The sequence below is a fragment of the Streptomyces sp. C10-9-1 genome, from assembly GCF_024497955.1.
In the GTDB taxonomy this organism is placed as follows: domain Bacteria; phylum Actinomycetota; class Actinomycetes; order Streptomycetales; family Streptomycetaceae; genus Streptomyces; species Streptomyces sanyensis.
Map to the genome: position 1 here is coordinate 221,908 of NZ_JANHKP010000010.1, position 57,671 is coordinate 279,578.

Sequence of the window (57,671 nt, forward strand, 5' to 3'; positions counted from 1 at the left end):
TACGTCCGTGTCGAGCAGCCCCTCCATGCTCAGGCGGGGCGGGAAGCCGAGGGAGGTGACGGACTCCCCCACGGTCCGCGACGCCTGCGCGCGCAGCCCGGGACCGTCGGCCCCGTCGCGGGACCTCAGGCCGAAGATGGTCGAGCGGATTATCTTGATCGTCTCGTCCAGGTCGTCCACGGCGCGGACCACGCGCTCGGCGGCGCCGGCGTGGTCCACCAGCCGGGCCGCGCTCTGCAGCGTCATCCCCGTGGCGAACAGGCGCTGGATGGCGAGGTCGTGGAGGTCCCTGGCGATCCGGTCGCGGTCCTCGAAGAGGGCGAGCTGCTCGGCGTCGCGGCGCCGCTCGGCCAGTTCGAGCGCGAGCGCGGCCTGTCCCGCGAAGGCCAGCAGCGGCTCCAGCTCGGCGTCGGTGAAGACCGGCGCACCGCTCCCGCGCACCAGCACCAGCGCCCCGCCCGGATCCGAGCCCAGGGGCACGGCGACGGCCGGGCCGCTGCCCGGTGACGCGTGGGGGTCGGCCGTGAAGCGCCCGTCCTCGGCCAGGCAGCCCGTGACGGACGGCGCCCCGGCGGCCCGGGCCGCTCCCGCCAGGGTGCCCTCCCTCGGGACGGTGCGGCCGAGAAGGGCGTCGTCGCCCACCGCGAGTTCCACCGCCAGGTCGCCCGCGACGGCGGCCACCACCACGGAGGCGGTCCGGGCGGCGGCGATCTCGCCGGCCCTGCGGGCGATCAGCCCCAGCACCTCGTGGCGCGGATCGCCCGACAGCAGGCGGTTGGTCACCTCGGCTCCGGCCCGCAGCCAGCGCTGCTGGCGCTGCGAGCTCTCGTACAGCCGGGCGTTGTCGATCGCGACGCCGGCGGCGACCGACAGCGTGGCGATCACGGACTCGTCCTCGGCGTCGAACTCCCGGCCGCACCGCTTGTCGGTCAGGTACAGGTTGCCGAACACCTCCTCGCGCACCCGGATCGGCACGCCCAGGAAGGTCCGCATCGGCGGATGGTGCTCGGGGAAGCCGTAGGAGGACGCGTGGGAGCCGAGGTCCCCGAGGCGCAGGGGCTCGGGGTGGCGGATCAGCTCGCCGAGGAGCCCGTGCCCGGCGGGGAGCGGCCCGATCCTCTCCCGCTGCTCCTCGGAGATCCCGACGGTGAGGAACTGGGAGAGGGTCCTTCCGTCGGGTCCGATCACGCCGAGCGCACCGTAGCGGGCGTCGACGAGCAGGGCCGCCGCCTCGACGATCCTGCGCAGCACCTGGGACAGGTCCAGTCCCCGCCCCACGGAGACCACGGCCTCCAGCAGGCTGTGCACCCGGTCCCGGGTGCCCCGGACGGCGTCGATCCTGCCCTGGAGTTCCTCCAGGAGTTCGTCGAGCCTCATCCTCGGCAACGGCGACAACTGCTGCTCCTCGCCCACAGCGCTCTTCCTTCCACCCCCGCGCCCGTCGGGTTCACCCTAGCGAGTGACGCGGGGTGGACGTGACGGCGGGGACCGATGCCCCCGCCCCTCCCCTCCGGGGCGCCCCGCACCCTGCGCGGCCCCCCGGCACGGGACGAACGGGACGTTCAGCCCCGCGGGCACGCACCGAACGGGCCTCCCGGCGGGCGGCGGCGCGCGGGACCCTGGCCGGGAGGACGAAGCCCCGGCGCGCACACCCGACGCGACGGTCCGTGCCGCGGGTGCGGCGCGGACGCGGGCGGGGGCGCGGACCGCGGTCAGGAGGAAGCACATGGCAGAGCGAACGGTGGGCGAGGTCATGACGCGCGAGGTCGTCACGCTCGCGCCCGGCGCGCCGGTCGGGCAGGCGGCGAGGCTGCTCGCGGCGCGGCGGGTCGGCGCGGCCCCGGTGCTGGACGGGGAGGACCGGGTGGTCGGGGTCGCCTCCCGGGGGGACCTCGCGTCCGGCGGGCGCGACCGGCCCGGCACGGGCGCTGCGCGGGAGCCGTCCGGCGCGGAGGGCGCCGCCGAGGGGCTGACGGTCCGGCACGTGATGGCCGCGCCCGCCGTGACGGTCCACCCCGAGCAGCGCGTCGCCGTGGCTGCCCGTGCGATGGAGCGCCGTGGCGTGGACCGGCTTCCCGTCGTCGACGAGGCGGACCGGATCATCGGCATCGTGACCCGGCGCGACCTGCTGCGGGTGTTCCTGCGCTCGGACGCGGAGATCCTCGCCGACGTCCGCCGGACCCTGCGCAGCGTGCTCGGGACGGCGGCCTCCGCGCGTCCGGACGCCGCCGTGCGCGAGGGGCTGGTCGTCCTCGGGGGCCCACCGGCCCGGGACCGCGGACGCCTGCTGCGGGCGCTCTGGCGCATCGACGGGGTGACGGGCGTCCTCGGCGAGGCGGCAGGGGCACCGGAGGCGGGCGGCGCACACCGCCCCGGCGGGGCGGGGGAGCACCCGGCCGGACCGTGGCGCACGGCGGCGGCCGCGGGCGGGCCACCGGCCGAGGGGTGACGGACCCCGCGGTCGCGCACCGCTCCCCGGCGGGGGCGGAATCCGCAGCCGCGGGCGACCGGGTCCGTGCCCGCGGGAAACGCGTCGTGCCCGTCCCGCAGGTGCGGGACGGGCACGACGCCGCCGGCCGGGCACGGACCGGGGGACGGGTCGACCGTGCCGGGCGCGGGTCTGGGGGCGGCCGGTCCTACGGGAGCGGCCGGTTCCTTCAGGAGTGGGGGACGACGGCGACCGGGCAGCGCGCGTGGTGCAGCACCGCGTGCGCGGCCGAGCCGATCCGGGTGCCGATGGGCGCGCGCCGCGCCCGCCTGCCGACCACCAGGAGCTGGGCCGAGGCCGCCTGGTCGAGGAGGACCTGGCCCGCGCTGCCGATCTCGACGTGCTCGGTGACCTCGACGTCGGGGAAGCGCTCGCGCCACGGCGCCAGGGCCTCCTGGAGGGCCTTGCGCTCCAGGGGCTCCAGGCCGCCGGCGTCGTCGATCATGGCCAGGGAGCCGGGGCTCCAGGTGTAGACGGGCGGGAGGCTCCAGGCCCGCACGGCGCGCAGCGGAACACCGCGCACGGCGGCGGCCTCGAAGGCGAAGCCCAGTACCTCGGCGCTGTCCTCCGCGGAGCCCTGCTGGCCGACGACGACGTCGCCGCCCCGGCTCAGCAGGTGCTCGTCGTCCTCGGCCCGCACGGACACCACCGGTCCGGGGGCGGTGGCGATCACCTGCTGGCCGTAGGAGCCGAGGAGGAATCCCAGCAGGGCGCCGTGGCCCCGGGTGCCCAGGCACAGCAGTGCGGAGCGCTTGGCCTCGGAGACGAGGGCGGCGACGGCGGTGTCGGGGGCGATCCGGGCCGTCACGTCGAGTCCGGTGTGCCGCTGGGCCACCCGCGCCTCGGCCTCCCGCAGCACGGCGCGCGCCGATTCCTCCTCGGCCTCGCGGTTCTGCAGGACCGGGATGTCGAGCGGCTGCCAGAGCCAGGCGTGGACGATGTGCAGGGGAAGGCCCCGCAGCTGCGCCTCCTCGGCGGCCCAGTCGACCGCCGCCAGGCTCTCGGGCGAACCGTCAACGCCTACAACTACCGGGCGGGTCATGGAATCTGCCTCCGTAGGACGACGTACGTGCCGGCCTCCTCGACCGGTCTCGGGCTCCAGCCTGTCGTGACAGGGCCGCCGGGGGCAGGGCCGATCGGCCCTGTTCGGTGGACCGGTCGGCAGAACCGCCCCCGCGCCCCTCGCGGACCGCGGAACCCGGCGTACCGCGCGCGCGGGCCGGCGGGTACGGTGTGCGGCCCTGCCACCGGTCGTGCGCGTACCGCCCATGGCGGGTCGCACACGGGCCGTGGCGGGTCGCCACACGGACGGGCGCGGCGCCGCCGCGCCCGGGTCGGCGCACCCCCCGGGTCGGCACCGGTTCCGGCCAGGGCCGATCGGCCCTGGCCGGAACCGGGCTTGTGAGGCACGATCACCCTCGTCCACCGCGGTGGACGTATCCCCAGACGACGGAGCATGTGATGACGGACAACGGCTCGGGCCTCACCGGCGGAGCACCGGTGACGGTGTTCCTCCTGGACGACCACGAGGTGGTGCGGCGCGGGGTGTACGACCTGCTGGACGCCGAGCCGGACATGACCGTCGTCGGCGAGGCCGCGACCGCGGAGCAGGCGCTGGCGCGCGTCCCGGCGCTGCGGCCGAAGGTGGCCGTGCTGGACGTGCGGCTCCAGGACGGCGACGGGGTGAGCGTCTGCCGGGAGCTGAGGTCGCGGATGCCGGAGCTCGCGTGCCTGATGCTGACCTCCTTCGACGACGAGGAGGCGCTGCTGGACGCCATCGTGGCGGGTGCCGCGGGCTATGTGCTCAAGCAGATCACCGGGACGGACCTGGTGCAGGCCGTGCGGACGGTCGCCTCGGGGCAGTCCCTGCTCGACCCCGGGGCGACCGCGCGGGTGATGGCGCGGCTGAGGGACGAGGCCGGGGAGGAGAGCCGGACGGGGGTCGAGGGGCTGACGGCCAGGGAGCTGGAGATCCTCTCGCTCATCGGCGAGGGGCTGACCAACCGGGAGATCGGGCTGCGGCTCTACCTCGCCGAGAAGACGGTGAAGAACAACATCTCCCGCATCCTCGGCAAGCTGGGCGTGGAGCGCCGTGTGCAGGCGGCCGTGATCGCGACCCGCCTCCAGGCCCCGGCCGGCCCCTCCCGCCCCGAGTGGCCGGGGCGGCGGACGCGCTGACCCGGTGCGGGCCCGGGCGGACCGGCCGGGCTCCCACGGGCTTGGGCCGGCTGCGGAGTCGCCCGGCAGTCCGGCTGCCGGGGTGCCGGGGACCGGCCCCGCCGAGGGTGCGGGCCGCACCGGCGCGGGCCCGCCGTGGCGTCGGCGCGGGCCCGCCGGCCGGCGCCGGGCCGGCCTCGTCCGGCTCCCCGCAGCCGACCGGGCACCAGGACCGGTCCCGGCGGCGGGCGAGGAAGAACATGCCGCAGCCGGGCGCGGTGCGGCGCCGCAACCGGGCCTGCTCCGGGCCCGCGGCCGGGAAACGGGCGTCTGACGGTCCGGCCGCCGCGGCGGGCCGGACCGTCGCCTTCCCGCCCGGGCGGGCGCCCGTCCGCTCCGGCCTCGAAGGCCACCGGCGCGCGGTCCGCCGCCGGGCACCGGCGCCCGGCGGCGGACTCAGCCGCCCGCGGGCGCGGCACCCGCGAGCCCGCTCAGCTCCTCGGGCCCGACCTCCTCCAGGCTCCCGGCGAAGTGCCGCCGCGGGGAGGGCGGCACCGGGAGCAGGCTGGGGACGACCAGGACCGTGCAGCCGGCGGCGTCCGCCGAGGCTGCGCCGTCCGGGGAGTCCTCGACGGCGACGCAGTCCGAGGCCGGGAGGCCGAGGCGCGCGGCGGCCGCCAGGTACGGGTCCGGGTGGGGCTTGGTGCGGACGGTGTCGTCGGCCGAGAGGGTGAAGGCGAACGGCACATGCGCCAGGGCGCCCCGGGTCACCGAGTCCACCACCGCTCTCGGCGACGCACTGACCAGGGCGAAGGGCACACCTCGTGCGGCGAGCGCGGTGAGCAGCCGGTCCGCACCGGGACGGAGCGGCGCCCCCCGGCGCACCCGCCGGAGGAACTCCTCCCCCAGCACCCGCCCGACGGCCGCGACGTCCTGCCGCGGTGCCGACCGGACCAGGTGGGCGGCGGTGTCGGCGACGGAGCGGCCGACCACCTGGGGGGCGTCCTCGGAACCGAGGCGCAGCCCGAGCCCCGCGGCGGTGTCGGCGGCGACCTGCCACCACAGGCCCTCGGTGTCCACGAGGGTGCCGTCCATGTCGAACAGGACGGCCCCGGGCCCGGTCACGACGCGCTCCGGGACACGACGAGCACCGGATGACCGGCGAGGCCGAGGCGGGCACGGGCACCCGCGGTCAGCCCGGCCGCCTCCCGCGAGGGGAGGTCGGCCTTGGCCTCGGCCCCGTCGGGCAGGGCGAGATGGACCCGGGTCACGGCGCCGAGAAAGGCGGACGCCACCACGGTGGCCTCGCCTTCCGGGTCGGCGGCGACGGTCACGTTCTCGGGGCGGACCAGCGCCCACACGTCGCCGTCCGCGGGCCTCGCGCCGTCGGTGGGCAGCCGGTGCCCCGCCACCTCGACGGTCGCGTCGGCCGCGAGGCGGCCGGGCAGCCGGTTCATCGTGCCGACGAAGGAGGCCACGAAGGGGGTGGCGGGGCGGGCGTACAGCTCGGCAGGGGCCGCGCACTGCTCCAGGCGGCCGGAGTTCAGCACCGCGACCCGGTCGGCCATGGAGAGCGCCTCCTCCTGGTCGTGGGTGACGAAGACCGTGGTGATGCCGAGCGACAGCTGCAGGCGGCGGATCTCCTCCCGCAGGCTGTCGCGCACCTTCGCGTCGAGCGCGGACAGCGGCTCGTCGAGGAGCAGCACCCGCGGCTGGAGGGCCAGGGCCCGGGCGAGCGCGACGCGCTGCTGCTGACCGCCGGAGAGCTGGTGCGGGTAGCGGCCGCCGTGGTCCGGGAGGCCCACGAGGTCGAGGAGCTCGGCGGCGCGGGCGGCGCGGCGGGCCGCGGGCACCTTGCGTACACGCAGGCCGAAGGCGACGTTGTCGCGTGCGCTGAGGTTGGGGAACAGGCTGTAGGACTGGAAGACCATCCCGGTGTCCCGCTTGTGCGCGGGCACGGCCGTGATGTCCGCACCGTCGACGAGGATCTCGCCGGAGTCCGGCCGGTCGAAGCCCGCGACCATGCGCAGCGCGGTGGTCTTGCCGCAGCCGGAGGGCCCGAGCAGGGCGAGGAACTCCCCCGGCTCGACGGTGAGGTCGAGCCCGTCGAGGGCCACCGATCCGGCGAAGGCCCGCCGCAGGGAACGGAGTTCGAGCCGGGCGCCGGACGGGGGCGGGGTGCGTCCGGTGCTTGTCGAGGTTGGTCGGGCGAATGCGGCGGGCATGGGTCAGGACTCCTTGGGGGCGGCCGGTGCCGTGCCCTCTCCCGCGCCGGCTGCGGAGCCGGCGCGGGAGAGGAGCAGCAGCAGGGCCCAGGTGAGGGCGAGGCTGAGGATGGAGACGGCCACGGACATGCGGGCCTGCGCTCCGGAGATCGTCACGATCCACACGGCGAAGGGCCGGAATCCGAGCAGTGAGGCGATGGTGAACTCGCCGAGGACGAGGGCGAGCGTGAGGAAGGCGGCGCCCGTGAGGGAGGACCGCAGATTGGGCAGCAGGACCCGGACGACGGCCTGCGGCCAGGAGGCCCCGCAGTCGCGGGCCGCCTCCACGAGGGTGGGGACGTCCAGGGCCCTCAGGCCCGCGTCCAGGGACCGGTACACGAAGGGCAGCGCCAGCACGGTGTAGGCGAGGACCAGCACGAGGGGGAACGCCTCGTTCTGCACCGCGATGAAGGTCTGGTAGAAGGGCGTGGCGGCCAGGTGGTCCGGGCCCCAGCGCAGCACCGTGGCGATGCCGGTGACCAGGGCGATGGGCGGGACCACGAGCGGCATCATGCAGACCACTTCCACCACGGGGCGCAGCCGCGGCGACCCCAGGCGCACGGCGACGAGGGCGGGCACCGCCAGCAGCAGCGACGCCGCGATGGTCGCGGCGGCCAGGCCGAGCGACAGCAGCAGGCTCTCGGTGAAGCCCTCGGCGGACAGCAGGTCGGTGTAGGCCGCGAAGGAGACGCCCTGTCCCGGGGTGTGGACGGTGAAGACGAACGAGGAGACCAGCGGCAGCAGGAAGTAGGCGCCGGCCAGGCCGAGGACGGCACCGCGCCAGACCCGGGGCCGCCGGCGTCCGGTGCGGGGACGCCTCACGGGTGCTCCGTCCGGCACGGGCCCCGGCCTCTGGGGGGCGGCTTGCGACGGGGCCTGTGCGGGCGCCCCGGCGGCCGGCGGGGTGGCGGGGGCGGGGGTCAGCGCAGCCATCGGGCGCTCCGTCGCTGGAGGGGGAGGTAGACGGCCATCACCAGGCCGGCGATGAGGATCATGTCGAGTCCGAGGGCGAGCGCCACGTTCTCCTGCCCGGTCAGCACGTTCCCGGACAGCGCGTCCGCGATCTTGAGGGTGACCAGCGGCACGGACCCGCCGACGAGCGCGGCCGCGGTGGCGTGGGCGGCGAAGGCCGTTCCGAAGAGCAGCACGACTCCGCCGAGCAGGGACGGGGCCAGGACCGGCAGCCCGATGTGGCGCCAGAACTGCCAGGCGGTGGCGCCGCAGTCCTGCGCGGCCTCCCGCCAGCGGGGGCGGAGCCCGTCGAGGGCCGGCACGGTCACCAGGACCATGAGGGGGATCAGGAAGTACAGGTAGACCACGGCGAGCCCGGTGAAGGAGTACAGGTTCCAGCCCAGGTCGGTGAGGTCGGCCAGCTGGGTGACCACGCCGGAGATGCCCGCGGTGGCGATGAAGGCGAACGCGAGCGGGACTCCGCCGAAGTTGGCGAGCACGCCGGAGGCGGTCAGCGCCGCACTGCGCAGGGCCCGGGAGCGGGAGGTGACCACGGCCTGGGCGACGAGCGTGCCGAGGACCGCCGCGACCAGGGCGGTGAGGGCGGAGAGCCGGACGCTGCCGAGGAGTGCGCCCAGGTAGGGGCCTTCCAGGGAGCGTGCGAGGTGGTCGCCGGTGAGCGCGGTCCCCCCGGTGGCGGGGTCGGTCCGGGTGAAGGCGCCGTGCACCAGGGCGCCCAGCGGGATGCCGAAGCAGAGTGCGGCGAAGGCCAGGAGGGGAAGGGCGGCGAGCCAGGTGCGCGGCCCGCGCCGCCGGCGGCGGGTGCCGCCGGCGGTTCCCTGGCGGGAGGTGGTGGGGACGGGCATCAGGAGACGGCCTTGTCCCACTTCTCGGCGAGCGTCGCCTTCGCCGTGTCGAGCTCGGCCGGGGCCGGGAAGGAGGGGGTGCCCTCGACGGCGGGGAGCTTGGTGACGGCGTCCTTGTCGACGGTGCCGTCCTCGGTCATCGCGGGCAGCAGCACCGGGCGGGCGTAGCCCTTCAGCCACAGGTTCTGGCCCTCGGGGCTGTAGAGGAACTCCATCCACAGGCGGGCGGCCGCGGGGTGGGGGGCGTCCTTGTTGACGGCCTGGGAGTAGAACTGGGCGTAGACGCCGTCGGAGGGCACGGAGACCTTCCAGTCCACGCCCTTGGAGCGGAACTGGTCGGCGTAGCCGGCGTTGAGGTAGTCCCAGTCGACGGAGATGGGGGTCTCGCCCTTCTCGACGGTGGCCGGGGTGGACTCCACGGGGATGAAGTTGCCGCTCTTCTTCAGCTCCCCGAAGAAGTCGATGCCGGGCTGGATGTCGGCGAAGGAGCCCTTGTTGGCCAGGGCGGCCGCGAAGACGCCGCCGAAGGCGGAACCGGACTTGGTGGGGTTGCCGTTGAGGGCGACCTTGCCCTTGTACTCGGGCTTGAGCAGGTCCGCGAAGGTCTCCGGGCAGACCGTGATGCGCGCGGCGTCGCAGCCGATGGAGACGTAGCCGCCGTAGTCGTTGTACCAGCGGCCGTCGGCGTCCTTCTGGGTGTCGGGGATGCTGTCCCACGCGGCGACCTTGTACGGGGCGAAGAGCCCCTCCTCCGCGCCGCTGCGGGCGAAGGCGATGCCCAGGTCAAGGACGTCGGGGGCGCGGTCCTGGCCCTTGCGGGACTTCACGGCGGCGATCTCGTCGGCGCTGGAGGCGTCCGGGTTCTCGCTCTTGACCTCGATAGCGGGGTACTTGGCCTCGAAGGCCGCGATGACCTCGCCGTAGTTGGCCCAGTCCGGCGGCAGCGCGATCACGTTGAGCGCCCCTTCCTTCTCGGCCGCGGCGACCAGCTTGTCCATGCCGCCGAACTCGGCCGCGGAGGTGGCGCTTCCGGCGGAGGGCCCGCCGTCGGCGGCCTTGGCGGCGGGGTCCGCGTCGGGGGCGGCGCCGCAGGCGGCGGTGAGGACGGTGAGTGCGGTGGCGCCGAGCACGGCGGCGGCGCGGCGGGCGAGCGGTCTGGGCACGGAAGGCTCCTGAAGCGAGAGGGTGCGATCACTTGTCTGAACAAGTCGGCTCCCACTTCGCCCGGCCCCGCCGTCCGGGAGGTGAACGGGGCATGACCGGCCGACGATCGCTCGACGAAGCTCCGTGTCCGGTGAAGTACAGGTGAACGGAGGGCAGTTGGCCGGGGATACGAGGACCGGCGCGGGGCCCGCCGGGTTAGAGTGGGTGGCCCGGCGGCCACCGAGCGCGACCGGCCGCGTACACCGTCACGGAGGGACACGTGGGCACCGCGCGCTATCTGGAGATCGCCGAGACCCTCCGGCAGGCGATACTCGGCGGCGAACTGCCCGTCGGGGGACGGCTGCCGTCCGAGAGCGCGCTGATGACCCGCTGGGGCGCCTCCCGGGGGACGGTCCGGCAGGCGGTCGCGCTGCTGGGCTCGGAGGGCCTGGTCGGTTCCCGCCAGGGAGCGCGGCGCATCGTGCTCAGCAGGGAGCGGCGGCACAGCTTCGCCGAGCTCAACAGCTTCGCCCAGTGGGCCCGGGGCCTCGGGCTGGCCGTCACCGGCCGCATCCTCGCCCGCAGCCGCCGTCCGGCCACGCCCGAGGAGGCCGAGGGCCTCGGCGTCACCGAGGGCACCGAGGTGCTGTACGTGCTGCGGGTGCGGAACCTCGACGGTGAACCGACGATGCTGGAGCGCACCGCGTACGCCGCCTGGGCCGCCCCCGCCGTGGAGGCGCTGGCCGAGGACTGTGTGTCGATCATGGACAGCCTGGCGCGTGACGCCGGGATCGTCGCCCAGTACGGAGAGCACCTGATCGACGCGGTCGCGGCCGGAGGCATGGACGCCCGCCTGCTGGGCGTCCGCCGGGGGAGCCCGCTGCTGCGGCAGCGGCACGTGAGCCGCGACCAGGGCGGTCGCGCGATCGAGTGGAGCGACGACCGCTACCGCCCCGGCAGCGTCACCTTCAGCACCAGCAACTCGGCGACCGCGGCACCGCTCGGACGGCGCATCGGGGACCGGGCGGTCTGAGCGGCGCTCCTGACCGTGCCGCCCCGCGGCAGGCCGGCGGGGGCCGTCAGGAGCCGGCGGGCGCGCCGGGCCCGGCCCTGAAGGCGCCCCGGTAGGCGTGGGGGGAGGTCCCCACGCGGCGCCCGAAGTGATGGCGCAGCGTGACGGCCGACCCGAAACCGGCCTCGACGGCCACCTGTTCGACCGAGAGGGCCGTCGTCTCCAGCAGCTCCCGCGCCCGGCGCACCCGGGCGGCGAGCAGCCACTGGAGCGGGGCGGTACCGGTCTGCGCCCGGAACCTCCGGTTCAGCGTCCGGGGGCTCACGGCGGCGTGGGCGGCGATCTCGTCGAGCGTCAGCAGCCGGTGCAGGTTCTCCTCCATCCAGACCAGTGTGGGCCCCAGCCCGGAGCCGTCCGCCGCCGGCAGGGGCCTCTCGACGAACTGCGCCTGGCCACCCTCGCGTTGCAGCGGCATCACGGTGCGGCGGGCCGTCGCGGCGGCCCGGTCCGCGCCCAGGTCCCCGCGGACCAGGTGCAGGCAGAGGTCCAGGCCGGCGGCGACGCCGGCCGACGTGACCACCGGGCCGTCCTCGACGAAGAGCACCGAGCCGTCGACGTCGACGCGGGGATGGCGCCCGGAGAGTTCGGCCGCGTACTGCCAGTGGGTGGTGGCCCTCCGCCCGTCCAGCACACCGGTCGCCGCGAGCGTGAACGCGCCGACGCACAGGGACGCGAGCCGGGCCCCGCGGTCGTACGCGTCGGTCAGCTCGCGGACCACGGCCCGGTCCGGCGGTTCGAGGAAGCCCGCGCCCGCGGGCACCACCACGGTGTCCGCCTCCGCCAGGGCGTCGAGGTCCCAGTCGGCGGTGAGGGCGAAGCCGCCGTGCACGGCGGAGGTGCGGACCCTGCGGCCGGGCGCGCACACCCGTACCTCGTAGCGGGGCTCCCGGGCCACCTCGTTCGCCGTCCCGAGGACCTGGCCGGGCAGGGACAGCTCGAAGGGGAGCACCCCGTCGAGGGCGAGGACGGCGACGACCTCCGGCACGGCGGCGGGCGCGGCAGGGGCGGCGGGGGCGGCGGGGCTCATGGCGGGAACTTAGCGCACCACGTCGTTCCCGCCACTGGCCGGGGTGCGGAAGGGGCCCGGAGGATCGGGGCATGACTCCGCATACCGAAGAAGGACCGTCCGCCGTCGAGACACCCCCGGCGGCCCCGCACCCCGCGGCGGCGCTGCCGCCGCTCAGCGCTCTGGGCCGCAGCGCCCTGCGGTGCGCACGGGAGGCCGAACCGGCCTTCCTGTACGCGCACAGCGTGCGCAGCTACCTCTTCGCGCGGGCCCTGGCGGAGGCCCAGGGCCTGACTCCCGGCACCGACTACGACGACGAGCTGGTCCTCCTCGGCTGCGTCCTGCACGACGTGGGGCTGACCGCGGCCGCCTCGGGCCACCAGCGGTTCGAGGTGGACGGTGCCGACTTCGCCGCCCGCTTCCTCAGGGAGCGGGGGGCGGACGAGGAGGCGGCCCGGGTCGTCTGGAAGGTGGTCGCGCTGCACACCTCGGAGGGCATCGCCTCGCGGATGGGGCCCGAGGTGGCGGTGGCCCACGACGGAATCGCGCTCGACGTCCTCGGGCGCGGCCGGGAGCGGCTGCCCGCGGTGGTGCTGGAGCAGGTGGTGGCGGCGTATCCGCGCGAGGGCCTCGCCTGGGCCATCACCGATCTGATCGTGGACCAGGCCCTCGCCGACCCCGCCAAGGCCGGACCGCTGTCCTTCCCGGGGCAGGTGCTGCGCGGCCACCTCCCGCCGGGAGCCGTGCCGGGGTGGCACGATCTCGTCAGGGCCTCGCCCTGGGGCGACCGCCCGCCCGCGGCACCCTCCGCACCGGGAGGCGCACCGCGGTCTCCGGCGGACGCGGGCGGCACGGCGTCCGCGTCGCCGGGGGCCTGAAGCGGCCGCGGGGCGGCGCCCGTGCGGCGCGGGCACCGTCCCCGCGGGCGGACGGGGCGGACGGGGCGGACGCGCCCCTCCCCCTCCCCCGCCGCCCCCCGCGCCGCGGCCGACCGGGCCCGCGGCCGGGACGCGGCCGCACCCCCGACCAGGCGGGCAGCCGGCCGGCTCGGGATCAGCCTGCCGCGCAGGCGCCGAGGTCCTCCCACACGCCCCACTCGCCGGTGGTCCCGGGCTGCTCCCCGGTCACCCACCACTTGGCCCGCCAGGTGTGCCCGCCGTAGGAGACGGTGTCGCCGCCGGTGTAGATGCTCCCGGCGTTCCACGACGGCGCGACACAGGCGCCCGGCTCCCCGTCACCGCCGCCGTCGCCCCCGCCGTCGCCGTCGCCGATGGAGACGTCGATGCAGGAGTAGAAGGCGTTGCCGGTGTCCGCCACGTTCCAGACGGCCAGCACCTTCTGACGGCCCGTGACGCCGCCGAAGTCCACCTGGTGGCTGACGTCCGCGGGCGGTCGCGCCCCGTTCCCCGTGAACGAGGCGATCATCCGGTCGCCCAGGAAGTACTGCCAGGACTCCGTGGCATGACGGGCCGTGTGGTGCCAGGTGAAGGTGTAGGTCGATCCGACGGGGGTGACGTGCCAGCCCTTGCCGTCGTCGTCGAGTTCGGCGAACTGGGCGTTGCCACCGCTGCAACTGCGCAGCCCCTTCGGCCCCTCCACGCTCTGCGGCTCGTAGCGGATCTGCCCGCAGTCGACGACGCCCGAGGCGCACTGGTCCTGCCGGCTCGCCGGGGAGGTGACCCAGCCGTGCGCGTGGGCGGTGCTCGCCGGAAGCCCGACGGCGAGCACGGGGGCGAGCAGCGCCCCCGCCAGAAGGGATGTCTTCCTCTTCTTCGCGTTCATGCCGTTGCACGTCCTTCGCTGTCGAGGCGACCCGCCGGATGCCACCGCGCCGCGGGATCGCAGGGCGCGCCGGACCGGGGGGATACGGGTTGCCGGCGGGACGGGGCCGGGTGGGGGTTCCGGTGCCGCGGGGCGCCCTTGCCCGCGCTGCCGCTCATGCGGCACACCGGTGGTCCGGACCTGACCTCACCGTTGGTCTAGACCTTAACGGCGGACGGGATTCGGTCAAGAGGCCGCGCATGGTCAACACCGTTGCCCCACAGTCCAGTTGAAGGGCGACGGTGACACACGGGCCAGGGGGCGGCAGGCGCCGCACCCGGGCCTGACATGCCCGCACCGGGCGCCCCGGCCGGCACGGGACGTGGCGCCCGGCCGACCCGGGAGGACCCAGACCACCGAGCCATAACATCGACCGATCCGATTGACGGGCCGAGGCCGTCTGCCCTGTGCTGGGCAGCGGCTCGTCACACGGAGCGCGGAGCCCGCGCACCGCCTCGGCGCCCGCACGGACGGGGCGGACGCCCCCCCCACCGGGAGCCCGTATGACCGTCGATCAGAGGCAACCCGACGCACTCTGGAGGGAGTTCGGCCACCACCTGCGCCATTGGCGCAGACAGGCGGGCGTCACCCAGCAGCAGCTCGGGCTGCGGGTCGGCTACCACCACAGCCAGATCAGCCGGCTGGAGGCGGGACTCCGCGAGCCCCCGGTGGAGCTGGTGCGCCGACTCGACTCCGCGCTCGGGACCGGCGGCCGCCTGGCGTCGATCGCCGCCGCGCCCCGCCCCGCACCGGGGGAGCCGCACGGGCTGCCGAGGCACCCCGCACTGTTCGCCGCTCCGCCCGGCACGGAGGACGGCGGCGGTCCCCCGGGGAGCGCCGCCTGGCCCTCGGAACTTCCCGCCGAGGGCCTGGCCTGCCCGCTGCACGGCGTCGCGGGCTGCGCCGTGCCCGACCGGTCGGCCACCTCGGACCTGCTGGACGCCCTGACCGCACCCCGCTCCGGCGCCGCCGCCCCGGCGGAGGCCGATCTGCTGCATGCGCTCACCGCCTCCCTCGCCTGCGTGATCCGCGGAGGAGCACTGCACCGGAGCGACGGGGAGGACGCGGCCACCACGGAACGGCTGCTGCGCGCCGTGCTGCGCTGGGCCGCGGCGGTCAACTCCACCGGCCGCCTGCCCCACGGGCAGCTGCGGATCGCCGCCCAGTACGCGCAGGTAGCCGGTCGGCTGCGGATGCGGCGCGGCCAGAGCGGCACCGGGATGGCCTGGTTCGCCCACGGCCTGCGCTGGGCGGACGCGGCCGAGGACGCCCCGGCGCGGGCCACGCTGCTGAGCGACAGCTGTGCACTGGTCCGGCTGGAGGAGGACGCCGCCACCACCCTGGGATACGCCAGGGCCCTCGGCGCCGTGGACACCCGGCGGCGCTGGATCGCCACCCTCTCGCACCTGCACCAGGCACGGGGCCATGCGCTGGGGCAGGACGCCGCCGCGTGCCGCCGGCACATCGCCCTGGCCCGGCGCGCCTTCCCGCGGCTGCGCCGCGACGACCACCGGGAGGCACCCTGGCTGGCCGGCGCCGAGGGGGAGATGAGGGTGGAGTCCGCGGTCGGCGCGGCCCTGCGCGATCTGGCCGCCGCGACCGGCGACCGCGCCACCGCACGGCGCGCCGTCGAGGCCGTCGCCCGGGCGCGCACCCGGCTGCCGCCCCTGATGCGGGACACGCACCTGCTGCTCACCCTGCGGCTGGCCGACGGCTGGGCGTGCGCCGGTGACCCCGGGGCAGCGGTGGCCCTGGCCTCACCGGTCCTCGACGAGGCGGTGCGGTCGCGGGAGCCGCTGATCGGCGCGGAGCTGGACGGGCTGCACGGCCGGCTCTTCGCGGAAGCCCGCACCTCCGCCGAAGTGCACGCCTACCGGGAGATGTTGCTGGAATCCGCCCTCCTTCCCCGCCGGGCGCGGCTTGCCGGATTGTGACAGCACGCGCCTCCGCCCCCGGATGCGTTGACCGGCGTACGGCCCGATGTGAGGGTTCGGCCAGCCGGGCGGCGCGACATGCCGAGCGGGCGGGGGCGGGAACACGGCGCCGCCCGCCCCCGTGGACTGGATTGTCATAGTCATGCCAACCCCTGACCCGGTTTCGTCATCTCTCACAAGGAGCCATGATGCTGAGAAAGCTGGCGGTGGCCGGGGTGTCCCTGGCCGTGACCCTCGGGGTGGTGGTGCCGGCCTCCGTCGCCGCGGCCGCTCCGGCCACCGCACCTCCCGCGGAGCCGCAGCCGCCCTCCGCCGCACGCGCCCTCGCCGCCGCCGACCGGGCCGCGGACAGCGGTCTCGACGCGCTCGCCACGGGCCCCGACGAGCAGTACGACCGGAGCCGGGTGACCCCCTGGGTCGAGGGCCTGTACTCCGTCGCCTACGAACGCACCTACAAGGGTCTGCCCGTCGTGGGCGGCGACGCGGTGGTCCTGGCCGACGGCAGCGGCCGGGTGCGCTCGGTGCACTCGGCCACCCGGACCTCGATCTCCGTCCCCACCAGGGCCGCGGTGTCCGCCGCCGAGGCCGCCGAGGCGAGCAGGGCCCGGCTCGCGGAGGTGGCGAAGACGGAGGCGCCGCGCCTGGTCGTCCGCGTCAAGGACGACCGCGCGACGCTCGCCTGGGAGACCGTGCTGACGGGCCGGACCCGGAAGGACGTCCCCAGCAGGCTCCACGTCTTCGTCGACGCCCGCACCGGCGGCATCGTCGACTCCTACGACGACGTCCGGGCCGGAACCGGCCACAGCGAGTGGAACGGCCCGAACCCGCTGGCCATCGACACCTCCCGCTCGGGCAGCCGGTACGCCCTCCGCGACACCACCAGGCCCGGCCTCCAGTGCTCGGACTACGGCAGCGGGCTGTTCACCAAGGCCACCGACGACTGGGGCACCGGAAACGCCTCCAGCCGCGAAACCGGCTGCGTGGACGCCATGTACGCGGCCCAGAAGCAGTCCGACATGCTCCGGGAGTGGCTCGGGCGCAACGGCCACGACGGCAACGGCGGCAGCTGGCCGGTACGGGTGGGCCTCAACCAGCTCAACGCCTACTGGGACGGGTCCACCGTCACCATCGGCCACAACAGCGCGGGCAAGTGGATCGCCGGCATGGACGTCATCGGCCACGAGTTCGGGCACGGCCTGGACTCCAGCACCCCCGGCGGGGCCAACCACGAGCGTGGCCTGGGCGAGGGCACGGGCGACATCATGGGCGCCCTCACCGAGGCGTACGCCGCCCAGCCCGCACCGTACGACACCCCCGACTACACCGTCGGCGAGACGATCGACCTCCAGGGCCGCGGGCCGATCCGCAACATGTACGACCCCGGAGCGCTCGGCGACCCGGCCTGCTACTCCTCCTCCATCTCGGGCACCGAGGAGCACGCCGCCGCCGGCCCGCTCAACCACTGGTTCTACCTGCTGGCGGAGGGGTCGGAGCCGGGAGGCGGCAAGCCCTCCAGCGCCACCTGCAACGGCTCCACGGTCACCGGTGTCGGCATCCGGGAGGCCGGAAGGGTCTTCTACGGCGCCATGCTGCTCAAGACCAGCGGCATGACCTACAAGCGCTACCGGACCGCGACGCTGACCACCGCCAAGAACCTGGACGGCAGCTGCGGCCTGTTCGCCAGGACCAAGGCCGCCTGGGACGCGGTCAGCGTCCCCGCCCAGCCCGGCGATCCGACCTGCACCGCGCAGCAGGACGAGTTCTCCCTGGCGCTCTCCCCCGCCTCCGGCGACATCCGGGCCGGTTCCTCGGTCGGCGCCACCCTCCACACCACCACCGTCTCCGGCAGCGCCCAGCAGGTCGCACTGACCGCCTCCGGCGCGCCCGCCGGCGTGGACGTCTCCTTCAGCCCGTCCACCGTCACCTCCGGCAGCAGCTCCACCATGACCCTCTCGGCCGCCGCCGGAACGGACGCCGGGACCTACGCGATCACCGTCACCGGGCGCGGCGGGAGCACCGCCCACACCGCCCGGTACACGCTCCGCGTGGACGGCGGCGGAGACACGCCCGCGCCCCCGGACGTCAGCGTGGACAACGTCCGGGCCCACCTCGACGAGCTGTACGCCATCGCGTCGCGCAACGGCGGCAACCGCCGTGCGACCGGCGGCGGCTACCGCGACTCCCTCGCCTACGTCAGGGGCAGACTCCAGGCGGCCGGGTACACGGTCACCGAGCAGACCTGCACCTCGGGGTGCTCGGCCGGGGCCGGCAACAACCTCATCGCCGAATGGCCCAAGGGCGAGTCCACCGACGTCTACATGTTCGGCGCCCACCTCGACGGGGTGTCCGCGGGTCCCGGCATCAACGACAACGGCTCCGGCTCGGCGGCGCTGCTGGAAGCGGCCCTCACCCTGGCGGAGGCCGACCCCGCCATGAGGAACCGGGTCCGCTTCGCCTGGTGGACCGACGAGGAGCAGGGCCTCAACGGCTCCGACTTCTACGCCAGGACGCTCTCCGCCACGGAACGCTCGCGGATCAGGGCCTACTACAACTTCGACATGATCGCCTCGCCCAACGGCGGGTACTTCATCAACAACATCGGCTCCGCGGCCTCGGCGCCGATGAAGGCGTACTGGGACTCCCTGGGACTCGCCCCGCAGGAGAACGTCGAGGGCCGGGGACGGTCGGACGACTACTCGTTCCAGCGCCTCGGCATCCCCACCTCGGGCTACGCCACCGGGGCCTCGGCCGTGAAGTCCGCGGCGGAGGCCGCCAAGTGGGGCGGGACCGCAGGCCGCTCCTACGACCCGTGCTACCACTCCTCCTGCGACACCACGAGCAACATCAACACCACCGCGCTGAACCGCAGCGCGGACGGCATCGCGTACACCCTCTGGAAGACCGCCGTCGGCCAGGCACCCGACCCGGTGGACGACTTCTCCGTCGCCGCCGACCCCGCCGCGGGCACGGTGGAGGCCGGCTCCTCCGGGACGGTCTCCGTCCGTACGGCCACCACGAGCGGCGACGCCCAGACCGTGCGGCTCTCGGCGTCGGGGGCACCTGCGGGCGTCTCCGTGTCCTTCAGCCCCTCCTCGGTGACCTCGGGGCAGTCCTCGACGGCCACCGTGCAGGTGGCGTCCGGGACCCCCGGCGGCACCTACACGCTCACCCTCACGGGCACGGGCGAGGTGACCCACAGCACGACCTACACCCTGACCGTCCCCGGCGACGGGGGCGGTGAGACCAGCTGGCGGCTCGGCGAGACCTACGCCGCCGGGGACGTGGTGACCTACGAGGGCGTCCGCTACCGCTGCATCCAGGGGCACACCGCCTATCCCGGCTGGGACCCGCCGAACGTCCCCGCCCTGTGGCAGCGGCTGTGACGCGGCAACCCACCCGCGCCACCTGACACTCCGCGGCGGGAGCGCACCCCGGCCCGCGCCCGTGCGACGGACGGGCGCGGGCCGGGTTCCCCAGGGCGTACGACGGCAGGTCACGGCCGACCAACCGCACCGGCGGGGCCGGGGCGGGGCAGAGGGCGCACCGCCGCGGAGATGCGCATCCCGGGGGCCGGGCCGTCTCCGGGGAACCCACACGGCATTTCGCCCTCTGCCCGAAATTCGACCCGATGACATGCGACACCGTGGCGAGATGATTTCGCCGACTGCATTCCGGCGGAACTCTGCACAAGGCCCGGGCCACGGGCAGGACGGCCGGAGGCGGAGGGGACGGCCCACCCGCGTTCGCTCTACCCCTTGGTTCCCGGGAATGACGTGCCCGCGTTCTCGCTCCGCCGGTCGAGGATGCAACGGGCAGGGAATGTCCCTCCTTTCGACCACCCGGTACGTGCACCGCCGCGATATGGACGCGTGCCCGCACGCGCCCTCCGGGGGCCGTGTGCGGCCTCCTTCCCCGTATCCGGGGGTGCGCATACCCCCCACGAAGGAGAAGGAAATGCGAGCAGGCGACTCCAAGCGCTATCTCGCCTATCTGGCGGCGATCGCCGCCGGGCTGCCCACGCCCGTGCTCGTCGGCGGCTCGGCCCAGGCGTCGACCGGCGCCACCGGCACGGTCACCGTCTCCGAGTCGGCGCGTGCCGCACTCGCCCAGGCGGTGCAGGCCGACCGCCGACGGCCTGTTCGGTCAGCACAACCAGACGTACAACGAGGTCACTAACCCGCCCTACCTGCAGTACGGCAAGCCGTTCCACCCGTAGCACACCGCGCAGGAGGCCGGCGCGGCCGCCGCCGTACCGCTGAGCAGGATTCTCGACGAGCTGTTCTGACGCCCCCGCCGGTGCCCGGCACCGGCTCCGACCGGATGCGGCCCGCGCAGCCCGGGCCGCGTCCGGTCTCCCCGCAGCATCGAGCCACAAGCGCCCAGGAGGCCCGAGGATGGCACAGGAACCCACCAGACAGGTCCAGTTCGTCACCAAGGTGTCCAAGTTCTGCAACCTGAGGTGCACCTACTGCTACGAGTTCGCCGAACTCGACCGGCGAGAGCGGATGAGCCGGGAGCAGCTGCACCGGATGTACGTCCACCTGCGCGACTACTACGTCGACAGGGACCGGGAGGACGGCGTCCGCACCCAGCTGCACATCGTCTGGCACGGCGGCGAGCCGTTGATGATCGAACCGGACTACTCCTGGCGCACCCTGGAGGACCAGCGGGCCGTCTTCGGGGACTCCCTGCGGGTGAGCAACACCGTGCAGACCAACCTCACCCTCCTCGACGACGAGCGGCTCCGGCTGCTCCGCGACGGATTCGACAACGTCGGCGTGTCCCTGGACCTCTTCAGCGGCCTGCGCGTCAACATCGCCGGCCGGGACCAGCAGGCCACGGTGGTGTCCCATATGGAGCGCCTGCGCTCCGAGGGTGTCCCGTTCGGCTGCATCACCGTGCTGACCAGGAAGAACCTGGGCCGGGTGGTGGACACCTTCGCCTTCTGCCAGAAGGCCGGACTGGGGTTCCGGGCCTGCCCCTTTTCGAGGGCGCCTACGCCGACCAGCACGAGACGTACGACATCACCGTGCCCGAGATCGTTTCCGCCCTGAACGGACTCGCCGACCTCTGGCTCGGCAGCGACCACCCGGTGCAGGTGTCCCCGCTGGACGACCAGTTGCAGATCGTGCTGCGCCACCTCGACCCGAAGGCGCCGCGCTCCTACTTCAACCAGCGCGAATGGCTGCCGGTCATCGTCGTGAACACCCCCGGGGACGTCTACGCCTACGGCGACCCGTACGAGGACCTCCGGGCGTCGCTGGGCAACATCTTCACCACCCCGCTGGGGGAGTTGCTCTCCGGCCCGCGCTTCGACGCCTCCGCCCGGGCGGCCGAGACCCGGATGGCCGCGAACTGCCTGAACTGCGAGTATTTCGGAGCCTGTTCGGGCGCGGCCATCGCCAGCAACCGCGACAACGTGCACACCGAGGTCGACGGCATCGGCGTGTGCGACGTCGACCGGGCCGTGCTCCGGCACATCGAGGACCGGCTGCGCTCCAGTGGCGTGCTGGACGGCGACGGACGCGTCGCGACCAGCCCCGCGCCCGCCGCCGACCCCGTCGCCTGACCCCGTGCCGGGACGTGGGAGCGAGCGCCGAGGGCTCCCCGGGGGCTTCGCCGTGACGGTCTCCGCGGCGGACGGCCCGCGCTCGCCGGTGCCCGACCCCCCGTTCGACGACACGGCCCCGCTGCTCGCCGTCACCCTGGAGCCCATGCCGGGCGGCGGGGAGGAGCGCCCGCCCTTCCTGCACCTGGACCTGGCGGACCGGCCCGGCGCGGCGGCCGTGGCACGGGGCCTGCGCCGGGCGGGGACCGTCCTGGACACGGCGGTGACCCTGTTCGTCCACAGCTCGGGCAACGGCTACGTCGGCATCACCGTCACCGTCACCGGGGAGGCGCCCACGGCCGATGCCCGGCCCGACGCGGAGGACAGCCCCGGGCAGCGCGTCCTGCGGGTGGCGGTCGACCCCGCCCACCACGCCGCGGGTCTCGCGGCCGCCGTACGCAGCGGTCTGCTGGTGCTGGTGCACCACTGGACGTCGACCGGGGGCGAGGTCCGCCGGTCACTGCTGAAGGTGGCCGTGCACCGGGCGACGCTCGAACGGATCGTCCGGGCGGCGCTCACACATCCCGCTCCGTGCGGGTCGGGCTGTCCGGCGGGCGGGGCGGGGCGGGCTCTGACGACCACCACGGCCCCGGGTCCCCCGGGGTGCCCCACCGCACCCTGTCACAGCGACGAGGCGAATCCTGCTGTGCTGGCTGACACGACCGGGCCCATCCGCGATGTCGTCGAAAGCCTCAACTCCGCGCTCCAGTTCCTGCGAGCACTGGCAGCTGGCGAGGGTGACCCAGAGATCCAGGACGTGCCCCTGACCATACGGGACCTGCCGGAGCCTGTGGCTCCTGCACCCACCTCACTGAGCGCACGAGGACCGCCGCGACATGAAGTCCGGCCAGAGGGCGGCGTTCTTGTCACAGCGTGCGGCGATGCCGCACCCCTGCTTGAACAGCCCCGCCGAGGCGTCCGACCCAGCGGCAAGGCTCGGCAGTTGCCACTGGGCTGCTCGCGATGGCCTCAACTGGGATCGATCACCATCCTGCCCGGCATGAGTCTGGTGATGCTCTGGCGAAGGCGTCGGGCGTCCAGTGAGGCCACGGATGTGGCGGCTTGGAGATTCATTTCGAAGCACGCCCGGTACGGGTGGAGCGCCACAGCAAGGTCGTGGTGGGACTCGGCGAACTCCGTCAGATCGGCGAGATCCCTGGTGGAGGCGCCGGAGAGCCTGCTGAGGTCGCCGAGCAGCTCAAGCAGTTCGCCAAGACGGCCGGCCGCGGCAGCGCCGGCCAGCCCCACGGTCAGATCCTGGGGCGAGCGCGGCGGGTGGCTGAGGAGGCGTTCCACCGCCAGAGTCTGGTGGCGTTTCCGCCACGGAGTGGGGGGCAGCCAACTCAGCGCGCGGGCGACCGCCGGGGCGTCTGCGACCAGGGGCTCCCGTGCCGAAGGCCCGGCGAGGTTCCGGAGCCTGAAACCAGCCGTCGAGAGGGCCTGGCAGGCATGGCCCACCTCCAGCCACATCGCCCGGTCATCGAGAACGATCTCACGGGACAGGACGGAGACGACCCGGTCGTTGACGGCGGAGGCAACGGCATCGACGTGCTGAGGCTGCAGCCGTGCCGCGACTCTCAGCAGCAGCACTCCCACGGGAAGATGGACGTGCTCCACCACCCTCGACCAGCCGACCTCCTTGAGCGAATCGAACACCATCGGTGCCCCGGCATTGTCGTCGAGACTGGTCAGAAGGGCGGCGAGACCGACGGCTGGCTCCAGATCGGCCAGCACCCCCAGCCGCAGCCGTCGTTCCAGCTTGGCGTGGTCGATCTTCGGGACCAGCTCGAGTGCCCAGCGTCGTTCCCACAGCGCCATGGTGCGCAGGATGTCCCGGACGACTCGCGGACTGGAGACGGTGGTGATGATGAGCTTCTTCAGCTCGTAGGTCATCGTGGTCCAGTCCGCGTTGAGCGCCTGTCTGGGGCCGACCCCGATCTGAGCGAGGTGCAGGGCCGCCATGTACTGCTCAGAGGGGTTCTGCAGCAGCTGCAGCTCCTCTGTGAAGATCTTCATGAGTACTGCGTCGCTCGTGAGCCCCTGGTAGACGGGTTTCCCCAGCCCTGCGATGTCCTCAAGGGCCGCGAGCAGCCCGGCTGCCCCCACCGGGTTGGCGTACATCTCGGATCGGGTGCGCCAGACCAGGCGGGACTCCTCCTCCGAACGAATGGTCTTCATCGTGTCCCTGCCGTAACTGGTGACCAGACGGCCGACGAACCCCCGGTCCATCCGGTCCAGCACCCGGAGGAGCTGGGTGAACTCGCCGCCGCTCCTGACCGAGTCGAGACGGTCCCTCCACACGTTCGGGCGTCCGATGACCTTGCTCGTCTTCTGCAGCAGATTGGCCCCGGAGATCCCTCCTGTGTGCCGCAGAGTGCCAGCAATCTCCCGGCAGGCCTCAGCCACCGGAATGGTCGGGGCGTTGGCCAGACGCTGCGCCAGTTCGCGAATGTCGAACGTCTGGGCGTACCTGCGGAGGGCGTGGGGGTACAGGGCGCGGGCCAGCCGGTGAAACTCCGCTTGGGCCTCGGGCGGTGCCCAGATACTCATCCCGGCAAGCAGATCGTCGACGCTGACCCTCTTGCGCAAGCGCTCCAGGAAGCCGGCTCCGAGTTCGAGGTCGGAACCGAGCCGTAGGGCGAGCCGTGGTCCCCAGATCCTGCGGGATGTGGTGAGTGCCTGCGTGACAATGTCGACCATCAGATCCAGGAACGACCGGCGGTGGGAGACCTGCGCCTCCCACAGCCCCTTGACCACGTAGTACTTCACCGAGGGACGAGGGTCGGTCTGCAGCCAGTGGACCACGGTCTGCTCGCCGAACGCGTCGCCGAGCCTCTGCGCGAACGTCTTGCCGTGCTGGTGGAAGGGTTCCTCCACCGCGTACGTCACGGACAGCAGCATCCCGGCCGCCCTGGGGTCGGCTCTGACCGCCTCGGCCAGCTTCCTTACGAAGTCATTGTCAGGCACGGGTTCAGGAGCCCACAGCACAGGTCCCTGGACTGGTACGGACAGCAACAGGCAGGCGCACCAGGCATGCAGACCCTGGACCACACGGAGGAGTTCGACGACCTCCATCGGCGAGGCGCGGCGCAGCAGAGCACGGAGTGCGTCCAGATAGCGGCCCCGGTCCCAACGGGTGTCCACGGCCCGCTTGAAGATCTCGTTGCGGTGCATGCCCGAGGTCCGCCGCACCTCGTGCAGTGCCGTGATGACATCGCGAGGGCTGCTGTGCTCCAGGGCGGGCGAGAGAAGGTGCTGGTACTCGTCGATCATCACCGCCCACTCAGTCCGCTCCACCTGACGGCGCAGCATCATCCCGGCGAGAATCACGGCGAATCCGTCCTCCGCCTTGGCCTGGTACTCGATCAGCATCTCGGGACCAGGTTCCTGGTCGACCGGGTGGTATCCGGCGGCATCCTCGTAGTGGACGTCGGCGTCTTCCGCAACACGCCGCCAGAGCCGCCGTTGGAGCCTCAGGGCCCGCAGCACCAGGAAGTAGTCGGCGGCCCGTGTCGGACTCAGGTCGGTGACGACCTCCGCGACCCGTTTGACGATGATCTCGTTCAGTTCGGCACTCTGGAACCACTCGATCAGGCTCAGCAGGTGCAAGCGTTCCTGAGGGGTGCCCTCACCACTGCTGACAGCAGCGTTGACCTGGACCTGCAGCCACGCCGCGACCTCGTTGAAGTCGAGCGCCCCGGTGGCCATGGCGTGCCGGATCCCCCGAATGACATTCTTCAGGTCGTGCAGCCGCAGGGGGGACGGATCCTCCGTGAGTCGATTGGTGAACTGCCGGACGAAATCTCCGGTCGTTGTCTCGTCGAGCGAACTCCCGAGCGCCGTCAGACAACGGGCCAGCTCGGCCGCCTGCGCTCCCTGGAGCCAGTCGTCCAACGCGCCGGCGCGGGTGCGGTCGACAAGTTCGGCCGCCACCCAGGCACGGTAGAGCCGGGCACCGAGCAGCCATGCCAGGGCCTCCCGGGGTGCCCATCGCATCGCCTCCTCCACGCCGGGCAGCACCAGATCGACGGCCTTCGCATGAACCCGTCCTTCGCTCGCGAGGGGAACAAGATCCGGGGCGTCGGGGTCCTCCTCGATCTGCATCGCACGCCGCAGGATCCGCTCGCTGTCCTCGACGCTCGCAAGCCTCGCCAGTTCCTGCCCGGGCAGGGATTCGATACCGAGGGCCTCCCTGTCGGCGTCGGTGAGGTCGGTGAGACTCGACTCGTGAACACCCATATGGATCAACGAGGTCGCCGCGGTCCGGGCGACCGCCTCCTGCTGCCGCATGCCAAGTCCGTCGAAGCAGGCAAGAAGAGGGTCGTCGCCTCCGGCGGTGCTCATCCTCCTGATGAGAACGCCGACGTCTCGGGTTCCGTCCTCCCGCTCGACCTCCGCCAGCCCTGCCCGGCGGTCGAGGGAGCCGGGGCGAGCGCTGGTAGCCCGCTCGACGAACTGCTTCAGGCGCGGCTTGCCGACAAGGGCGGGGACGATGTCGAGGCTCTCCGTCTTCCACTCGGTGGCGGCGGAGAGGTCATACTCCAGAACAGCGAGCACGCTCGCACCGACGGATTCCGACACCATCGGCAGCAGTGCGCCGACCGCGTTGTTGCCGCTCTGGAGTGGTAGGAGGCCGTCCAGGATCAAGAGCAAGGGCCTGCTCCTGTCGTGCTTCGCCAGAGCGGTCGCGTGGCCGCACGCCTCGATCAGCGGGTCTCGGTCGGGCAGTTCGCCGTGGCGGGACAGGATCGTCTGCACCTGCCAGCCTCGGCGCCGCAACCCTTCGGCCAGCTGCCGGGCGATGGTGGTCTTTCCGCTGCGCGCAGTACCGCCGACGACGGCCAGGCGCCTGCGCTTCGCGACCCGCTTTCGGGCGATGGCCTGCTTTCCGGGGGCGTTCCTCGCATTGCCGGGCACACCCGTCGGCCCGGATGCCTTCGGCTGCTCGTCGAAGAACGCCAGGAGCTTGCCGGCCTCGTCCATCGGTGTGTCGCCGGGCCGCGGCGCCATCGGGTCGGGCACCCAGCCCAGCCGGGCCAGTTCCTCGATGTGGCGGGCGCGTTTCCAGTCGGCCCAGCCCTCGCCCCAGACGGCCGTGGCGGCGGCATCAAGCGTCGGCTCGGCGGGCACGTCGGCGGGGGGCGTCCGCCTGCCCCCCGGACCGGCCACAACCCAGCCGTCCGTGGTCGGGGCGAGAACCGTGGTAACGCCCACCTGCCCGAGCGCCTCCACCCGTCCGGACAGGTCCGCCGCCGACATCGGCGCAAGGTTCCGGTCCGCCGTCCACGCCCCGAAAGCGAGGACGGTCGGACAGGGCAATCCGGTGGCCTCCGCGAGGATGCCAAGTGCGTAGCCGAGTCCGATCGCTGGATCCTCACCCACCAGCGACACGGGCCACGATCCGACCGGTAGTGGGGGTCTGCCGACGGGGCCGACGGCTCCGAACCTCCCGAGCAACTCCGCCACGGCCTCCCACGCCGCAGCCAGGTGGGGTCCGGCCCACTCCATCGGGCGGAGCCATTCAAGCGAACCGTCCGCGAGTGGGGCCTCCTGCACCGGTCGCGCCGCGGCGGTCGCCAGGGTGACTGCAAGGCGCCCTCCGAGCACATCGAACACCGCCGCGTGCGCCGGACCTGTACTGGGACCCGCTCCGTTTCCCCTGTCCTCGGTTTCGCACCCGTCCTCCGGAGAGGGGGCCTGAGGGCACTCCGCCCAGAACTGCGCCAGGTACTCAACGACTTCGCCGCCCAGCTCGTCGAGAACGCTGCGCATAGGGGCGGACCGCCCCGCGGAGCCGTCCGGCTCCGGCGGCTCCACCTCGGCGTCCCCGGCTTCGCCGTCGAAGTATGCCTCCGCGACGAGGGCGAGGCCGCTGTTCTCGGCCACTACAAGCCAGTGGGGCAGAGAGGCGGCGATGTCGGCCGTGTCCGGCCCATTCGCCAGTCCGTCGAGCCAACCGCCGTTGACGTCGAACTCCCTCAGTGAGGAGACGAGTTCCTCACCCTCGATCTCCTCCGCGGCGGCGAGGTTCAGCAGCAGGAGCAGTCCGGCCAGCCGGTCGCGGAGGAACTCGCCGCCCGGTGTGTGCGGCGAGGAGTGCGGCACTGCAGTCATGCGGGTTACCTCCTGGTCCCGTTGCCGCGGTCTACCTGGGGTCGTGGCCGGTCCGGGCGCTCAGCAGGGCGAGTGCCCCGGACGTCGCCACGATCAGGCCGTCCGGGCCGTGCGAGCAGATTCCCGCCGGGAGCCCGTCGAGCGGCCAGCGGACACCGAGCCTCTCGGTTGCGTGGTGGGTGTCCAGCCAGCTGCCGTCCCGGTCGCCGCCAGCGACGACGAACCAGTCGGCCATCAGGTGGACGGCCCGGACAGCATGTCCGAGCGGTGGCACGGCGCCTGAGAGACGCGTGGTGCCCCCGACGACCGCGCAGGTGCCTGCGGCATCCACGATCACTGCGGTCTGTCCATCCGCGGAGGCCGCCAGACGCACGGGATTCGGGCACAGTGCCACCCTCCTGGGGGTCGCCGCGTCTGCGGGAAACCACTGGTGGACCACTCCGTCGAGAGTGGCGGCCCAAACGACCGGGTCCTCCCGCCGACCTGCGACAGCCAGAGCGACGACAGGCCTCCGGAATGCCTGGCCCGCCACCGAACCGATGCCGGAGGCGGAAACGGACAGCACCTCGACGGCTGGGCCGTCTGCCAGGGCGAGCAGCCCGGCCGGGTGCGACGCGGAGGGGCCAGGCATCTCGCCGGATCCCTCCCGCAGCACCTGATCGGCGTGCTCGGTGTCCGGCGCGGATCGGAACAGTGAGCCGTCCGGGAGGACGACCAGTGCGCATGCGCCGGCGGTGTTCCCGCTGGCCTCTCCGTCCCCGCCCCCCGCGGTGCCCGAGATCGCGTGCAGGTCCCTGACGGGCCCGAGACCCGACCGCGACGCCACCTGGTCGCCGGTACCGCCGTCCCACCAGATCAACGTTCCGTCGTCGTGAGCGGTGATGAGCGAGCCCGGTCCTGGCTCCCCGGCCGCCGACACACGGGTGATCGCATGGCGGCCACGGACCCCCGCATTGGCCCACACCACCTCCACCGACCCGGGGGGCGCGACGACGGGCCCTGCGGCGCGGGCCAGGTCGGTCAGGCGCCTCCGGGAGGCTGCGAGCGCAAGGGCGAACCGTCTCTGCTGCGGCGTCCCGCGCCGGGGCACGGCGTTCCATACGGCGGTACGTGCCGCTTGGTCCGCACCGCGCAGGGCTCGAACCGCTCGGGTCATGGTGGTGCGGGGCAGGGCGAGCAGGAACTCCGGATCGTCGAGGAGTTGCTGCGTACCGGTGGTCGGATCGGTCGCGGCGGCGGCGAGGACGGCGAGCAGGTGCTCGGGGATGCTCTCCCAGCCCCGTTCGCCCACACGAAGCTCGTCACGCAGGTGGCGCAGCACGGTACGACGGGGGGACTGCCCTCCTGATGGCAGCGGGTGACGCGGCCGCCATGCACTGTGGACCTGCTCCGCGTCCTCCGGTTCCGGGTGCGTTCCGGGTGCGTCCCGACGGACGAGGAGGGTCCGGAGGGCGGGCAGGCGGGCCGCCAGTTCCTGTGGCGACAGCGCCACCGGCTCCGCGCCGTCGGCGAGCCGTGAGGCGACTCGGGCCCAGGTCGGCACGTCGAGGAAGATATCGTCGCCGAAGGAGCACAGCGCGCTCAAGGTGTCCGCCACGGCTTCAGCGGACTCCGGGAGGACCTCCGTCAACGTGCGGCGGAGCAGGGCGTCGAGCCGGTCGACGGCAGCCTCGCGGGCACCTTCCAGGGAGGCACCTGCCCGGTCCAGGACGTCCGCCGCGGCGACCGCCGCCGCGAAACAGCCGCCGCAGGTCTGCCGCAAGGCGGCGACGCCACCGTCGGAGAGGTTTCCGCCGTAGGCGAGCCGGGTCCGCAGATAGGCTTCCACGGCCGACGCCCCCTGGTGTACCGGGTCGTCCAGGTCGAGGATCAGGTGGGCGGGCCGTCCCGGCAGCTGGCGAGCGGCGGCCACCACCGCCCGAAAGGCAGGCAACGCAGCAAGTGGCGCAACCAGCTCGGAAAGAACGGCGTCCGGCCCCCGGGCCTCGTCCAGGTGGTCGACGACCAGGCCGCGGACACCCTGGGGGCTGTGCCACCTGAGCTCGGCCAGCAGACCTGGAACGTCGGTGGCAGTGAGTCCGAGCGATCTGGCGATGTCGGCAGCCAGCCGGTCCGCCGTACGGCCGCGGGCGTCGACTGCTGTCAGGCTCAGGTCGCCGACCGGCAGGATCCCGTGCCTTGCCACCATGGGCAGCGACGCACGTAGTTCGGTGGTCGCGGTGCTGACCAAGCGACCCAGGACGGCGGTCTTGCCACTGCCGTGCGAGCCGGTGAGCCACAGGGGAGGGGCTGTCCCTGCCCCCGTCAGGTGGTCGAGGACAGTGCGCAGGGCAGCTTCACGACCGGTGAAATACCAGCCGGGTGACGCATCGTTGACCACTCCGCGGGAGGCCCGGCCCCAGCCGGGAGGCAACCACGTCGGGGGCTCGGACGGCATGTACCGCGGGTTGGGCAGTGCCCGGCAGCGCGGATCACCGTGACCGGCCACGATGCGGGCCTTCTGTTCGGTGCGGCTCAGGGCTCCCTGCACGGATTCCATCACCTGGGTCAGGTCAAGGTGCGGTCGCTCGGTGCTGGGGGTGGCGACGGCCTCCAGCGCGGTCGTGAAGGCCGTGGAGAAGACCGTCTCCAGGGCCGTCTCGGAGCGTCGGGCCGCCGCCACGACCCACAGGTCCAACTGGTCGTCGACGGCGTGGTGGCTTCCCTCCGAGATTCTGTCCAGCAGGGCCTGCTCACCACCGGGGGTGGCGCCGCACGCGTCAAGGATCAGCAGGACCTGGGCCAGGTCGCGCCGCCGCTGCAGCGGCTGGACGAGAGCGGCCGGGTACGTCATGGTATGACGGTCGATGTCCCATACATCGGCGGGCACCTCGCAGTCCGTCGGAGCCAGCCCCCAGGTGTTCCCCAACTGGAGGCCGTGGCCTGTGGCGTAGATGACCAGGGTCGCCGTTCGCGGGCCCGTGTACGAGGCGGCGCCCCGACTCCAGGCGTCCAAGGCGTTGCGGAGGTCGCTGTGGGACAGCGCGTCCCCGTCTCCCTCCGCGCTGGGAAACAACTCGGTCAGCCCCAGTGCGCCGAGGCTCGCGCGGACGGCCCGGACTTCTTCCGGCACCTTCTCCAGGTTCGCGAGCGACCCGCCATAGGTGGGGCGCCCTGAAACGCAGAAGTAAGCCGCCTTCCCCCCGCGCTCAGTCAAGTGCCACCTTCACCGACCGTGCCGTGCGGACGTTCTTCAGGTACGCGGTGACGTCGTGGGCGGTACCACGGGAGTTGGACGCGGGAAGATCCTGAATCCTGCCCGCGAACAGGCCGTGCAGTTCCTTGACGGAGGCGACGACGTCCTCCTTCGCGGCGACGTTGACCCAGGTATCGATGCCGACGGGCCAAGGAGCCTGGCTGACATCGGCGAACGGATGCAGTTCACGCAGCACCGGATACAGCCCCAGCGGGGACCCGAGCGTGACCAGGGTCGTCGCAGAGGTCGCCGCATGGGACCTCAGCCAGTCGTAGGCGACCACGCTTCCCAGCGAGTGGGCTATCACCAGACGAGGCCGGGCCTCCATCGCGGCGCTGAACTCACCCTGGACCGCGCTCCTGAAGTCCTCGTCGCGTAAGTAGCGGGCCACTTGCTTGACGAAACCGATGATCCCTGCGGCCGTGCCGCCGAAGAACCTGCGCGACTGAAGAACGCGAATCGCCCCCTGCACGCTCTGCGGGGCGTATCCCGCTTTCCCCCGTGTCTCGCGTGACGGGTCCTCGATCTCTGCGGCCAGTGCGACAAGGAGGTCCTCCTCAACCCCCGCCCGGACATCGCCGATCACGTACTGCCAGGTGGCGCCGGCCTTCCCGTCGTTGTACAGGTGCCCGTAGAACGCGCACTCCATGGTGATGTCCTCGACCCCCGTGAACCTGACGTTCCGCAGGCCCTCACGCAGAGCAGTCAACCAGGCAGTGTGCATCTCGTCACGACTCGATCTGTGGGCGAAGATCCCATGCACTGCGACAATGTCTGCCATACATCTCCCCGTTCCGTCCCCGTGCCTCGATGCCGCCCTTGAGCACACGGCACCATGCACGTCGTCGCCCACAGCAGCAGCGTCCGCGTCGCCCGTTAAGCAAATGAACACGCGGCCCGACACAGCACCAGGAGCCACCAGCCGCCTTCACACGGCGCCGTGAATGATCGAGGCCCCCCACGATTATGACCGTAAAACGACGTCACTACCGCCTCATTGCTCAATGAAGTACTCAATAGGAGCGAACTCGCGGACCGGAAAGCCGTAGTCAGGCAGCGCGTCGTGGGCGGCCAGAGCGTGAGGGCGCCGACCGGATGCATGGGACGCCGTGCCAAGTACCGGCCCGCCCACAGTCAGGGGTTGACGACGGCGAGCCCCTGCGCTGCAGGGCAGGTCCCGGGTCACCAGCGCCCCGGTTTCCGGTGCGGCGGCGAGACCGAACGCAGAGCCTCGACGCAGGCGTCTGCGGTCGCATTCGACCTCAATGAAGCGGAGGACATCCCAGCGCGCGCATCGGGGCCCGGGTCCCCGCCTGCCACAGACTGAAGAAGCTCTCGGCGGCGATATCTCAACATGACCCGATTCGCATCGCGCTCCGCCTCAGAGTCAACTCCTTCATCACGCGACAGTCTGCACGCGAGGTACATCCCCCGCCGTGGCCCGCGGGCGGTGGTTGACGGCAAGGCGTCGGCAACGAGGTAAGCCCGGTATCGGCCTGGCCGGCGCGCATCCGATCACCGCCCGGGTAGCCCGATTCGACGACCCCCACGACAGACCACGCCAGCCGACTGGGGCGGCCGGGCGGGCGCATTCGGGTACTCACTTCGCGCCGTGCCCGGCGGCGCCTTCTCGCCCTGCCGCCGGGTCGGCCACGGCCAGTGCGGTCAGCCCGCGCCACCGCCCAGGAAGCTCAACCGCACCTGCCGCTCCGGGTTGTCCTTGTTCGTGTCGACGAGGCACACCGACTGCCAGGTCCCCAGGTGCAGGCGGCCCCCGACGACGGGGAGCGTGGCGTGCGGGGGGACGAGTGCGGGCAGGACGTGGTCGCGGCCGTGGCCGGGGGATCCGTGGCGGTGCTGCCAGCGGTCGTCGGCGGGCAGCAGTGCGTGCAGGGCGGTGAGCAGGTCGTCGTCGCTGCCGGCACCGGTCTCGATGATCGCGATGCCGGCCGTGGCATGGGGGACGAAGAGGTTGAGGAGGCCGTCGGCGCCCTCCGCGTGGCGGGCGAGGAACCGCTCGCAGAGACGGGTCAGATCGGTCACCGTCTCCGCGGAACCCGTGGTGACGGTCTCGCTGGCGGTCGTGAAGTGTCCGGGCATGCCCCCATCCTGCCCCCGGCCGGCTCCCAGACGCGCGCCGACCGGCGGGGCACCGGCAGCAGACGGCACCGGGAAGAGGCGGGCGCGCGTCGCGGTTGGGAGAGGTGTGAACGGACTCGACGGGCGTGACGTGGACGTGGTGGTCGTAGGCGCGGGGCAGGCGGGCCTGTCGGCCGCCTACCATCTGAGCCGTGCCGGGCTGCTGCCCGGGCGCGAGGTGCTCACCCTGGACCACGCCCCGCGCCCCGGGGGCGCCTGGCAGTTCCGCTGGCCGTCGCTGACCTACGGCAGGGTCCACGGCATGCACGCCCTGCCCGGGATGGAGCTCACGGACGCGGACCCGGAGCGGCCCTCTTCGGAGGTGATCGGGGCGTACTTCGCCGCCTACGAGGAGCGTTTCGCGCTGCGTGTGCGGCGCCCCGTGCAGGTGCGCGCCGTGCGGGAGGGCGGGGGCGGCGCCCTGGAGGTGGAGACCTCGCAGGGGCTGGTGCGCACCCGAGCCCTGATCAACGCCACCGGCACCTGGGACCGGCCCTTCTGGCCGCGCTACCCCGGGCAGGAGACCTTCGCGGGGTGGCAGCTGCACACGGCGGACTACCCCGGGCCCGAGGCGTTCGCGGGACGGCGGGTGGTCGTGGTCGGCGGCGGGGCGTCGGGGACGCAGCATCTGATGGAGCTGGCGGAGGCGGGGGCGGAGACCACCTGGGTCACGCGGCGGCCGCCGGTGTTCCGGGAGGGCCCGTTCGACCTGGAGGCGGGGCGCGCCGCGGTGGCTCTCGTCGAGGAGCGGGTGCGCCGGGGTCTGCCGCCGCGCAGCGTGGTGTCGGTGACGGGTCTGCCGCTGGGCGACGCGGCGCGGCGGGCGCGCGCCGCGGGCGTGCTGGAGCGTCTGCCGATGTTCGACCGCATCGTGCCGGAGGGCGTGGTGTGGGACGACGGCCGCAGGGTCGGGGCCGACACGATCCTGTGGGCCACCGGCTTCCGTGCGGCGCTGGACCATCTGGCGCCGCTGCGGCTGCGTGAGCCGGGCGGCGGGATCCGTATGGAGGGCACGCGTGCGGCGCGTGACGAGCGGGTCCATCTCGTCGGGTACGGGCCCTCCGCCTCGACGATCGGGGCCAACCGGGCGGGACGGGCGGCGGTGCGGGAGGTGGTGCGGCTGCTGGCCCGGGTGCCGGAGGCCGCGTGAGGCGCCGGGCCCCCGCCGTGGCCACCGCCCGGGCAGGGTGTCCCCGCCGGGCCGTCACCCTCCGGAGCGCTCGGTGGCCCGGCGGGCGTTGAAGTCCGCGACGTTGCGCTGGTGTTCGGTGTAGTCCGCGGTGAAGCGGGTGTCGCCCGGCCCCACGGTCACGAAGTAGAGCCAGTCGCCCTCCGGCGGGTCGACGGCCGCCCGCATGGCCTCCTCGCCGGGGTTGCCGATCGGTGTGGGCGGCAGCCCGCGGCGCGCGTAGGTGTTGTAGGGGCTGTCGATCCGGGTGTCCTCGGCGGTGGTGTCCAGGGTGCTGCGGTCCAGGGCGTAGTTGAGCGTGGAGTCCATCTGGAGCGGCATTCCGGCGTCGAGGCGGTTGCGGACGACCCGGGCCACCTTGCCCATGTCGGAGGCGGTGGCGGCCTCGGCCTGGGCGATGCTGGCGATGCGGACGGCCTCGTAGGTGCTCAGGCCCCCGCTGCGGGCGTCGGCGGCGAGCGCCCCGCTGCCGAGGCGCCGGTTGGCGGTCTCGACCATGTAGGCGAGCAGCCCCGCGGGGGTGGTGCCCTCGTCCAGCGGATAGGTGGCGGGGAAGAGGTAGCCCTCCGGGTTGCCGGCCGCGTCCCCGGGGAGGGGCAGCCGTGCGGTGGCGGCGGCGGCGCGGGTGGCGCCGGGCTGCTGCCCGAGAGCCGTGTCGACGGCCGCGTAGACCTGCCCCGCCCGCCATCCCTCGGGGATCACGAGGGTGCGCACCGGTTCGGGGGCGGGCTGCTCCCCCTCGGTGCCGCCGGTCGGCAGGAAGGGCAGCAGGACGGCGGTGGCGAGTGCGGCGACGGTCAGGGTCAGGGCCAGGCGGCCGCGGCGGGTGAGGCGTACCCGCGGTCTCCCGCTCCGCGGACGTGTCGTCGTCATGCGGGCAGGCTAGCCCGTTCGCCAGCTTTGTCCTGGTATGAGACGGGATCCGACACGCGGGGCGGGAACAAGCGAACGCTCGATCGGTTGTTCCCCAGAACGTGTGGTCGCACGGAATCCCCTTGCCCGATGACTCACCGGGAGCAGATGCTTACCGTGCGCAAGCGGCGGGCTGCAGACCCCGACTGCGCAGTCCCACATCAGCAGTGACGCACAAGGAGTACGCGCACCATGAACCTGATCACCGATCTGCTCGCCGGCGTCGTCCACTTCCTGGGCTGGCTCATCTGACGTTCGGCCGGCACGGCCCGGGCGACCGCCCCGGCCGATCGGTCCACGAGAGGCGCCGCCGCTCCCCGTCCCACGGGAGCGGCGGCGCCGTCGTCGTGCCGGGGCACGGACACCGGCACCAGGGCCCCGCCCGAAGCCGTGGTCGAGAGGTGGGATCCTCCTGCGACCGGCGTTCGGACTGGACGCTCAGGGTTGCGTGAACCTTTCCGCCCGGGATGCCGACTGTCTGTGTGACGGACGGTGCGGAGCAGGGAGGCGTGGTGGCAGGCGAGGAGTTGCTGGTGGTGCGCTGCCAGCTCGGGGAACGGGAGGCGTTCCGTGAACTGGTGGCCACGTGGCACCCCCCGCTGTGGCGCTACGTCCGGGGCATGGTCGGCTCGCCGCACCTCGCCGACGATCTTGCTCAGGAGGCGTGGGTCGCCGTGGTGCGCGGGCTGCCGCGGCTGCGGCAGCCGGAGCGGTTCGCCCCCTGGCTGTTCACCATCGCCCGGCGCACGGTCGCCGACCTGCTGCGGCAGACGTACAGGGCTCCGGAGACGGCCATGGAGGAAGCCCGGACCGTCCTCGCCGAGGACGAGCTCGGCGGCGTGCTCACCACCATGCAGATCGAGGCGGGTCTTGCCGCTCTGCCGCCCCTGGAGCGCGAGGTGCTGATCCTCTTCCACCTGGAGGACCTGCCACTGGCCTCCTGCGCGGAGGTGCTCGGCGTACCGGCCGGCACGGTCAAGAGCAGGCTGCACCGCGCCCGGCGCATGCTGCGCAACCACCTGGCCGAGAAGGGATACGAGGCATGAGCGAGCAGGACCGCGCAGGGCAGCGGGCCGTGCCCGAGCAACTGGAGCGCGCGCTGGCCGCGGAGGTGTCGCTGCGGTCCCGGCTGCGCCACGTGGCAGTGGGCCTGGCCGGGGGATGCGGAGCGGCCGTGATCGCGGTGCTGTGGGCCACCGAGCCGCATCCTCTGCCGACGCGCACCCGGGCCGCCTTCGCCACGATGATCGCCATCGGGCTGGCCTGGGCGGCCTTCGCCGGCTGGGTGCTGAGCAGGCGTCGGCCGCTGTTCGCCCGGGACCGGGTGCTGGCCGCCCGCATCGCACTGGCGGCGACCGCCGTGACCGCCCCGGCCGGGGTGGCGCTGGCCGCGGCCCGCGGCAGCACCGCCGACCTGGTGGCCACCGCCGCGGGCGGGGCCGTCCTCACCGCCGCCGCGACGCTGACCCTGGTACGGGCGCGCCGCCGCCGGCGCGAACTACTGCGACTGCGCGATGCCTTGCGGCAGGACGCCCCGTGAACGACCGCATTCGCCAAGCCGAGATCACCCCGACCATCAGGGAGAAGCACATGAACGACAGGATCCCTCCGATCGGCCCCCTGGCCCTCGCGCTCCGCCACCGCGGTGCGAGCAAGCGCACCGTCCTGGTCGTCGTGGCCCTGGCCTGTACCGCCCTGCTGGTCGGTGTCGGCGTGCTCCTGACGTGAGCCTGCGGCCCGGAGCCGAGTTCCCCCCGCTGAGACCTCGGTGACACGCACCCGGGAACCGAGTGTCACCGGGCAGCGCGCCGGCCCCCTCCGCGAGGAGCGGTGACCTGGATGCGCGGCCTCCGTTGATCACGACGTCGGCCAGGCCCCGGCCCCGGGAGCCGTCACCCCACGGCGGCCTCCGCGGGCGGGCGCCCCTCCGCGTCCCTGCGTACCAGCGCGGCGTAGCGGCCTCCGGCGTCCAGCAGTTCGGCATGGGTACCGCGCTCGGCGATGCGGCCGGCCTCCAGGACGACGATCTCGTCGGCGTCGCGGACCGTGGAGAGCCGATGGGCGATGGTGATGGTCGTCCGCCCCGCGGAAAGAGCCTCGACGGCCCTCTGCACGGCCTGCTCGGTGCGGGTGTCCAGTGCGCTGGTCGCCTCGTCCAGGATGAGCACGGGCGGGTCCCGCAGGATCGTGCGCGCGATGGCCAGGCGCTGCTTCTCACCACCGGAGAAGCGGTAGCCGCGCTCGCCGACGAGGGTGTCGTACCCGTCGGGCAGGGCGGCGATGTGGTCGTGGATCTGGGCGGCCCGCGCGGCGGCCTCGATCTCCGCGTCGGTCGCGTCGGGTTTGGCGAAGCGCAGGTTGTCGGCGACGGAGGCGTGGAAGAGGTACACCTCCTGGGAGACCACCCCGACCGCCCGGGCGAGGGTGTCGAAGTCCAGGTCGCGCACGTCCACGCCGTCCAGGGTGACGCGGCCGCCGGTCACGTCGTAGAGCCGCGGCACCAGGTAGCTGAGCGTCGACTTGCCGGACCCGGTGGCGCCGACGACGGCGAGGGAGCCGCCGGGGGGCACCGTCACGTCGATGGCGTCGAGGGTGGGACGGTCGGCGTCCGGGTCGTAGGCGAAGTCGACCTTCTCGAAGCGCACCTCCCCCGCCACCGCTTCCAGGCGAACGGGCCGCTCCGGCTCGCTGATGTCGACGGGAAGGTCGAGGTACTCGAAGATGCGCTGGAAGAGGGCGAGCGAGGTCTGCATCTGCACACCGGTGGAGAGCAGGCTCACCGCCGGGCGGAACAGGCCCTGTTGCAGGGAGACGAAGGCGACGAGGGTCCCGATGGAGATCGCCGGCCCGCCGCCCTGGAGGGCGATCCCCGCGGCCCAGTAGAGGAGCGCGGGCATGGCCGCCATCACGATGCCGATGGTGGCCATCCGCCAGCGCCCGGCCATGCTGGAGCGCACCTCCAGGTCGACCAGCCGCTCCGACTCCTGGGCGAAGGCGCCGGTCAGCGAATCCGCGCGCCCCATGGTGCGGCCGAGCAGGATGCCGCTGACGGAGAGCGACTCGGTGACCGTGGCCGCCATCGCGGCCATCTGCTTTTGGCGCCGGGTGGTGATCTTCTTGCGCTCGCGCCCCACCCGTCTGCTGATCCACACGAAGACGGGCAGCAGGAGCAGTGACACCACCGTCAGCCGCCACTCCAGGGCGAGCATGGCGAGGACCGTGGCCACCACGGCGGTGAGGTTGGAGACCAGGGAGGTGGCCGTGGAGGTGACCGTGGCCTGCATCCCGCCGATGTCGTTGGCGATGCGCGACTGCACCTCGCCGGTGCGCGTGCGGGTGAAGAAGGCCAGCGGCATCCGCTGGAGCTGCGCGTAGACGGCGGTGCGCAGGTCGTGCATGACCCGCTGGCCGACCGTCGTGGAGATCAGGGTCTGGAGCACGCCGAAGACACTGGTCAGGACGGCGGTGCCGATCATGCCGAGTGCCAGGAGGCTGAGCAGCCCCGTGCGGCCCTCGGGGATGGCGGTGTCCAGGATCTCGCGCAGCAGGAACGGCGAGGCGACCGAGACCAGCGAGGAGGCCCCGACGAGGAGCCCCACGACGGCCAGCCTCCCCCGGTAGGGCCGGAACAGGCGCAGGATGCGCGGCACGTCGGCGGGCGGCTGGTCCGGGGTGCGCGGGGGCGGGTTCCACTCGGGCTGTCCGGTGTCGTCGGGGCGCAACGGTCTCCTCGGGGCAGGGGCGGGGCGGTGGGCCCGCAGGGAGGTTAGCTCACTGTTACCTCTCTTCACAATGAACGGGGTCCTGATATTGTTCCCGCATGACGACACCGGACGCGGACGGAGTACTCGCCGAGCAGCTGCTCAGGCTCACCCGTCGCCTGCACCGCACCCAGAAGCGCCAGCTGGCGGCGGCCGGGCTCGCCATCACCCCGGCGCAGTTCAGGCTGCTGCGCACGGTGGCCCACTGCGACACGCCCCCGCGGATGGCGGACATCGCCGCGCGTCTGGAGGTCGTCCCGCGTGCGGTGACCAGCCTGGTGGACGCCCTGGAGGAGAACGGCTGCGTGCGCCGGGTGGCCGACCCCGCCAGCCGGCGGGTGACCCGCGTGGAGCTCACCGACACCGGGCGGTCGGCGCTGCGGACCCTGCGCGAGGCCCGGCGCGCCGCCGCCGAGGACGTCCTCGCCCCCCTGACGGCCGCCCAGCGCGAGGCGCTGGGCGGCCTGTTGTCCACGCTGGTGGACGGAGCGGCACCGGGACCGGACTGCTGAGCAGGTGCGGCGGGCGGGCGCCGCGGCCGCTCCCCCAAGGGGTGTTGTAGAAGGTCCGCTTCGGGCAGGCCGAATTGGCGTTTGAGCTGGTGATTCACCGTGCCATGACGCGGTTGTGCATGGCGGCGACGGCCTGGACGGCATGGTGGAGGCCGTCGCCTCGCTGTCGGCAGTCGCGCAGGATCTTCCAGTTCTTCATCCGGGCGAAGGCGTGCTCGACACGGGCCCTGACCCGTCGGTGCTCGGCGTCGTCCTTCTCCTGCCCGTGCAGAAGAGGGCGCCCGGCTCTCTTGCGGTGCGGGACGATCAGACCGGCGCCAAGGGAGGCGCCATCGGCGATCACCGTCGTGCCCGCCGCCATGGCGGGCAGGTCCGACTCGCGCCAGACATGCGCGTCGGCCGTGTTGCCCGGCGCCGGCCGAGCCGCCGCGATGACCAGGCGGCTGTCGGCATCGATGATGACCTGCACGTTCGCCGAGAACCGGTAGTTGCGGGACGAGGCGCCCACCTTCCGGTCGCGGACCGGGATCAGGGTGCCGTCCACGATCCACAACCGGTCCGTGTCCGCCACCGGCCGCGCATCCGGCTCGAGCGCCAGCAGCGGACGGAGCCACTGGATGACCCGGCAGACCGTGGCGGGCGACACCCCGAACAGGCGCGCGAGCTGCCGCATGGCGAGGTTCGTCCGGTAGTGCACGGCCAGCAGCAACACCCGGTCGGGCAGCCACGGACACCACGGCCGGCCACCACCCGGCCCGTTACCCCCTCGCTCCCGAACCGCCTTCACCAGCTTCACGAACCGCTCCAACCGCAAGCCCGTGAACGTCTCCACCCACACCGGCTCAGCCCGCAACACCCCACCCATACAGGCAAAATGCCCAAGACTGAGCCTTCTGCAACACCCTTCAGTCGGGTCACGGTCGGCACCCAGGGCGGTCAGCAGCCCGTCGAGGGCCTCGCATTCGCCGGGGTGCCGGATCAGGTAGGAGCCGAGCAGGGCGCGGACGTCGGGGAGGGCGGACGGCGTGTCAGAACCTCGCGGGCCGCCGTAACCTGTACAGGTCACGCCGCAACCTGTGGCGCCAACCGCTGTATGAGCGCGGCCCGGTCGGCCCGCGCGGGACGCTCGCGCTGGTTGACGGCGATGCCGTGACCTTCACAGAGGGCGGAGCACTGTCGCGGTGCGAAGGTCAGTTGTTCTTCAACTGAGTGTTGGATGCGCCGCCCGAGGACGAGTTGTACACCGCCACCCGGATCTTCGCCTTGCGCGGGATGTTCAGGTTCTCCCACCAGTGGGTTTGGCCCGGCTCCAGATACCAGTTGATCAGCAGCACCTTCTTGCCGGTGGTGGTGTAGTAGTACACCGTGTGCTGCGTGGTGACGTTGAGGTCGTTGCGGAGGCCGACGTAGTTCGAGGACGTCGTCCTGGGGTGGAAGAAGGTGTACGCGTTCAGGGACAGCGAGTTCGTATGGTATAACGCCGCCGCGCCACTGACCCCGCCGTCGCTCTTGACGTACCGATTGCAGTCGGCGAAGTACCACGACGTGGCCGTATCCGAACTACATACCATGTTCCCGGCGTGCGCAGCGGGCGCTACCGCGAGGGTGATCACCGCCATCGCCGAGGCGAACGTACCGACAAGCGCGGAACGTATCGGGAGCTTCACAGGCAAACCCCTTCGGACGTGATCATCGACAGGAGTTCTACTCTAGATCGTGCTCGCCATCGATGAAATGCCGCGTTCACAGCGTCTCCTTCGAGGATGCCCCGTCCGCTTCGTGCCCCTCGCCCAGATGGAGATCGGCGCGAAGACGAACGAAACAACGCACTTCCGGCCGCTGCTGGCGCCGCTGGACCTGGCCGGCGCCGTCGCCAGCCCACCAGCGAACGCGAGACCCGTGAGAGCGTCTATGCCGTCACCATTCTCGACGCCCACCAGACCGGCCCGACCGACCTGGCCGCCGCGATCCGCGGGCACTGGGCAGTGGAGAACTCCTCGCACCCCATCAGGGACGTCACCTTCGCCGAGGACGCCTCCACCGTTCACACCGGAACCACACCCCGCGCCATGGCGACCCTCCGCAATCTGGCCATGGGCGTGCTGAGAACCCTCGGAGCCGACAACATCGCCAAGACCACCCGGGCGATCCGCGATGAATCCGAACGAGCGCTCCCCATCCTGGGCATCATCAACAACATGGACACCCGGGGAACTTGACCAATCCCTGCTTGCGTGGCTGTGAACGCACTTCGCTGTCCGCAGGTCACCTGGACTGGCTACGGCTCGTCGGCCGCGTCCCGTCCGATATGAGGACGCCCTCACTGAAAGAGTGTTCCATCCCAGCGAGGGTGTTCGGTAAGGGCGTCAGGTATCGCGCCAGTTCGGGGTGGTTTCCCGGGTGAGACGGCGGCTTATCAGGGCGACCATCGCGAGCTTGATCATGGTTTCGGAACGGTGTGGGTGGGTTGCGTAGTCGCGGGCGAGACGACGGTGGTGTTGCATGAGCCAGCCGAAGGTCCGCTCGACGACCCAGGGCCGCGGGAGGATCTTGAAGCCCTTCTGGCCGGGGTCGCGCTGGACGACTTCGACGTCGATGCCGAGGTGGGCGCCGTGGTCGATGACCTCGGTGCGGTAGCCGGTGTCGGCCCACCGAACACCCTCACTGGAACAAGACGCTCTTGGGGGAGCGGTCGCAGCCCCGTGGTTCGCCGATGGCCATAATGCGCGGGTGACCACGCTTCCTGTGCCGTTGCCCGCCGAGCACATACCCCCCGGGACCGCCGCCTGGCGGACCCCCGACGCCCGGCGCTGGCTCGCCGCCGCGCCCGCCCGGTGGGCGCATCCCCTGTGGGCGCTGTCGGCCCTGACCGCCTCGCTGGTGTGGGACGTGGCGGCGTCTCCCGTCGCCCCCTGCACCTCCGCCGCCCCGTGCGGGACCGACTGGCCCGGCATGGGCCTGGCCACCGTCATGCTGCTGACCCTGTACTGGGTGTGGCGTCAGCCGCGGCTCGCGCTCGCGGGCCTCGGCGTCACACTGGCGGCATACGCCGCCGAGGGCGGCTTCGCGGCCGCGTTCGGTGAACCGTCCGCGCTGGCCTTCCTCGCGGCCGCGGCGTTCACCCTCACCGGGCTCGTCCACCGGCTGGCCGCCGCCGGGCGGCAGCGGGCCTGCGCCACCGAGGCGTCCGGAGGGGTCGCGCATCCCCTGCCCGCCCGCGCGCAGGGCTTCCGGCGCGGCCGGCTCTCCGTCGTCCTGGCCACGCCGCTGCTCCTCGCCGCGGTCTTCGGCTGCTGGCAGGCCGGGCAGGTCGCCGGCGCCTACGGGGAGCGGGCCGCAGGAGCCACGCCCCTGTCGGGACGGGTCACGGCCCTGGGGCAGCACGAGGACGTCGACGTCCTGACGGTGGAGGCCGGCGGGCGCACCCACCGCTTCGAGACGGCCTTTCCCGAGGACTTCCCCGTGGGCAGCCGGGTCGACATCGTCGTGGACGGCGACTGGAAGGCACTGGTGGCGGAGCCCTACGACGCCCTGGGCTGGGAGCTGCTGGCCGTCGCCGGCTCCGTTTCGGGGCTGGCCTTCCTCGCGAACGGCCTGGCCGGGCGGACCCGTTCGAAGCGGCTGCGCCGCGGGCCGCAGCCGGTGCTGCAGGTCCTGGTGCGCGAGGACGACGCCGACGGCCGCACCCGGGTGTTCGCGGCCGACGACCCGGAGGGCCTGCGGCCGATCCTGCACTTCCACTCGCTGTACGCCTTCGGGGACGAGGAGGACGAGGACGGCCCGGGCGGCGCGGACGACGGTACGGCGGCCCCCGCCGGGCTCGACAGGGTCGCGGGGATCCTCGGCGGCGAGGCCCCTCCCCCGCCGCTGCGGCAGGCCGTGCTGTTCGGCGCCCCCTGCACCGGCGCCGAGGTCGCGTTCGTCGCGCTGGGAGACGCGGACGAGCCCGAGGCGGCGGTCGAGTGCAGTGTCAGCGGGGTGCGGCCGGCCGTTCCGGGACCGTTGGAGCGCGGCCCGGGACCTCTCGGGCGGAAGAGCCCGCGGCGGCCCTGGGAGGAGATCGCCGCGGGTCTGGGGCCGACGGAGGAGCCCCGGGCGTGGGCGGCCGACGGCTTCTCGCGCGCGGTGGGCTGCGGCCTGCTGCTGGTGCAGGGCGGCGGCATCTGGGCGGGGCTCGACGAGGGTCCCTCGTGGCGCTGGCTGTGGCTGGCCGTGGTGCTGCCGTGGATGGTGACGGCCGTGGCGACGGCGGTCGGCTGGCGTGTCACCGCCGACCGTGACGGGTTGTGGGTGACGGGGGCCTGGCGCGTGCGGCGCGTCCCGTGGAGCGCGATCGTGTCCGTACGGCACTCCGAGGACGGCATCCGCGTCGACCGGGCCGAGGACTCCTCCGTCGACCTCTCCCCCACCGGCTGGGCGTGGCTGGAGCGCCGTCTGGGCCGGGAGCCGCATGCGCTGCGCGCCGCGGAGGAGCTGCGGGTGCTGCTGCTCCGACCGGAGCTGCGGCCCTCGCGGGAGGCGCCGACGGGTCGGCAGGGCATGCCGGTCGGGCCGCTGCTGGTGGCGCTCTCGGTGCTGTGGGGCGCGGCGGTACTGCTCCTGTGACGAGCCGGCCGGCGGCGGGAGGGGCTCAGCCGGTGCGGAAGGCGCGTCGGGCCGTGTCCCGGATCGCGTCCGCCAGCGCCTGCGGGGCCGCGAGGTGGGCGGAGTGCCCTTGCCCGGCGAGGGTGACGACGGTCGCGTCCGGCAGCGCTCCCGCCAGGTCGGCCAGCCGCTCGCGCAGGTGGGCCGGGCTCCTGTCGCCCTCCACCAGCGTGGTCGGCAGATCGAGCCGCCGGAACCGGTCGACGCCGACCCCGAGCGCGTCGACCGCGTCGATGTCGGCGATCTGCGCCGGCAGCCCGGCGGTGAGCCGGGACCTCCTCACGGGATCCGCGAGCAGCCGCTCGACCCGTTCCGGGGGTTCGCGGACGATGTCGCGCAGCTGGATGCGCACCGCCCGGCCGGGGTCTCCCGCGGCGAGCGCCGCGCGGGCGCGCACGGCCGCCTCCGCCCCGACCGGAGACCGGGTGGGCACCGGGGGTTCGTAGAGCAGCAGGCCGGCCCAGAGGGCGGGCGCGCGCACGGCCGCCTCCAGGGCGGCGACGGCCCCGGAGGAGTGGCCGACCAGGAGCACGGGCGGAGCCAGGCGGCGGGCGAGCGCCGAGAGGTCCGCCGCCTCGACGGCCATGGAGTGGCCCGCCGGAACCCCCGCCCCGGGGGCGTAGATGCGCCGGGTCACCCTGACCACCCGGAAGTCGTCCGCCAGCCACGGGACGACGGCGTCCCAGGACGCGGCGCTCCCCGCTCCTCCGTGGACGAGCAGCAGGGGCGGCCCCGACCCGTCGTCGAGCGCCGTGACGGACTCCCCGTCGGCGGAGGGTGCGCGCAGCTCGGCCATGCGCACCAGTCTGCGCCCCTCGGCCGCCGCGCACGCAGGCGGTACGGCCTCCTCGGCCCGGTCGGCAGGCCACCGGGCACCTGCCGCCCCCGCTCCGCCGTCCGCACCCGGTGCCGCGGTGGCGGGGCGCGGCGCGGCGCGGCGCGGCGCGGCGCGGCGCGGCGCGGCGCGGCGCGGCGGAGAAAAACCCGTTGCCCGTGCGCCCGGGCCCGGGGAACCTTGCACGGCCCCCTCCAGCTCCGAGCCCTGGGACGTCATGCAGATCCGCGACCTTCCGTATCCCGATCCGGGCGATCCGGACGCCCGCTCGGGGACCCGGTTCCTGCTGTGGCTCGGCCGCCGTCAACTCGGGGGCCAGCTGAGGGCCCTGGGCTGGGGCATGCTCCACTTCGCGTCGGTGGTGGCCCTGTCCTACGGCGTCGGCCGCGCGGTGCAGGCCGTCGCCGACGGCTCGGGCCGGGGCCTGGCGTCCGCCGGCGGTCTGCTGGCCCTCGCGGCCGCGGGCATCGCGCTCGGCGACACCATGCTGCACCGCACGGCCGTCACCAACTGGATCACCGCCGCGGCCCGCACCCAGCAGCTGCTGGCCCGGCGGACCGCGGCGCTGGGGTCGGCGCTGACCCGCCGGGTCGCCGCGGGCGAGGTGGTGGCGGTGTCCACCGGCGACGTGGAGAAGATCGGCTGGTTCGTGGAGGCGGTCTCGCGCTTCCTGGCGGCCGCGCTCACGGTGGTGCTGGTGTGCGCGGCGCTCCTGGTGCACCAGCCCGAACTCGGCATCCTGGTGTCGGTGGGGGTCCCGGTACTGGCACTCGGGGTGCTGCCCCTGCTGCCGCGGGCCACCCGGCTCGCCGACGTCCAGCGCGAGAAGGCGGGACGGGCCACCGAGCTGGCGGCCGACACCGTCGCCGGACTGCGGGTGCTGCGCGGCATCGGCGGCGAGGAGCTCTTCCTCGGCCGCTATCGCGAGGCCTCGCAGGAGGTGCGCCGTGCCGCCGTCCGCAGCGCCCGGACGTGGTCGCTGATCTCGGCGCTCCAGGTGCTCCTCCCGGGGGTCCTCTCGATCTGCGTCGTCTGGTACGGCATCGCCCTGGTCGGCGAGGGCCGCATCGGGGTGGGGCAGTTGGTCACCGTGTACAGCGCCGTGATGCTGCTGGGCTACCCGCTGCGGCATTTCGAGGAGATCGCCATGGCGTACTCCTTCTCCCGGCCCTCGGCCGCGCGCGCGGCCCGGGTGCTCCGTATGGAGCGTTCCCCCGCTCCGGGCGCGGTCGCGGCCGTACCCGGCGAAGGCCCGGGCGCGCCCGGGGCCGCCGCCCCGTCCGGAGACCTGTACGACCCCTCCACCGGCCTGCTCGCCCCGGCCGGGGTGCTGACCGCCGTGGTCTGCGGGGACCCCGACGCGGCGGGCCGGCTGGCGGAGCGGCTCGGCGGCCATCCGCCGGACGCGGCGGGCCTGCCGTCGGTACTGCTCGGCGGGGTGCCGCTGGAGGGGCTGCCGCTGGAGGCGGCCCGGGCCGCGGTGCTCGTCCAGGACAAGGACCCGGTGCTGCTGTCCGGCACGCTGACCGAGCTGCTGGACGTCCCGGCTTCCGGCAGGGTCGACCCGGCGGCCGCGCTCGACGCGGCGCAGTGCGCGGACGTCCTCGACGCCCTGGCCCAGGCCGCTCCGGACGGTGACCCGGCCGCCGCCCAGGTCACCGAGCGGGGCCGCTCGCTCTCCGGCGGGCAGCGCCAGCGCCTCGCCCTGGCCCGCTCGCTCGTGGCCGACCCCGGGGTACTGGTGCTCGACGAGCCGACGTCGGCCGTCGACGCGCACACCGAGGCCCGCATCGCGCGCGGGGTCGGCGCCCTGCGTGCGGGCCGGACCACGGTCGTCCTCACCTCCTCGCCGCTGTTGCTGGACGCCGCGGAGCGGGTCGTTCTGGTGCGGGACGGCCGGGTCGCGGCGGTGGGCGGCCACCGGGAGCTGATGGCCGGGGAGCCCGGCTACCGGGCCGTGGTGTCCCGGCGCCCCGAGGAGGACGGCCCCCGCCCCGTGCGGGGCGGCGCACCCGGCGGCCCCGAACGCAGCCCCACCGACATCGAGGAGACGGCATGATCGGCCTCGCGCCCCCGGACCACGACCCGGACGCGCCGCGCGTCGCGGCGACGCTCCCGGTGGGCTCCCCGGCGACCGTGCGCAGCTACGTGCGCGAGCTGCTGGGGCGTCATCGCACCGCGTTCGCGGCGCTCGTCGGCGCGAACGCGGTCGCGGTGATCGCGTCCATGGTGGGGCCGTGGCTGCTGGGCGGGCTGGTGCAGCGGGCGGCCGAGGGCGCGCCGGAGCCGAGTGCGGGGCGCACCGCGGTGCTGTTCGTGTCGGCGCTCGCGGTGCAGGCGGTGTTCGTGCGGATGACGCGGCTGCGCGCCGCGGTGCTCGGCGAGCGGATGCTGGCCGACCTGCGGGAGGACTTCCTGGTGCGGTCGGTGAGGCTGCCGCCGGGCGTCCTGGAGCGGGCCGGCACCGGTGACCTGCTGTCCCGGATCACCACGGACGTCGACCGGCTCGCGAACGCGATGCGGGAGGCCGTCCCGCAGCTGGCCATCGGCGTGCTGTGGATCGCACTGCTGCTGGGCGGACTCGCGGTCACCGCCCCGCCGCTGGCGCCGGCGGTGCTGCTCGCCGTCCCGCTGCTGGTGGCGGGGTGCCGCTGGTACTTCCGGCGGGCGCCGTCCGCGTACCGGTCGGAGGCCGCCGGGTACGCGGCGGTCGCGGCCGCGCTGGCGGAGACGGTCGACGCGGGGCGGACCGTGGAGGCCCACCGGCTGGGGCGGCGGCGGGTGGCGCTGTCGGACCGGCGGATCGGCGAGTGGACGGCCTGGGAGCGGTACACCCTCTCGCTGCGCTCGGTGCTCTTCCCCGTCGTCAGTCTCACCCATGCGACGGTGCTCGCCTCGGTGCTCATGGTGGGCGGGGTGTTCGTCCTCCAGGGGTGGATCGGGATCGGGCAGCTGACGACCTCGGCCCTGCTGGCGCAGATGATGGTCGATCCGGTCAACCTGGTTCTGCGCTGGTACGACGAGCTCCAGGTGGCGCAGGTGTCGCTGGGGCGGCTGGTCGGCGTGCGGGAGATCGAGCCGGACGCGGGGGACGGCCGGCTGCGGCCCGAGGGCCGTGAGGTCCGCGCCCGGGAGGTCCGCTTCGGCTACCGGGAGGGCGTCGACGTGCTGCACCGGGTGTCGATGGAGGTCGCGCCCGGCACGCGGCTGGCGCTGGTGGGTCCGTCGGGCGCGGGCAAGTCCACGCTGGGGAGGCTGCTCGCGGGGATCTACGCGCCGCGGGCGGGCACCGTGACGCTGGGCGCCGCCGAGCTGGCGCGCATGCCCGCGGAGCGGGTCCGCGCGCATGTGGCGCTGGTCAACCAGGAGCACCACGTGTTCGTGGGTGCGCTGCGCGACAACCTGCGGCTCGCCCGGCCGGACGCCGAGGACGCCGCGCTGTGGGCGGCGCTCGGAGCGGTGGACGCGCAGGGGTGGGCCTCGGCGCTCCCCAAGGGCCTCGACACGGAGGTGGGATCCGGGGGCACGGTGCTGACGCCCGCCCAGGCCCAGCAGATCGCGCTGGCGCGCCTGGTGCTGGCCGACCCGCACACGCTGGTCCTGGACGAGGCGACCTCGCTGCTCGACCCGCGGGCGGCGCGCCGGCTGGAGCACTCGCTGTCGCGGGTGCTGGACGGGCGGACGGTCGTGGCGATCGCCCACCGGCTCCACACGGCGCACGACGCGGACGTGATCGCGGTGGTCGAGGACGGGCGGATCAGCGAGCTGGGCAGCCATGCGGAGCTGGTCGCGGCGGACGGTGCGTACGCGGCGCTCTGGCGCTCCTGGCACGGCTGAGCGGCCGGTGCCCGGCCGGGGGGCGGGGCACCGGGGCGGGGTCAGAAGACGTTGAGCGCCACGGCCCCGCCCACGCCCCCGAGCACCATGAAGGCGGGCATGAGGACCTTCAGCTCCACCCAGCTGCCCGCGCGGAAGCGCATCGCCTTGGGCGGGCCGATCGGGTACCAGCGCTTGCGCCCCACCGGGATGGGCCACAGGATCGGGCAGCCGGAGACCGTCAGCGCGTCGCCCAGGTCGTGGACGAGCGCGCCCAGGACGATGGGCAGCCCCAGCCACAGGTACTCCTGCCCGGGGGCGGAGAACAGCCAGTCGGAGCCGTTGCCGGGCTTGTCCAGCACCCCGGCCAGGATCCAGGCGCTGGTGGCGCCGAGCAGCCAGACCAGGACGTCGCTGGAGACCCGTGCGGCGCGCCACAGCAGCCCCTCGACGGCCAGCACCATGTGCACGAAGAGGATGGCGAGCACCGCCCAGCGCCCGCCCGCGGCGGCCAGCACCGCCGCGCCGCCGCCGACGAGCACGGCCCACAGCCAGGTGTGGGTGAGCGTGCGGTGGCCGCCGGTGCGCCGCGAGTCCCCGGGTTTCCGGGTCGCCTTGTAGACCGCGTAGGAGAGCTTGTCGACGACCTCGCACAGCGTGCGGGAGACCGGCCCGAAGGCCCGGGAGATCGTGGCGGCCTTGTGGTCCAGGTCGGGGGCGAGGGCGGCGCCCGCGCAGATCAGGGCTCCGACAACGAGCACCGGCCAGGGCATGGGGTGGCCGGCCACCGCGGCCGCGGCTCCCACCCCCAGCCATGCCGCCGCCCCGGAAAGTGAGTGCGCCGGTCCCATCATGTGCGTGTACCCCGCCCCATCGCTGTTGTGCTCGACCCGAGTTGAGGAGGCAGCGTACCTGCCGTGATCTTCGGGAGCGACGGCCGGTTCCCTCATCGGGGCGGAAGGCAGGCAAGATGGGTGCGTGACCCTCATCGATCAGCTGCCGCCCGACGCCGACCCCGACGCCCTCTACGAGGCCTTCTCCACCTGGGCCGAGGACCAGGGCATCACGCTCTATCCGGCTCAGGAGGAGGCGCTGATCGAGGTGGTCTCGGGGGCGAACGTCGTCCTGTCGACCCCCACCGGTTCCGGGAAGAGCCTGGTCGCCGCGGGTGCGCACTTCGCGGCGCTGGCCCGTGACGAGGTCACCTTCTACACGGCGCCGATCAAGGCCCTGGTGTCGGAGAAGTTCTTCGACCTGTGCAAGCTGTTCGGCACCGAGAACGTGGGCATGCTGACGGGCGACGCCTCCGTCAACGCGGACGCCCCGGTGATCTGCTGCACCGCCGAGGTGCTGGCGTCGATCGCCCTGCGCGACGGCAGGGACGCCGACGTCGGCCAGGTGGTGATGGACGAGTTCCACTTCTATGCGGAGCAGGACCGGGGCTGGGCGTGGCAGATCCCGCTGCTGGAGCTCCCCCAGGCGCAGTTCGTGCTGATGTCGGCGACGCTCGGCGACGTGTCGATGTTCGAGAAGGACCTCACGCGGCGCACCGGCCGGGAGACGGCCGTGGTGCGCTCGGCCACCCGTCCGGTCCCGCTGTCCTACGAGTACCGCACCACGCCGATCACCGAGACGCTGACCGAGCTGCTGGAGACGAAGCAGGCCCCGGTCTACATCGTGCACTTCACCCAGGCGCAGGCGGTGGAGCGTGCGCAGTCGCTGATGAGCATCAACATGTGCACGCGGGAGGAGAAGGACCGGATCGCCGAACTGATCGGCAACTTCCGCTTCACCACCAAGTTCGGGCGCAACCTCTCCCGCTACGTGCGGCACGGCATCGGGGTGCACCACGCGGGGATGCTCCCCAAGTACCGGCGGCTGGTGGAGAAGCTGGCGCAGGCCGGTCTGCTGAAGGTCATCTGCGGCACGGACACCCTGGGCGTCGGGGTGAACGTGCCCATCCGCACGGTGCTGTTCACGGCGCTGACCAAGTACGACGGCAACCGGGTGCGGGTGCTGCGCTCCCGGGAGTTCCACCAGATCGCGGGCCGGGCGGGGCGGGCCGGGTTCGACACGGCCGGCTTCGTGGTGGCGCAGGCGCCCGAGCACGTCATCGAGAACGAGAAGGCGCTCGCCAAGGCCGGCGACGACCCGAAGAAGAAGCGGAAGGTGGTCCGCAAGAAGGCCCCGGAGGGTTTCGTCGCCTGGTCGCAGAACTCCTTCGAGAAGCTGATCGCCTCCGATCCCGAGCCGCTGACCTCGCGGTTCAAGGTCACCCACGCGATGCTGCTGTCGGTGATCGCCCGCCCGGGGAACGCCTTCGAGGCGATGCGCAGGCTGCTGGAGGACAACCACGAGCCGCGCCGGCAGCAGCTGCGGCACATCCGGCGGGCCATCGCGATCTACCGCTCGCTGCTGGACGGCGGGATCGTGGAGCGGCTGGACACGCCCGACGCCCAGGGGCGCATCGTGCGGCTGACGGTCGACTTCCAGCAGGACTTCGCCCTCAACCAGGCGCTGTCCACCTTCGCGCTGGCCGCGTTCGACCTGCTCGACCCGGAGTCGCCCTCGTACGCGCTGGACATGGTGTCCGTGGTGGAGTCGACGCTGGACGACCCGCGGCAGATCCTGGCGGCGCAGCAGAACAAGGCGCGCGGCGAGGCGGTCGGGGCGATGAAGGCCGAGGGGGTGGAGTACGAGGAGCGCATGGAGCGCCTGCAGGACATCTCCTACCCGAAGCCGCTGGACGAGCTGCTGTGGCACGCCTACGACACCTACCGGCGCTCGCACCCCTGGGTGGGCGACCATCCGGTGTCGCCGAAGTCCGTGATCCGGGACATGTACGAACGGGCGCTGTCGTTCACGGAGTTCACCTCCTTCTACGAGCTGGCCCGCACCGAGGGCATCGTGCTGCGCTACCTGGCGAGCGCGTACAAGGCGCTGGACCACACGATCCCGGACGACCTGAAGTCGGAGGACCTCCAGGACCTGATCGCCTGGCTGGGCGAGATGGTGCGCCAGGTCGACTCCAGCCTGCTGGACGAGTGGGAGCAGCTGGCGAATCCGGAGGTGGAGACGGCCGAGGAGGCCCAGGAGAAGGCCGACCAGGTCCGGCCGGTCACGGCGAACGCCCGGGCCTTCAGGGTGCTGGTCCGCAACGCCCTGTTCCGCAGGGTGGAGCTGGCGGCGCTGGACCAGGTGGCCGAACTGGGCTCCATGGACGCCGAGTCCGGCTGGGACGAGGACGCGTGGGCGGGGGCGATGGACGCGTACTGGGAGGAGTACGAGGACCTCGGCACCGGCCCCGACGCCCGGGGGCCGAAGCTGCTGTCGATCGAGGAGGACCCCGCGCACGGCCTGTGGCGGGTGCGCCAGACCTTCGCCGACCCGGAGGGCGACCACGACTGGGGCATCAGCGCGGAGGTGGACCTGGCGGCCTCGGACGAGGAGGGCCGGGCCGTGGTGCGGGTCACCTCCGTCGGGCAGCTCTGAGCGGCCGTGCCCGCGGTCCGGAGGAGCCGGCGGGCCTCCCCCGGGCCGGGGGGAGGCCCGCCGGCTCCGGTTGCGCGTCGGCGTCGGGCGGGGGCACCGGCGGTCACACCGGGTGGGATCAGTCCCTGTCCGGGTCCGGGGGGTCCACCAGGGCTGCGGCGAGGGCCGTGTAGGCGTCTGCCGTCCCGGGGCGGAGCCGGCCCAGGGCAGGGTCGGGAGCCGAGGTGAGGACGTGGTCGAACGGGACGAGCACGGGTCTTTGCCGCCGGTCGAGCAGCCGGACCTCGACGGCTCCGTCCGACAGCGGGTGCTGCCCGCCGCCGAGCCGTGTGACGATCACCAGCGCGTCGGCCGCAAGCCGCGGGTAGCCCGCCTCGTCGATCTGGGCGAGGCGGGCGGCGGCCGCCTCCAGCGATTCCTCGGTCGCGCTGCAGCAGACCAGCACGCGGTCCGTCAACTCCAGAACCGTGTCCGCCGTGCGGTCGATGCGCGGAGGTGCCCAGTCGGTGAGGATCACCGGGTAGTACCGGTCCGCGGTCGCCATGACGCGGCGGTACTCCTCCGTGTAGGCGGGGCTCGGCACCGTGTGGGTCGGGCTGTGGGCCAGTACCTGAAGTCCGTGCGGCGTCTCGCTGGTCAGGCGGGTGAAGGCGTCGTAGGAGCTGCCGCCGGGCAGGGCGGCGGCCTCCCTGAGGGTGGCGCGGTTGCGGTGCGCGAGTCGTCTGCTGAGCTCACCGCGCGCGGGCGCCCCGTCCAGGGCCAGCACGGGTTCGTCGCGCACCGAGGCGAGGACCGATCCCAGCACCATGGTGGTGGTCGTCCGGCCGGCCAGGGGGTGCGCCCCCACGAGGGTGACGTGGCGGCTGTGGGTGAGCGGTGTCCTGATCCTGTCCAGTCGTTCCGCATGCTCGGTCCGCGAGGCTCCCCATCGTGCCGAGCGGCGGCCGATGCGCGGTGCCGAACGCCGCTGCGGCCGTGCGGGGCCGGGAACCAGCGCGGACCGGTTCCCGGAGGCGGCCTCGACGGTCCGCGACGGCCCCGAGCCGCGCACGGCGGGGCCGGCCAGGGCGGAGGCGATCGACACGTAGCGTGCCAGTACCGCGGCGACCTCACTCGCGGAGGGCCGCCGGCCGGGGTCGTGGTCGACGCACCGGAGGACGAGTTCCCTGAGGGGGGCCCATGTGTCGCCCTGCCAGAGCTCCATGCCGTCCCGGAGGTAGTACGTGGAGCGGTTTCCCTTGCTGCCGATCGCCCGGAGGAGCTCCCCGAGCGCCTGGATGCTGGACGCCTCGGTGGGCGGAGGGCCTTCGCCGGTGTACTCGCCGTCGACGGAGCAGTCCAGGAGGCCCGTGAGCATGACCGAGCGGTCGAGAACGACGATCGATTCGGGTGACAGGTCGGCGGGGTGCAGGCCCTGCAGGTGGCACAGGCTCACGGCCCCTGCCAGATGCCAGGCGAGCGTGATGCTGGTGAGCACGTCGAGCGGCGGCCGCGCACCGGCCGAGGAGAAGGGAAGCACGTCGGCGAGGCGTACGAGTCCCGCCCGGCGCCGTTTCGGACCCGCGGCGAGCTCGCTCGCCGTCCAGGCCGGATGGCCCGACAGGTCGTGCCCCAGGAGCCTCGGAGCGTAGCGGCCGTCCATGCGCTCCAGGGCCTCGGCCTCCGTGGCGAGAAGCCGAACGAGAGAGGTGGGCATGTCGGGCCGGACGACTCGTACGGCGGCCTCGCCGCCGGCGCCGTCCTTGCCGAGGTAGACGACGGTGCGCCGCCCCACCCGGCGCTTCGTGAGCCGGTAGGGACCGATGCGCGCGGGGTCGCGCGGGGTGAGGGGCGCCCACGTTCCCACCGGCGTGCGCTCGTCGTGTGCGGTCTCCTCCGGCAGTGGCACGGCCGGTCTGAGCGAGACGCCGAGCCGGGCGAGCAGACGGCGCTCGACCACACTGAAGGACCGGAACGCCTCCGGGATGTCGTCACCGCCGTCGGGGTGGACGAGCCATGCGGGGAAGTCCGGGGAGTGTCCCGCGAGTTGCTCCAGGCGTCGGCCGATGTTGCGTCCCGTGCGGAGGAGTTCGTCACTCGGAACGGCGTCGAGCAGCGCTCCCTTCACCTCCTCCGGAAAGTCGAACACCTGGTGCTGGGGCGGCAGGGGACCCGGCACCGGCGCCGGATGGAGGCGCAGCATGCCGCCGAGGAAGACCTCTGCCAGGTGCGCGGTCCCCGCGGGCCACGGCACCGCCGCCAGAACCAGGCGCATCACCGGAACCGAGACGGGCGAGACGGCGGCGACATGGGCGGCGAGGCGGTAGGCCTCCGGGGTCGCGGCGTCGCGGAACTGCTGCAGTCGGCGTGCCGGCGGGGCGCCCGGGGTCCCGCCGCGAGGTCTGGTGAGCAGCGGCAGTTCGAGAGTGGTCCCCGGGGATCCGACGAGGTCGGCCCAGTCCCGGAGGGAGCGGGCCGTCGGTTCGAGCACGGGGACGGGGATCCCGGTGAAGTCCGCGACACCGGGCGGCAGCACCCGGTCCGTCACCGTCCAGGACGCGCCTGCGCTTCCCCTGCGGCGCGTGGTGACCTGCCAGCGGTCGGCCTGGATTCCGGAGCCCTCCCAGAGAGAGGCCGGGAGGGCGTGCACGATCGAGACCGGCCCGCTGGCGGACCAGGTCCGCAGCACGTCGTGCATGGCGCCCGTGCGCCACGCGGTGCCCATGCCGTCGCTGACCACGAGGATGAGGGTCTGACCGGAGGGATCGGTGAGTACCGACGGCGACATCGTCGTGGAGCAGGGGTCGAACGGCTGTCCACGCAGAGTGGGGGAGGCTCGGCGGCTGTCCAGACCGTGGACGCGGACCGAGCGGAAGGCCCCGAGCCTCTGCACCAGGGTGCGCAGCTCGGCGACGAGCCGGTGCCAGAGCAGCATCGACAGACCGTCGTCGACGAGCAGGACGAGGTGAAGCCACCGTTCACGTGCGGGGCGGGTGACGACGTCCGGCAGTCCCGTTTCGGCGAGCGCGGCCGCGGTGGCGGCCTCGTCGACCTCGTGGCGCCGCACGCTGGGGCGCCGCTGCTTCAGCGGGCGCAGCGCGCGGCCGATGAGCAGTTCGTCGCGGAGTGCCTTGTCCTCGGGAACACGCAGGGGCAGGGCGCGCTTCTCCCTCGCACGGTCGCCCATGACGCCCACCGTGTCGGGCCGGGGCGGAGCCGAGCGCTGCGCGGCCGCATGCAGTTCGGGGCTGTCCTCGGCGACGGGCAGGTCACCGAGGGGATCGGTGTGTCCGGCCGGCGCGTCGGGCACGGGGCTGCGGACCTCGGGCACCGGGCGTGGCGCGGGCCCCGGACCGGGATCCGGTCCGTCCTGCCGCAGGCGCCCGCCGGGCGGGAGCCTTCCGGCGAGCCACAGGACGTCGAGCAGTTCCTGGGGATCGAGCTCCCGGCCGGCTCCGCGCAGGACCCGCAGGACCTCACGGAGCCGGTCGTCCAGCGTGTCGTGCACCCTCACACGCTGCCCGTCAGCTGGTGCAGGACGGCGTCGAGCAGGCCGTCGGCGTCCAGGTCCACGCCTCCGGTCCGGAGGAAGACGGCGTTCAGCAGCTGGTCCGTGGCCAGCTCCCCGGGGGCGCGCCTGCGCAGGAAGGCATGAAGGAGGTCGTCGACGTCCGCGAGTGCCTCGTCACCGAGGTGTGCGGCCACGATCTCCCGCAGCCGCTCCTCGTCGGGGACGGGCAGCTCAAGGCGAATGCACCGGCGGAGGAAGGCAGGCGGGAAGTCGCGTTCGCCGTTGCTGGTGATGACCACGACCGGGAACTCGGTGCACTGGACACGGCCTCGCTCCACCGGCACCGTGTCGTCCCCGTCGGCGGTGAGCACGTGCACCACCGCGGATTCCTCAGGAAGCCGGATGAGTTCCGGAATCTCGAACACGCCCTCCTCGAAGACGGTCAGCAGGTCGTTGGGCAGGTCGACGTCGCCCTTGTCCATCTCGTCCACGAGGAGCGCACGCGGCACACCGCGCGGCACGAGGGCGGTTCCCAGCGGGCCGAGTCTGACGAACTCGCCGATGGACGGCTCGTCGCCGCCCCGGTCGCGGGTGAGGGTCGTCTCCCGCAGACGCCCGATGGCGTCGTACTGGTAGAGCGCGTCCTGTACCCCGGAGCGGCTGTTCACCGGCCACCGCAGCAGCGGCCCCAGGTCGAGTTCGTGGGCGACGGCGCGGGCGAGCGAGGACTTCCCCGTCCCGGCGGGCCCGGTGACCAGCAGCGGCCGACGCAGGTGCAGGGCGGCGTTCACGACGTCGGTGTGACGGGGGGAGATCAGGTAGGGCAGAGGGGCGGCGGGCCGGTCGGGCGCGGGCGGGCGGAAGCGGCGCCACGGCGGGGCGGGGGGCATGGCGACCGTGCGGCGGACCCCGTCGCCTCGGAAGATGCGCCAGTCTGCTCGGGGCGTTGCGGTCATGGGCTCTCCTGCGGCTCGGACAGATGCAGCTGCGGTACCGGCCGATCGGCGTCGGCCCAGGCCAGCACGGGCCGCCCGGGGTAGTCGCCGGGCCGGTGGACGGTCTTGGCCCGGTAGGACCGGACTCCTTCGGGTAGTTCGCGGGTGGTCACGGCGGCCATGTGGTCGACTGCGTGGGACTCGTCGCCGCGGTCCCACACCACGACGGGGACGCCGACGGCAAGGCACACCTCGACGATTCCGTCCCTCAGGTGCTCGGCGGCGTCCACGGCCACCCGCACGGCGTCCTGGTGGTCCATGAGGGTTCCGTAGATCTGCCGCGGTCCCACCGCAGCGCCCGAGAAGCGCAGGGAGGCCCCCGTGTCCAGCTGCCGCCACCGCCTGCGCCATTCGGGAAGGAACCGCTCGTTGCGACGGAGGAGTTCCGGGCAGTTGACCACGAGCGGGTACTCCGCACCCAGCACTCCGGGGACGACGTCGTCCGGACCCCAGCTCTCCCATTCGTCGATGGGAAGGTTCAGCCCGCTCCGGTCGACGACGGCCTCCACCAGCGGGCGCCGTTCTTCCGACGACAGGCGGGGGAACGACTCCAGGACGTGCAGCAGGGCGCGGGCAGCCTCGCCGCCGGTGTGGTCGCGGTCCGTCTCCGTGGTCACCTGGCGGGGCCCTGTCCCCTCGTCGCACCAGATGCGCAGCCGGTAGCGGTCCGGCGACCCGCCGCGCGTGATGTGGACGAGCAGCCGGGGAGGGCCGCCGGCGGCGGCAAGGGTCCCTGCCCACTCGTCAGCGTCGAAACGCCGCTCGGCGAGGGCCGATCGCGGGATGCCGAGCCGCTGGGCGACGCCGTCGCACCACAGCCGGAGCACTGCCCTGCGGTCCTCGGGGCAGAGCACGGCGAGGTACTCCATCACACGCAGCAGTCCCGGGACCCGGGTGGACGCGCCCTGCGCACGGCTGTCGCCGGAGAGCCGTTCGAGTCCGTCGACGACCTCGGCAACGGCGGCGGGGCCGGACGGCTCCACGGGGTAGTCGGCTGCCAGCGGCAGGGCCGCCCGGGCCGCCTCCGGCAGTCGTGCGCCCACGGAGCCCGGCAGCTGGCCCAGGATCTCGACCAGCCTGCCGTGCTCCCGCGACGACAGCAGCCGCGGCACCGGGGACATGCGGCCGATCGCAAGCAGCTGCTGGACGGCGGAGGGGTCCTTCAACCGCAGGACCTCCGTCAGCGCGGGCAGGGCACGCGGCTCGGTGACGAGAAGGCGGGCGAAC

The 57,671-nt window shown here is 73.5% G+C and carries 42 protein-coding genes and 1 pseudogene (2 of these 43 only partly in view); 19 read left to right on the forward strand and 24 right to left on the reverse strand.

The genetic code is table 11. The features are described from left to right. On the reverse strand, positions 1 to 1,377 hold the 5' portion of the coding sequence (locus NPS70_RS16720) for a GAF domain-containing sensor histidine kinase (protein WP_256525125.1). The gene continues 279 nt to the left of window position 1, outside the view; only the first 1,377 of its 1,656 coding nucleotides appear in the window; it begins with the start codon at positions 1,375 to 1,377; its stop codon lies beyond the left edge, outside the window. Positions 1,378 to 1,726: 349 nt separating this feature from the next. Here NPS70_RS16720 and NPS70_RS28550 point away from each other — a divergent pair, with 349 nt between their 5' ends. Then, positions 1,727 to 2,449, forward strand: coding sequence for an HPP family protein (locus NPS70_RS28550; RefSeq protein ID WP_305885948.1), 723 nt, complete (start codon positions 1,727 to 1,729; stop codon positions 2,447 to 2,449). Between the two features lie 208 nt (positions 2,450 to 2,657). Here NPS70_RS28550 and NPS70_RS16730 read toward each other — a convergent pair whose 3' ends face one another. After that, positions 2,658 to 3,530 (reverse strand): universal stress protein, encoded by an 873-nt coding sequence (locus NPS70_RS16730; protein WP_256525066.1) that lies wholly within the window; start codon positions 3,528 to 3,530, stop codon positions 2,658 to 2,660. A 419-nt stretch (positions 3,531 to 3,949) separates the two neighbouring features. Here NPS70_RS16730 and NPS70_RS16735 point away from each other — a divergent pair, with 419 nt between their 5' ends. Then, positions 3,950 to 4,666: a response regulator transcription factor gene (locus tag NPS70_RS16735; RefSeq protein WP_256525067.1), complete on the forward strand. Its 717-nt coding sequence runs from the start codon at positions 3,950 to 3,952 to the stop codon at positions 4,664 to 4,666. A gap of 435 nt (positions 4,667 to 5,101) precedes the next feature. Here NPS70_RS16735 and NPS70_RS16740 read toward each other — a convergent pair whose 3' ends face one another. From NPS70_RS16740 to NPS70_RS16760, 5 genes are read right to left on the reverse strand one after another with little or no spacing between them, the layout of a single operon-like run. Then, on the reverse strand, positions 5,102 to 5,740 hold the full coding sequence (locus NPS70_RS16740; protein ID WP_256525126.1) for an HAD family phosphatase: 639 nt from the start codon (positions 5,738 to 5,740) through the stop codon (positions 5,102 to 5,104). 26 nt (positions 5,741 to 5,766) lie between these two features. After that, complete coding sequence (locus tag NPS70_RS16745; RefSeq protein WP_256525068.1) at positions 5,767 to 6,870, reverse strand: ABC transporter ATP-binding protein; 1,104 nt, start codon at positions 6,868 to 6,870, stop codon at positions 5,767 to 5,769. A 3-nt stretch (positions 6,871 to 6,873) separates the two neighbouring features. Then, positions 6,874 to 7,842, reverse strand: coding sequence for an ABC transporter permease (locus NPS70_RS16750; protein WP_374212013.1), 969 nt, complete (start codon positions 7,840 to 7,842; stop codon positions 6,874 to 6,876). Beyond that, complete coding sequence (locus NPS70_RS16755) at positions 7,830 to 8,726, reverse strand: ABC transporter permease subunit (protein WP_256525070.1); 897 nt, start codon at positions 8,724 to 8,726, stop codon at positions 7,830 to 7,832. Before NPS70_RS16755 ends, NPS70_RS16750 begins: the two co-directional genes overlap by 13 nt. Next, positions 8,726 to 9,889, reverse strand: coding sequence for an ABC transporter substrate-binding protein (locus NPS70_RS16760; RefSeq protein WP_374212014.1), 1,164 nt, complete (start codon positions 9,887 to 9,889; stop codon positions 8,726 to 8,728). Before NPS70_RS16760 ends, NPS70_RS16755 begins: the two co-directional genes overlap by 1 nt. 260 nt (positions 9,890 to 10,149) lie before the next feature. On the opposite strand from NPS70_RS16760, the gene NPS70_RS16765 reads away from it, so the two are divergent. Beyond that, the gene (locus NPS70_RS16765; RefSeq protein WP_256525071.1) at positions 10,150 to 10,902 is read left to right on the forward strand and encodes a GntR family transcriptional regulator; all 753 of its coding nucleotides are present in this window, start codon (positions 10,150 to 10,152) and stop codon (positions 10,900 to 10,902) included. Between the two features lie 46 nt (positions 10,903 to 10,948). Here the strand turns inward: NPS70_RS16765 and NPS70_RS16770 are convergent, their stop codons facing one another. Further along, a complete protein-coding gene (locus NPS70_RS16770) occupies positions 10,949 to 11,968 on the reverse strand; it encodes a GlxA family transcriptional regulator (protein ID WP_256525072.1) in 1,020 nt (339 codons plus the stop codon). Positions 11,969 to 12,039: 71 nt separating this feature from the next. On the opposite strand from NPS70_RS16770, the gene NPS70_RS16775 reads away from it, so the two are divergent. Beyond that, entirely contained in the window at positions 12,040 to 12,825 is a 786-nt protein-coding gene (locus NPS70_RS16775) for an HD domain-containing protein (protein ID WP_256525073.1), read from the forward strand. Between the two features lie 175 nt (positions 12,826 to 13,000). Here NPS70_RS16775 and NPS70_RS16780 read toward each other — a convergent pair whose 3' ends face one another. Next, entirely contained in the window at positions 13,001 to 13,729 is a 729-nt protein-coding gene (locus tag NPS70_RS16780; protein WP_256525074.1) for a lytic polysaccharide monooxygenase, read from the reverse strand. Between the two features lie 542 nt (positions 13,730 to 14,271). Here NPS70_RS16780 and NPS70_RS16785 point away from each other — a divergent pair. The 5 genes from NPS70_RS16785 (at position 14,272) to NPS70_RS16805 (ending at position 21,271) form a co-directional block, all read left to right on the forward strand. Continuing rightward, entirely contained in the window at positions 14,272 to 15,702 is a 1,431-nt protein-coding gene (locus NPS70_RS16785; protein WP_256525075.1) for a helix-turn-helix transcriptional regulator, read from the forward strand. A 188-nt stretch (positions 15,703 to 15,890) separates the two neighbouring features. Next, positions 15,891 to 19,085 carry a M20/M25/M40 family metallo-hydrolase gene (locus NPS70_RS16790; RefSeq protein WP_256525128.1) on the forward strand — a complete coding sequence of 1,065 codons (3,195 nt, stop codon included), beginning with the start codon at positions 15,891 to 15,893 and terminating at the stop codon, positions 19,083 to 19,085. A 571-nt stretch (positions 19,086 to 19,656) separates the two neighbouring features. After that, on the forward strand, positions 19,657 to 19,878 hold the full coding sequence (locus tag NPS70_RS16795; RefSeq protein ID WP_256525076.1) for a hypothetical protein: 222 nt from the start codon (positions 19,657 to 19,659) through the stop codon (positions 19,876 to 19,878). A 218-nt stretch (positions 19,879 to 20,096) separates the two neighbouring features. Further along, complete coding sequence (locus tag NPS70_RS16800; RefSeq protein ID WP_256525077.1) at positions 20,097 to 20,756, forward strand: radical SAM protein; 660 nt, start codon at positions 20,097 to 20,099, stop codon at positions 20,754 to 20,756. Next, positions 20,732 to 21,271 (forward strand): hypothetical protein, encoded by a 540-nt coding sequence (locus NPS70_RS16805; protein WP_256525078.1) that lies wholly within the window; start codon positions 20,732 to 20,734, stop codon positions 21,269 to 21,271. Before NPS70_RS16800 ends, NPS70_RS16805 begins: the two co-directional genes overlap by 25 nt. A gap of 294 nt (positions 21,272 to 21,565) precedes the next feature. On the opposite strand, the gene NPS70_RS16810 is transcribed toward NPS70_RS16805, so the two are convergent. The 5 genes from NPS70_RS16810 to NPS70_RS16830 all read right to left on the reverse strand — a co-directional run bounded on the left by NPS70_RS16810 (position 21,566) and on the right by NPS70_RS16830 (position 32,759). Beyond that, on the reverse strand, positions 21,566 to 21,829 hold the full coding sequence (locus NPS70_RS16810) for a hypothetical protein (RefSeq protein WP_256525079.1): 264 nt from the start codon (positions 21,827 to 21,829) through the stop codon (positions 21,566 to 21,568). Between the two features lie 450 nt (positions 21,830 to 22,279). Next, a complete protein-coding gene (locus tag NPS70_RS16815; protein ID WP_256525080.1) occupies positions 22,280 to 27,424 on the reverse strand; it encodes a hypothetical protein in 5,145 nt (1,714 codons plus the stop codon). Positions 27,425 to 27,455: 31 nt separating this feature from the next. Continuing rightward, positions 27,456 to 30,620, reverse strand: a complete 3,165-nt coding sequence (locus NPS70_RS16820) for a caspase family protein (protein WP_374212015.1) — start codon at positions 30,618 to 30,620, stop codon at positions 27,456 to 27,458. Further along, the gene (locus tag NPS70_RS16825; RefSeq protein ID WP_256525082.1) at positions 30,613 to 31,440 is read right to left on the reverse strand and encodes a hypothetical protein; all 828 of its coding nucleotides are present in this window, start codon (positions 31,438 to 31,440) and stop codon (positions 30,613 to 30,615) included. Before NPS70_RS16825 ends, NPS70_RS16820 begins: the two co-directional genes overlap by 8 nt. Positions 31,441 to 32,324: 884 nt before the next feature. Further along, complete coding sequence (locus tag NPS70_RS16830; RefSeq protein ID WP_256525083.1) at positions 32,325 to 32,759, reverse strand: YjbQ family protein; 435 nt, start codon at positions 32,757 to 32,759, stop codon at positions 32,325 to 32,327. A 106-nt stretch (positions 32,760 to 32,865) separates the two neighbouring features. Here NPS70_RS16830 and NPS70_RS16835 point away from each other — a divergent pair, with 106 nt between their 5' ends. Beyond that, a complete protein-coding gene (locus NPS70_RS16835) occupies positions 32,866 to 33,948 on the forward strand; it encodes an FAD-dependent oxidoreductase (protein WP_256525084.1) in 1,083 nt (360 codons plus the stop codon). Positions 33,949 to 34,002: 54 nt separating this feature from the next. Here NPS70_RS16835 and mltG read toward each other — a convergent pair whose 3' ends face one another. Continuing rightward, entirely contained in the window at positions 34,003 to 34,860 is an 858-nt protein-coding gene (gene mltG / locus NPS70_RS16840) for an endolytic transglycosylase MltG (RefSeq protein WP_256525085.1), read from the reverse strand. Between the two features lie 521 nt (positions 34,861 to 35,381). Between mltG and NPS70_RS16845 the strand changes: the two genes are divergently transcribed. The 3 genes from NPS70_RS16845 to NPS70_RS16855 are packed head-to-tail and all read left to right on the forward strand — an operon-like array spanning position 35,382 to position 36,627. After that, positions 35,382 to 35,945 (forward strand): sigma-70 family RNA polymerase sigma factor, encoded by a 564-nt coding sequence (locus NPS70_RS16845; RefSeq protein ID WP_256525086.1) that lies wholly within the window; start codon positions 35,382 to 35,384, stop codon positions 35,943 to 35,945. Further along, positions 35,942 to 36,439 carry a transmembrane transport protein gene (locus tag NPS70_RS16850; RefSeq protein WP_256525087.1) on the forward strand — a complete coding sequence of 166 codons (498 nt, stop codon included), beginning with the start codon at positions 35,942 to 35,944 and terminating at the stop codon, positions 36,437 to 36,439. Before NPS70_RS16845 ends, NPS70_RS16850 begins: the two co-directional genes overlap by 4 nt. Next, positions 36,436 to 36,627 (forward strand): hypothetical protein, encoded by a 192-nt coding sequence (locus NPS70_RS16855; RefSeq protein ID WP_256525088.1) that lies wholly within the window; start codon positions 36,436 to 36,438, stop codon positions 36,625 to 36,627. The genes NPS70_RS16850 and NPS70_RS16855 overlap by 4 nt, the downstream gene beginning before the upstream one ends. Before the next feature lie 164 nt (positions 36,628 to 36,791). On the opposite strand, the gene NPS70_RS16860 is transcribed toward NPS70_RS16855, so the two are convergent. Further along, the gene (locus NPS70_RS16860; protein WP_256525089.1) at positions 36,792 to 38,621 is read right to left on the reverse strand and encodes an ABC transporter ATP-binding protein; all 1,830 of its coding nucleotides are present in this window, start codon (positions 38,619 to 38,621) and stop codon (positions 36,792 to 36,794) included. 98 nt (positions 38,622 to 38,719) lie between these two features. Here NPS70_RS16860 and NPS70_RS16865 point away from each other — a divergent pair, with 98 nt between their 5' ends. Beyond that, entirely contained in the window at positions 38,720 to 39,172 is a 453-nt protein-coding gene (locus tag NPS70_RS16865; protein WP_256525090.1) for a MarR family winged helix-turn-helix transcriptional regulator, read from the forward strand. A gap of 94 nt (positions 39,173 to 39,266) precedes the next feature. On the opposite strand, the gene NPS70_RS16870 is transcribed toward NPS70_RS16865, so the two are convergent. Both NPS70_RS16870 and NPS70_RS16875 read right to left on the reverse strand, forming a co-directional pair. After that, entirely contained in the window at positions 39,267 to 40,037 is a 771-nt protein-coding gene (locus NPS70_RS16870; protein WP_256525129.1) for a transposase family protein, read from the reverse strand. 325 nt (positions 40,038 to 40,362) lie between these two features. Next, on the reverse strand, positions 40,363 to 40,839 hold the full coding sequence (locus NPS70_RS16875; RefSeq protein WP_256525091.1) for a hypothetical protein: 477 nt from the start codon (positions 40,837 to 40,839) through the stop codon (positions 40,363 to 40,365). A gap of 318 nt (positions 40,840 to 41,157) precedes the next feature. On the opposite strand from NPS70_RS16875, the gene NPS70_RS16880 reads away from it, so the two are divergent. After that, entirely contained in the window at positions 41,158 to 41,391 is a 234-nt protein-coding gene (locus NPS70_RS16880) for a hypothetical protein (protein WP_256525092.1), read from the forward strand. A 147-nt stretch (positions 41,392 to 41,538) separates the two neighbouring features. On the opposite strand, the pseudogene NPS70_RS16885 reads toward NPS70_RS16880, so the two are convergent. Then, positions 41,539 to 41,823: pseudogene (locus tag NPS70_RS16885) on the reverse strand (transposase); the annotation flags it as partial. 79 nt (positions 41,824 to 41,902) lie between these two features. Here NPS70_RS16885 and NPS70_RS16890 point away from each other — a divergent pair. Then, positions 41,903 to 43,777: a hypothetical protein gene (locus NPS70_RS16890; RefSeq protein ID WP_256525094.1), complete on the forward strand. Its 1,875-nt coding sequence runs from the start codon at positions 41,903 to 41,905 to the stop codon at positions 43,775 to 43,777. A 25-nt stretch (positions 43,778 to 43,802) separates the two neighbouring features. Here NPS70_RS16890 and NPS70_RS16895 read toward each other — a convergent pair whose 3' ends face one another. Next, positions 43,803 to 44,612, reverse strand: coding sequence for an alpha/beta fold hydrolase (locus NPS70_RS16895; RefSeq protein ID WP_256525095.1), 810 nt, complete (start codon positions 44,610 to 44,612; stop codon positions 43,803 to 43,805). A gap of 256 nt (positions 44,613 to 44,868) precedes the next feature. Here NPS70_RS16895 and NPS70_RS16900 point away from each other — a divergent pair, with 256 nt between their 5' ends. After that, positions 44,869 to 46,710 carry an ABC transporter ATP-binding protein gene (locus NPS70_RS16900; RefSeq protein ID WP_256525096.1) on the forward strand — a complete coding sequence of 614 codons (1,842 nt, stop codon included), beginning with the start codon at positions 44,869 to 44,871 and terminating at the stop codon, positions 46,708 to 46,710. Then, positions 46,707 to 48,488: an ABC transporter ATP-binding protein gene (locus NPS70_RS16905; RefSeq protein WP_256525097.1), complete on the forward strand. Its 1,782-nt coding sequence runs from the start codon at positions 46,707 to 46,709 to the stop codon at positions 48,486 to 48,488. The genes NPS70_RS16900 and NPS70_RS16905 overlap by 4 nt, the downstream gene beginning before the upstream one ends. A gap of 41 nt (positions 48,489 to 48,529) precedes the next feature. Here NPS70_RS16905 and NPS70_RS16910 read toward each other — a convergent pair whose 3' ends face one another. After that, a complete protein-coding gene (locus NPS70_RS16910) occupies positions 48,530 to 49,321 on the reverse strand; it encodes a metal-dependent hydrolase (protein ID WP_256525099.1) in 792 nt (263 codons plus the stop codon). Positions 49,322 to 49,445: 124 nt separating this feature from the next. Here NPS70_RS16910 and NPS70_RS16915 point away from each other — a divergent pair, with 124 nt between their 5' ends. Next, positions 49,446 to 51,959, forward strand: a complete 2,514-nt coding sequence (locus NPS70_RS16915) for a DEAD/DEAH box helicase (protein WP_256525100.1) — start codon at positions 49,446 to 49,448, stop codon at positions 51,957 to 51,959. Positions 51,960 to 52,077: 118 nt separating this feature from the next. On the opposite strand, the gene NPS70_RS16920 is transcribed toward NPS70_RS16915, so the two are convergent. The 3 genes in view from NPS70_RS16920 to NPS70_RS28720 are tightly spaced (at most 2 nt apart) and all read right to left on the reverse strand, a layout consistent with a single transcriptional unit that may run on beyond the window. Next, on the reverse strand, positions 52,078 to 55,446 hold the full coding sequence (locus tag NPS70_RS16920; RefSeq protein WP_256525101.1) for an SAV_2336 N-terminal domain-related protein: 3,369 nt from the start codon (positions 55,444 to 55,446) through the stop codon (positions 52,078 to 52,080). Between the two features lie 2 nt (positions 55,447 to 55,448). Further along, positions 55,449 to 56,405 (reverse strand): MoxR family ATPase, encoded by a 957-nt coding sequence (locus NPS70_RS16925; protein WP_256525102.1) that lies wholly within the window; start codon positions 56,403 to 56,405, stop codon positions 55,449 to 55,451. Continuing rightward, on the reverse strand, positions 56,402 to 57,671 hold the 3' portion of the coding sequence (locus tag NPS70_RS28720; protein WP_308315021.1) for a trypsin-like peptidase domain-containing protein. It continues 893 nt past the right edge of the window; the window shows 1,270 of its 2,163 coding nt (coding positions 894-2,163); its start codon lies off the right edge, out of view; the stop codon is at positions 56,402 to 56,404. Before NPS70_RS28720 ends, NPS70_RS16925 begins: the two co-directional genes overlap by 4 nt.

Excerpts from the sequence above, each read along its gene's own strand:
- NPS70_RS16785 (WP_256525075.1), top strand. The coding sequence starts at position 14,272 with ATGACCGTCGATCAGAGGCAACCCGACGCACTCTGGAGGGAGTTCGGC.
- NPS70_RS16870 (WP_256525129.1), bottom strand. The coding sequence starts at position 40,037 with ATGGGTGGGGTGTTGCGGGCTGAGCCGGTGTGGGTGGAGACGTTCACG.
- NPS70_RS16900 (WP_256525096.1), top strand. The coding sequence starts at position 44,869 with ATGCAGATCCGCGACCTTCCGTATCCCGATCCGGGCGATCCGGACGCC.
- NPS70_RS16850 (WP_256525087.1), top strand. The coding sequence starts at position 35,942 with ATGAGCGAGCAGGACCGCGCAGGGCAGCGGGCCGTGCCCGAGCAACTG.
- mltG (WP_256525085.1), bottom strand. The coding sequence starts at position 34,860 with ATGACGACGACACGTCCGCGGAGCGGGAGACCGCGGGTACGCCTCACC.
- NPS70_RS16925 (WP_256525102.1), bottom strand. The coding sequence starts at position 56,405 with ATGACCGCAACGCCCCGAGCAGACTGGCGCATCTTCCGAGGCGACGGG.
- NPS70_RS16790 (WP_256525128.1), top strand. The coding sequence starts at position 15,891 with ATGCTGAGAAAGCTGGCGGTGGCCGGGGTGTCCCTGGCCGTGACCCTC.
- NPS70_RS16735 (WP_256525067.1), top strand. The coding sequence starts at position 3,950 with ATGACGGACAACGGCTCGGGCCTCACCGGCGGAGCACCGGTGACGGTG.
- NPS70_RS16750 (WP_374212013.1), bottom strand. The coding sequence starts at position 7,842 with ATGGCTGCGCTGACCCCCGCCCCCGCCACCCCGCCGGCCGCCGGGGCG.
- NPS70_RS28550 (WP_305885948.1), top strand. The coding sequence starts at position 1,727 with ATGGCAGAGCGAACGGTGGGCGAGGTCATGACGCGCGAGGTCGTCACG.
- NPS70_RS16910 (WP_256525099.1), bottom strand. The coding sequence starts at position 49,321 with ATGATGGGACCGGCGCACTCACTTTCCGGGGCGGCGGCATGGCTGGGG.
- NPS70_RS16795 (WP_256525076.1), top strand. The coding sequence starts at position 19,657 with ATGCGAGCAGGCGACTCCAAGCGCTATCTCGCCTATCTGGCGGCGATC.
- NPS70_RS16830 (WP_256525083.1), bottom strand. The coding sequence starts at position 32,759 with ATGCCCGGACACTTCACGACCGCCAGCGAGACCGTCACCACGGGTTCC.
- NPS70_RS16780 (WP_256525074.1), bottom strand. The coding sequence starts at position 13,729 with ATGAACGCGAAGAAGAGGAAGACATCCCTTCTGGCGGGGGCGCTGCTC.
- NPS70_RS16800 (WP_256525077.1), top strand. The coding sequence starts at position 20,097 with ATGGCACAGGAACCCACCAGACAGGTCCAGTTCGTCACCAAGGTGTCC.
- NPS70_RS16770 (WP_256525072.1), bottom strand. The coding sequence starts at position 11,968 with ATGAGCCCCGCCGCCCCCGCCGCCCCTGCCGCGCCCGCCGCCGTGCCG.
- NPS70_RS16825 (WP_256525082.1), bottom strand. The coding sequence starts at position 31,440 with ATGGCAGACATTGTCGCAGTGCATGGGATCTTCGCCCACAGATCGAGT.
- NPS70_RS16730 (WP_256525066.1), bottom strand. The coding sequence starts at position 3,530 with ATGACCCGCCCGGTAGTTGTAGGCGTTGACGGTTCGCCCGAGAGCCTG.
- NPS70_RS16740 (WP_256525126.1), bottom strand. The coding sequence starts at position 5,740 with ATGGACGGCACCCTCGTGGACACCGAGGGCCTGTGGTGGCAGGTCGCC.
- NPS70_RS16865 (WP_256525090.1), top strand. The coding sequence starts at position 38,720 with ATGACGACACCGGACGCGGACGGAGTACTCGCCGAGCAGCTGCTCAGG.
- NPS70_RS16745 (WP_256525068.1), bottom strand. The coding sequence starts at position 6,870 with ATGCCCGCCGCATTCGCCCGACCAACCTCGACAAGCACCGGACGCACC.
- NPS70_RS16905 (WP_256525097.1), top strand. The coding sequence starts at position 46,707 with ATGATCGGCCTCGCGCCCCCGGACCACGACCCGGACGCGCCGCGCGTC.
- NPS70_RS16815 (WP_256525080.1), bottom strand. The coding sequence starts at position 27,424 with ATGACTGCAGTGCCGCACTCCTCGCCGCACACACCGGGCGGCGAGTTC.
- NPS70_RS16755 (WP_256525070.1), bottom strand. The coding sequence starts at position 8,726 with ATGCCCGTCCCCACCACCTCCCGCCAGGGAACCGCCGGCGGCACCCGC.
- NPS70_RS16775 (WP_256525073.1), top strand. The coding sequence starts at position 12,040 with ATGACTCCGCATACCGAAGAAGGACCGTCCGCCGTCGAGACACCCCCG.
- NPS70_RS16895 (WP_256525095.1), bottom strand. The coding sequence starts at position 44,612 with ATGGCCGAGCTGCGCGCACCCTCCGCCGACGGGGAGTCCGTCACGGCG.